Origin of the sequence: Thermus thalpophilus, assembly GCF_022760915.1 — a bacterium.
Classification (GTDB): Bacteria; Deinococcota; Deinococci; order Deinococcales; family Thermaceae; genus Thermus; species Thermus thalpophilus.
In genome coordinates this window covers 1-55314 of record NZ_JAKTNS010000014.1, presented here as the reverse complement: position 1 = coordinate 55314, position 55314 = coordinate 1, and the positions used below count along the sequence as shown (strand labels likewise).

The window sequence follows — 55314 nt, the reverse complement described above, 5'->3', positions numbered from 1 at the left end:
CGGGTGGGGGAGGTGAACGGGCTCGTGGTGGTGGAAGGCCCCGTGCCCACGGGCCGCCCCGTGCGCATCACCGCCCAGGCCGGACCCGGGCGGGAGGGGATCCTCTCCATAGACCGGGAAGTAGGGCTGGGGGGCCAAGTCTTCCACAAGGCGGTCCTCACCCTGGCCGGCTACCTGCGGGGCACCTACGCCCAGATCGGGGCCCTTTCCGCCACGGTGAGCCTGGTCTTTGAGCAAAGCTACGGGGGCATTGAGGGGGACTCCGCCGGGCTCGCCGAGCTTTTGGCGGTGCTCTCCGCCCTTTCGGGCCTTCCCCTAAGGCAGGACCTGGCGGTGACCGGGGCCATTGACCAGACGGGCCGGGTCTTGGCGGTGGGCCGGGTGGCGGAGAAGGTGGAGGGCTTCTTCCGCGTCTGCCAGGCCCTGGGGCTCACGGGCACCCAAGGGGTGGTCCTGCCCCGGGCCAACCTCCCCCACCTCACCCTGCGGGCGGAGGTGGTGGCGGCGGTGGAGAAGGGAGTGTTCCACCTCTACGCCGTGGAAGGGGTGGACGAGGCCCTGGAGCTCCTCTTCGGCCGCAAGGCCTACTGGGTGCACGAGAAGGTGCGGGAAACCCTGGCCCACTTCCAAAGCCTGGAAAACGGCGAGGAAAAGGGCTAGCGGCCGGGCTCCAGGAGGAGAAGCCTCCCCTCCCCGGCGAAGGTCATAGGGAGGTAGTCCCCCCTGGCCCAAAGGGGGAGGAGGTCGGCGTGGTGGGGGGAGAGGAAGTGGCCCGACTGGCCCATGGGGTGGACGAAGAGGGAGCGCTCGGGCTCGGCCAGGTCCACGATCTGGCGGTAGCTTGGGCCCTTGTCCATGGCCAGGGTCTTGGGGTCAAAGGGGCCCACGTTCACCGTGTACCGGTCCCCGCCAAAGGCCACCTCCCGGTCGGAAAAGCGCTTTAGGGGGGTGTGGGTGAGGACGGGGTGGCGGAAGGTGGCCCGGTGGACCGCGCCCCAGGTCCGGGCCCGAAGCCCTTCCTTGCGGTCCAGGGCCCTCTCCAGGGCCAAGGCGGCGTAGTCCAGGCAGGTTTCCCTGTACTCCGTTTCCGGCTGGTCGCAGTTCCTGTCCCCCTCCTTCATGGCCTTGAGCAGGTAGCGGGGCTCGTCCCAGTACTCCTCCCCCACCTCCCTGGCGGGAAGCCGGGTGAGCTCGGCATACCAGAGGGCGAAGACCAAGGCCTCCTCCGAGGAGGGGGCCATGGTGCCGTCCCAGGCGAGAAGCCGCTCCTGCCAGGCTTTGCTCCGCTCCGAAAGGGGGGTGAGGAGGGAGAGGACGGGGCGGAAGTCGCGGAAGAGGAGGCTCCTTTGGTCCTGCTGGATGGCCTTCATGTCCTCCAGGGTGAGCTTCTCCTTGGCCCGGAGGAGTTCCAGAATGCGCTCCGCCCGGTAGGGCTCGGCCCAGTCGTAGGTGAGGGCGTAGGGGAAGCCCGGCGGGGTCACCTTGTGGTTGGCGGTGACCAGGAGGCCCTCCTTGGGGTTTAGGACCTGGGGCCATTCCTCGGGCCTGCGGTAGCCCAACCAGTCCCAGTTCCCATTCCCCGGCACCGGGACCATGCCCGTGTGCCCTTCCTTGCGGATGGGGAACTTCCCGGGGGCGATGTAGCCGATGTTGCCCTCGGTATCAGCGTAGACGAAGTTTTGGCTGGGGGCGGAGTAGTGGATCAGGGCCTTTCTAAACGCTTCCCAGTTGGTAGCCCGGTTGATGCCCAGGTAGGCCATGAGGATGTGGTCCTCCGGGTCCAGGCTCACCCAGCGGAGGGCCATGGGGGTTTTGGGAGGGTCCTTTAGGGCGTCGGTGATCACGGGGCCATAGAGGGTTTCCCGCACCTTGAGCCGCTCCTCCTTGCCCCCCTTGACCCGGATCACCTCCTCCCGCACCCCATAGGGGACCACCCGGCCTTGGTACCGGTAGCCCCTGCCCCCCACCTCCTCCAGGAGGTAGAGGTCCTGCACGTCCGCCCCCACGTTGGTCACCCCCCAGGCGATGCGCTCGTTGCGGCCGATGACGATGCCGGGAACCCCGGGCAAGGAGGCGCCCACGGCCCGGTAGCCGGGGGCCTCGAGGGCCATGAGGAACCAAAGGGAAGGAACCTGGAGGCCCAGGTGGGGGTCGTCCGCCAGGAAGGGCTTTCCCGTGGCGGTGCGGCTTCCCGCCACCACCCAGTTGTTGCTGGCCTCGAGGAAGCGGGGCGGGGCCATCTGGAGGAGGGCGCTTGGCGCCTCCTCCCGCTTGAGGGATAGCCGCAGGTCCTCGGCGCTCAGGATGGTGGGGGCGTCCTCGGGGTAGGGGGGCATGAGTTCCAGAAGCCTTTCCGGGCTGACCCCCCGGGCCAGGAGGCGGTGGCGGAGGAGCTCCTCCTCCCAGTTGCCGGAAAGGTCAAAGCTCATCATCTTGGCCCAGACCAAGACGTCGGGCCCGGTCCAGGGCTCGGGGCGGAAGCCCAAGAGGGTAAACTCGGGGGGCAGGGGCCCCCCCAAGGCCAAGAAGGCGTTGACCCCGGCGGCGTAGGCGTCCACCGCCTCCTTCTCCTCGGGGTAAAGCCTTTCGTAAGCGCTTTGCGCCGCCCGGTAAAACCCCCAGGTGCGCAGGAAGCGGTCCTGGGCCAAGGTGGCCTCCCCCAGGACCTCGCTCAGGCGCCCCTGACCCACCCGCCTTTGGAACTCCATCTGCCAAAGCCTCTCCTGGGCGTGGACGAAGCCCTGGGCGAAGAGGAGGTCCTTGAGGCTTGCCGCCCTTATCCGCACCACCCCGTGCCGGTCCCGCGCCACCTCCACCGGGGCGGAAAGCCCCTTTAGGGCGAGGCGCCCTTCGGTCTTGGGCAAGGAGGCCCGCAGGTAAACCACCCCCCCGATTCCCCCAAAAAGCCCCAGGGCCAAGAGGCCCACCAGAAGCCAGGCCAAAACCCGCAGGAAGCGTTTCATACTTGGCGGCAAGCATACCACACTTCCCAAAACCCGCCCCAGGCGGGAGGATAGGGGCATGGAACTCGCCCGCATCCAGGAGGTCCTGCGGGAGGAAAGGCTAGACGGCTGGCTCCTTTACTCCTTCGGCCGGAGCAACCCGGTGGCCCTCGAGGTCCTGGGCCTTCACGCCCTCCCCCTCACCCGCCGCCTGGCCTACTTCCTCCCCCAAGAGGGGGAACCCACCCTCCTCTCTCACGCCATAGAGGAAAGCCTCTTCCCCACCCTGCCCGGCAGGCGGCGCACCTACCACACCTGGGAGAGCTTCCTGAAAGGCCTAGGGGAAATCCTGGAAGGGGCCCGGCGGGTGGCCCTGGAGTACGTGCCCGGGGGAGCCATCCCCTACCTCTCCCGGGTGGACGGGGGCACCCTGGACCTCCTAAGGGGCATGGGGCTGGAACTCGCCTCTTCCTGGCCCCTCCTCCTCCTCTTCCAGACCTGGGGGGAGGAGAAGCTCCAAAGCCACCGCCGGGCGGCCTTGGGGCTTGTGGCGGCCAAGGAGCTCGCCCTGGCCTTTCTGCGGGAACACCCCGGGGCCACGGAAAGGGCGGTGCAAGGGGTCCTCGCCCAGGCCCTGGAGGCCAGGGGCCTCACCTTTGACCATCCCCCCATGGTGGCCTTCGGGGAAAACGCCGCCAACCCCCACCACGCCCCCACGGAAAGGCCCATGCGGGAAGGGGACGTGGTCCTCTTGGACCTCTGGGCCAAGGAGCCCGGGGGGGTTTACGCCGACCTAACCTGGATGGCGGAGCGCCGGGCCCCGGAGGCGGCCCACCGGGCCTTCCAAAGCGTGGTGACGGCCCGGGACGCCGCCATCCGCTTCGTGGCGGAGGCCTACCGGGAGGGACGCCACCCCAGGGGCTATGAAGTGGACCGCATAGCCCGCCAGGTGCTGGTGGAGGCGGGCTACGGGGCCTACCTGCGCCACCGCACCGGGCACAACCTGGGGGAGGAGGTGCACGGCACCGGGCCCCACCTGGACGACCTGGAAACCCACGACTTCCGCCCCCTGGTGCCGGGGCTCGCCTTCACCGTGGAGCCCGGGGTCTACCTGGAGGCCTTCGGGGTGCGCACCGAGGTGGACGTCTACCTCCACCCCACGGGGCCCGAGGTGACCACCCCTTCGCAGGAGGCGCTTACCCCGCTTTAGGGGGGCATGGTATCTTGGGGGACGGCATGGACCGCCCCCTCCTGATCTTTTCTGGCCAGTCCAACCGCGCTTTGGCCCAGGCCATCGCCGAGGCCCTGGGCCTTCCCCTAGGCAAAAGCACCACCCTCCGCTTCGCCAACGACAACCTCTTCGTGCGTTACGAGGAAAGCCTCCGGGAAGGCGACGTCTTCATCGTCCAGTCCCTCACCCCGCCGGTGCAGGACCACCTGATGGAGCTCCTCATGATGATTGACGCCGCCAAGGGGGCGAGCGCCGCCCGGGTCACCGCCGTCATCCCCTACTTCTCCTACGCCCGGAGCGACAAGAAGGACGCCCCCCGCATCTCCATCGCCGCCCGACTCATCGCCGACCTCCTGCAGACGGCGGGGGCCGACCGGGTCCTCACCATGACCCTCCACTCCCCCCAGGTCCATGGCTTCTTCAAGGTACCCGTGGACCACCTCTCCGCCGAGCCCGTCATCGCCAACCACTTCGCCACCCGGGTGGACCTGGATAACGCCGTGGTGGTGGCCCCGGACGCCGGGGACATCAAGCGGGCGAGCTCCTTGGCCCGCAGGCTCGGCCTCCCCCTGGCCTTCATTGACAAGGAGCGGGTTTCCGACACGGAGGTGCGGGTCCGGATGCTGGTGGGGGAGGTGGAGGGCAAGACCGCCCTCATCGTGGACGACGAGATCTCCACGGCGGGAAGCCTGGTGGAGGCGGTGGAGGCCCTCCTCCAGGCGGGGGCCAAGGAGGTCTACGCCGCCGCCACCCACGGGGTCTACGTGGGCCCCGCCCTGGAGCGCATCGCCAAGAGCCCGGTGAAGGAGGTGGCGGCCACGGACACCTGTCCGCCCAAGGAGGGCCCCAAGCTCAAGACCCTCACCGTGGCCCCCCTCTTCGCCGAGGCCATCTGGCGCATCCACCGGGGCGAGTCCGTGTCTAGCCTCTTCACCTAGCCATGGCGCGGGAAGCAACCCTCACCTTGGCCGGGCTTCCCGTCCTGGCCCGCATCCCCGAGGCCCCCAAGGCCCTCCTCCTCGCCCTCCACGGCCTACAAGGCTCCAAGGAGCACATCCTCTCCCTCCTTCCCGGCTACGCCGAAAGGGGGGTTTTGCTCCTGGCCTTTGACGCCCCGAGGCACGGGGAAAGGGGAAGCCCTCCCTCGGCCAAAAGCCCCCGCTACGTGGAGGAGGTCTACCAAGTGGCCCTGGGCTTTGGGGAAGAGGCCCGGGCCGTGGCGGAGGCGGCCCAAGAACGCTTCCGCCTTCCCCTTTTCCTGGCGGGGGGGAGCCTGGGGGCCTTCGTGGTGCACCTCCTCCTTTCCGGGGGGTTCCGGGCCCAGGGGGCCTTGGCCTTCATCGGCTCGGGGTTTCCCATGAAGCTTCCCCAAGGGCAGACCCTGCAAGACCCCAGGGTCCAGGCCCTCTACGAGCGGCCCCCCGCCCTCCAGGGGGAAAACTACGGCGAGGTGCCCCTTTTGCACCTCCACGGCACCAAGGACCTCATCGTCCCCTTGGCCCGCATGGAGAAGACGGTGGAGGCGCTCAGGCCCCACTACGGGGAAGGCCGCCTGGCCCGGTTCGTGGAGGAGGGGGCGGGGCACGCCATCACCCCCCTCATGGCCCGGGTGGGCCTGGCCTTCCTGGAGGCTTGGCTGGAGGAACGTGCTTCTTAAAGGGCTAAAGGGGTACCGGGGCTATCCGGGCGGGTTCAAGGCCTACCGCCAGGCCTTCCCCACGGTGGAGCTTTCCTGGTGGCACCGGCTGGCGGACCCCAAGACGATTGGCCGCCTCCGGGCCCTGGCCCCAGAGGGCTTTCGCTTTAGCGTCTTTGGCCACAAGCACCTCACCTTCCGCCCCTCGGGGGAGGAGAGGCGGGTTTTGCGCCGCTTTCTGAGGCGCTTTCGCCTTTTTGGGGACAAACGGGGGGCGGTGCGGCTTTGGGTCCCCCAAGACCTCACGCCCGCGGCGCTGGGGGCGTGGCTGGACCTCCTGGAGGCGGTGGAGGGGGAACTTGGCCCCATGCCCATCGCCTTCCAGGCGGCAGAGCCCCTGCGCCCCCTTCTTCGGGAGAGGGGGCGGGTGGTGGTGAACGAGGCCGGCGGGCCCTTCCTCTACCTGGTGGACCCGGAAGGCCCCGTCCCCGAAGGGGAGGGCTACCTTTACCTTAGCCCTTCACAAGCGGGCCCTTCCGCCCTACACTCAAGGGCGGAGGTTGACCCGGATTGAAAACGGCCAGGCGCTTTTCCCCCAAAGAAGCCGAGGAGATCTACCTGGTGCCCTACTGGGGCGCGGGGTTCTTCCGCGTGGGCCGGGACGGGGAGCTGGAGGTGACCCCCTTGGGCCCCGAGGGCCCCGCCGCCTCGCTTTTGGAGATCGTGGAGGCGCTGAGGGACGAGGGGAGGCCCTTGCCCCTGGTGCTCCGCTTCCCCCAGATCCTCGAGGCCCGGGTCCGGGAGCTCAACGAGGCCTTCCGCCGGGCCATGGAGAAGTACGGCTACACCGGGGGCTACCGGGGGGTATACCCGGTGAAGGTGAACCAGCGCCGCCTGGTGCTGGAAACGGTGGCCAAGGCGGGGAGGCCCTACCACCACGGCCTCGAGGCGGGGAGCAAGGCGGAGCTCGCCCTCATCCTGGCGCAAAACCTCTCCCCGGAGGCCCTCATCACCACCAACGGCTTTAAGGACGACGACTTCATCCGCCTGGCCCTCATGGGGCGGAAGCTGGGGCGGAACGTGGTCATTACCCTGGAAAAGTTCGCCGAGCTTCCCCGGGTGGTGCGGCTTTCCCAGGAGCTTGGAGTCAAGCCCCAGATCGGCATCCGCTACAAGCTCAAGGCCAAGGGGGCGGGGCAGTGGGAGGCCTCGGGGGGGGAAAACGCCAAGTTCGGCCTCACCACCCCGGAGATCATCCGGGCGGTGGAGATCCTGAAGGAAGCGGGCCTCCTGGACGCCTTGGTCATGGTCCACGCCCACATCGGGAGCCAGGTGACGGATATCCGCCGCATCAAGATGGCGGTGCGGGAGGCGGCCCAGACCTACGTGCAGCTAAGGAAGCTCGGAGCCCCCCTCACCTACCTCAACCTGGGCGGGGGCCTGGCCGTGGACTACGACGGTTCCAAGACGAACTTCTACGCCTCCGCCAACTACACCCTCTACGAGTACGCCGAGGACCTGGTCTACGTGACCAAGGAGGTGGTGGAGGCGCACGGCGAGCCCCACCCCATCCTGGTCACCGAGTCGGGGAGGGCGGTCACCGCCTACCACCAGGTCCTGGTCCTGGAGGTCATTGACGTCATCACCCCCCCGGGGGAGAAGCAACCCGAACCCCCGCCGGAGGAGGCCCACCCCCTGGTGAAGGAGCTTTGGGAGAGCCTGCAAAACCTCAGCGCCAAGAACTTTCGCGAGGTCTACCACGACGCCTTCGCCGACAAGGAAACCCTGCAAACCCTCTACGATCTGGGCCTGGTGTCCTTGCGGGACCGGGCCTTGGCGGAGGAGATCTTCTACCACATCGCCAGGCGGGTGTACGGCATCGTGCGGGAGCTTCCCTACGCCCCCGATGAGTTTGAGGACCTGGAAAAGCTCCTCGCCGACAAGCTGGTGTGCAACTTCTCCATCTTCCAAAGCCTCCCCGACGCCTGGGCCATCCACCAACTCTTCCCCATCGTGCCCCTTTCCCGCCTCCACGAGCCCCCCACCCGCCAGGCCACCTTGGTGGACATCTCCTGCGACTCCGACGGCAAGATGGACCGCTTCATTGACCTGCACGACGTGCGCCAAAGCCTCCCCGTCCACCCCATCCGCCCCGGGGAGCCCTACTACCTGGGGGTCTTCCTGGTGGGGGCCTACCAGGACGTCCTGGGGAGCAACCACAACCTCTTCGGTCAGGTGGGGGAAGCCCACGTGGTGGTGGATGAGGAAGGCTTCGCCATTGAGCGCTTCGTCCCCGGGGAAACGGCGGAAAAGGTCATTGAGAAGATGGGCTTCACCGCCCGGGAGCTCTTCCAGGGGGTGGAGCGCCTGGTGCGGCAAAGCCGCCTCTCCCCGGCGGAGAAAGGGGCCTTCCTGGAGCGGTATATGCGGGAGCTCCAGGGGTACACCTACCTGGAAGACTGAAGGCGTTAAGGCCCCGTTAAGGGGGGTTCGGGCAGGATGGGGGCATGGGCCTGCCCGAAGGGCGGTACACTGAGATTAGCTTGCAGCCCACCCTGGAGCTTCTGGACCCCTTGAACCCCCTCCGCAGGCGGGTGGCCCTATGGCTACTGCCCCTGGGAGCGGCCCTCGCCTTTGTGGCGCTTTTCGCCTCCCAAAGGGTGGGGCTAGACCCCGTGGACCGGGTCTTCCTGCCCGTTTTGGTCCTGGGGTTCGCCCTCCTTAGCGCCGCCCTTTGGCTTTGGCCCCGCTTCGCTGCCTGGGTTCTGCCCGGCGCCCACGCCTTGGTGGCCGCTTACCTCCTCGCCACCTTGGCCTACCAGCTCCTCTTCCGGCCCAACCCCATGGGGCTTTCCCCCGCCGCCTTCTGGGTGCCCTTCGTGTACTTCAGCAGCTTCCTCTTTTTCCACACCCGGCAGGCGGTGCGCCTCGCCCTCCTCTACCTCCTCACCCTCTTCCTCCTCTCCCTCCTAGGGGCTTTCCGCGGCCACTACCAACCGGAACACGTGAACGCCTTGGCCCAGTTCTTCGGGGCCAACCTGGCCTACGTGGGCCTCCTCTACATGCTGGTGCGGATCAAGGAGGGGTACCTCGAGGCCCAACTGGACGCCTACACCGACTTCCTCACCGGCCTGCGCAACCGCCGCTACCTGGAGCTTATCCTGGAAAGGGAGCTCTTCCGGGTCCAGCGTTACGGCCGCCCCCTCGCCCTCATCGCCCTGGACCTGGACGGGTTCAAGGCGGTGAACGACACCTTTGGCCACGAGGTGGGGGACCGGGCGCTCAAGGCCCTAGCGGAGTGCTTGGAGCGCCACATCCGCCAAAGCGACCGGGCGGTGCGCTTAGGGGGCGAGGAGTTCGCCGTCGTCTTGCCGGAAACCGAGCTCCCCCAGGCCCTGGCCCTGGCGGAAAGGCTCCGCCAAAGCATAGCGGCCCTAAAGGCTCCCCCGGTGCCAAGCCTTTCCGCCAGCTTCGGGGTGGCCCAGGCCGCCCCCACGGACTCCCCCCTCTCCCTCCTCAAGCGAGCGGACGAGGCCCTGTACCGGGCCAAGCGCAAGGGTAAAAACCGGGTGGAGATCGGCTAGGCCCCCTAGGCCCTGGCCTAGGGGGCTAGGCAACCTTCCCTTAGAGGCCCGCTTCCCGGCGCAGGGCCTCCACCCGGTCCGTCTCCTCCCAGGGGAAGCCGGCGCGGCCGAAGTGGCCGTAGGCGCTGGTGGGGGTGTAGATGGGCCTAAGGAGGTCCAGCTCTTCAATGATGGCCAAGGGCCTCGGGTCAAAGACCTTCTTGGCGATTTCCGTGAGCTTCTCGTCGGGCAGGACCCCGGTGCCGAAGGTTTCCACCCGCAAGGATACGGGCCTGGCCTTGCCGATGGCGTAGGCGAGCTCCACCAAGGCCCTTCGGGCGAGCCCCGCCGCCACCAGGTTCTTGGCCATGTAGCGGGCGTAGTAGCTGGCGGAGCGGTCCACCTTGGTGGGGTCCTTGCCGCTGAAGGCCCCGCCCCCGTGGGGCACCGCCCCCCCGTAGGTGTCCACGATGATCTTGCGCCCGGTGAGGCCGGTGTCGGCGTGGGGGCCGCCCAGGATGAAGCGGCCCGAGGGGTTGATGAGGTACTCCGTCTCCCCCTCCTTCAGGTACTCCGGGGGAATGGCTTGGCGCACCACCTCGCGAATCAGGTCCTCCCGTAGCTGCTCCTGCTCCACCTCGGGGGAGTGCTGGGCGGAAACCACCACGGTCTTCACGTAAAGGGGCTTGTCCCCCTCGTAGACCACGGTGACCTGGGCCTTGCCGTCGGGGCGCAGGTAGGGGAGGAGCCCGGTCTTGCGCACCTCCGCCAGGCGCATGGTGAGGCGGTGGGCTAGGGTGATGGGTAGGGGCATGAGCTCGGGGGTTTCGTCGGTGGCGTAGCCGAACATGAGCCCCTGGTCCCCCGCCCCGGTGCGGTCCAAGGGGTCGGTGGACTTCAGCACCCGCCACTCGTAGGAGAGGTTAACCCCCCCAGCGATGTCCGGGGACTGCTCGTCAATGGCGGTGAGCACGGCGCAGGTGTCCGCGTCAAAGCCGTACTTGGCCCGGGTGTAGCCCACCTCGCGCACCGTCTTGCGCACCAGGTTGGGGATGTCCACGTAGCCTTCGGTGGTGATCTCCCCCGCCACGAAAACGAGCCCGGTGGTGACCAAGGTTTCCGCCGCTACCCGGGCCTTCTTGTCCTGGGCGATGAGGGCGTCCAGGATGGCGTCGGAAATCCGGTCCGCCAGCTTATCCGGGTGCCCTTCCGTGACCGACTCGGACGTGACCAGCCGCAACTTGCGCACCTCCTTCGTACCCGCCCCCTTCGGGGCAACCCTGATAGTATAGCACCCCCCCTCCCCCGTCCAGGTATGATGGCGGGCCGTGAAGGACCCCAAGGCCCCCATCGGTGTCTTTGACTCGGGGGTGGGCGGGCTCACGGTGCTCAAGGCGCTCCGGCAAGCCCTTCCCCGGGAAGACTTTTTGTATTTCGGCGACACCGCCCGCGTTCCCTACGGGGGCAAGCCCCTGGCCATGGTGCGCCGCTTCGCCTGGGAGATCGCGGGCTTCCTCCTGCGGCAAGGGGTGAAGGCCATCGTGGTGGCCTGCAACACGGCGAGCTCCGCCGCCCTTCCCGACCTGGCCGAGGACCTCTCCGTGCCCGTCTTCGGGGTGCTGGAACCGGCGGCGGAGGTGGCCCGGGGCTACCGCAAGGTGGGCCTCATCGGCACCCAGGCCACGGTGGAAAGCGGGGCCTACGGGCGGTACGTGCCCCTCTCTTGGGCCAAGGCCTGCCCCCTCTTCGTCCCCTTGGTGGAGGAGGGGCTATGGGACGACCCTGTGGCCTTCCTGGTGGCCCGGCACTACCTGGAGGAGGCCCCCAAGGACCTCGAGGCCCTCATCCTGGGCTGCACCCACTACCCCTTCCTCAAGGCCACCCTGGAAAGGGTCCTCCCCGGAGTGGCCCTCATTGACTCCGCCGAGGCCACGGCCAAGCGGGTGGCGGAGGCGTTAGCCCAAGCCGGGCTTTTGAACCCGGAAGGCCAAGGGAGGGTGCTCCACTACGTCACCGGGGACAAGGAAAGCTACAAGTCCCTGGCGGAGCGGCTTGGGGAAAGGGTGGAAACCCTCTACCGGGTAAGCCTGGAAGAGCTTTAGCATAAAGCATGCCCAAGAAGCCCCTTATAGACCAGCTCCACCACGAGGATGCCTGGCGGCTTTTCCGCATTCTGGCGGAGTTCGTGGAGGGCTTCGAGGCGCTTTCCGAGATTGAGGTGCCCTTGGTTTCCGTCTTCGGCTCCGCCCGCTTCGGCGAGGGCCACCCCGCCTACGCCCTGGGCTACCGCCTGGGCAAGTCCCTGGCCGAGGCGGGCTACGGGGTGGTCACGGGGGGCGGGCCCGGGGTAATGGAGGCGGTGAACCGGGGGGCTTACGAGGCGGGCGGGGTGAGCGTGGGGCTTAACATAGAGCTTCCCCACGAGCAAAAGCCTAACCCCTACCAGACCCACGCCCTTTCCTTGCGCTACTTCTTCGTGCGCAAGGTGCTTTTCGTGCGTTACGCCCATGCCTTCGTCTTCCTGCCCGGGGGGTTGGGCACCTTGGACGAGCTTTCCGAGGTCTTGGTCCTCATCCAGACGGAAAAGGTCCACCCCTTCCCCGTCTTCGCCCTGGACCGGGCCCACTGGCAGGGCCTTCTTTCCTGGATGGCCTTCTTGCAGGAGCAAGGGGCCATAGACCCCAAGGACTATCACCTCCTCACCCTCGTGGAAACCCCGGAAGAGGTGGTGGCCGCCCTAAAGGGAGTATCCTGAAAAGGATGCGCCTCGTCCTCGCCACGTCCAACCCCGGCAAGGTGCGGGAGCTTAAGGAGGGGCTCGCCCCTCTGGGCTGGACCCTCCTTTCCTTGGCCGACTTCCCCTTGCGCATGCCCAAGGAGGAGGGGGCCACCTTCCTGGACAACGCCCTCCTCAAGGCCGCCCACGTGGCCAAGGCCACGGGGCTTCCCGCCTTGGCGGACGATTCGGGCCTCGAGGTCTACGCCCTGGGAGGTGAACCGGGGGTCTACTCCGCCCGCTACGGGGGCAGGGAAACCGACCGGGAACGGAACGTCTACCTCCTGGAAAGGATGCGCCACCTGAAGGGGGAGGAGCGCAAGGCCCGCTTCGTGGCCGTCCTGGTCCTGGCCTACCCCGACGGGCACGCCGAGGCCTACGAGGGGAGCGTGGAGGGGTACATCCTGGAAGCCCCTAGGGGGGAAAAGGGCTTTGGCTACGACCCCCTCTTCTACGTCCCCGAGGCGGGGAAGACCTTCGCCGAGATGGACCTGGAGGAAAAGGCCCGCTACTCCCACCGGGGCAAGGCGCTTAAAGCCCTGCTGGAAGCGTACAAGGAGGGGCCACCCCCGCGGGAAGTTTCCAAATTGGAATGAATCTTCTTTCTCCCCACATCGCCCTCTACCGCCTCTTTGACCTGGCGGACGAGATAGACCTCTCCCGGCTCTCCACCCCCCGGCTCCGCCTCTCCCGGGCCCGGCTGGGGGCGGTGCGCTTCCAAAACCCCCCGGCGGAGGTGGAGCTGGGCGTGCGGAGCGTGGAGGGGCTTTCCGGCCTCCTCACGGCCCGGCTTTACGAGTTCGGGGTGGTTTCCCTTTCCTTCCGCATCCACCTGGGGGAGAGGGTGCCCTGGGAGGTCTTCTTGGAAAAGGGGCTCAAGATCCCCGAGCTCCCTTTCTGGGATGGGTTTTTCCTGGCGGAGCTCGCCGCCTTGGAGCCTTACCTTAAAGGGGCCCTTCTCCGCCCCGAGGAGAAGCGGCTTTCCGAGGAGTTCGCCGTCTACCACGCCCTGGGCCTCGAGGGGGCCAAGGCGCACGACCCTCCCGTGGACCTCACCCCCTTGTGGATGGGCACGGCGGAGGAGTTCGCCCCCGAGGTGCGGCGGGAGATGGAGCGCTACCGCTACAGCTACTCCACCGAGGACCTGGCCCTTCTGGGCTTTGACCGGGTGCTCATCCTGGACTCGGAGGGCATCTGGGACGTGGCGGACCTGGTGGAGTTCGTCCACGCCCAACTTTTGGAGCTTTCCTATTACGACCGCCTCCTCACGGAGGAGCTGGAGGCGGTGCCCGAGGTGCTCAAGGAGCGGGGGCTATGGGGCTACGGGAAGCTCCAGCGCCTTAGCCGGCGCCTCATGGCCCGCCATGCGGAGATCGCCCACGTGCGGGCCCGCATGGAAGGGGCCTTGCGCATCACCGAGGACCTCTTCTACGCCAAGATCTACCGCGCCGCCTTGGAGCTCTACGGGGCCCACGAGCTGGAAAGGAGCGTGGAGGAAAAGCTTAGGGTCCTCGAGGCCACCTACGAGATGGTGACGGAGGAGGTGGCCCACCTGCGCACCCAGGCGGTGGAGGTGGCCATCCTGGCCCTCATCGCCTTTGAGGTGTTCCGAGCCCTCCACTAGGGACTTGTGCCCCCCCAAGAAGGAATATACTTGGGGCGCAGGGCGTGGGCAAAACCTTTGGCGGAAACGCTACCACGCGCCCGGAGGTGGGATTATGAGGAAGCTTCTGGCGGTTTTGGCCCTTGGACTCTCCCTGGCCCTAGCCCAGGGGAAGATCACGGTCTGGACCCACTTCGGCGGCCCCGAGCTGGAGTGGCTCAAGGCCCAGGCGCGGGCTTTTGAAAAGACCTCCGGCACCAAGGTGGAGGTGGTGGAGGTGCCCTTTGGGGACATCAAGCAGAAGTTCATCCTGGGCGCCCCCCAAGGGCAGGCGGCGGACCTGGTGGTTTCCATCCCCCACGACTGGCTTGGGGAGATGTCCCAGGCGGGGGTGCTGGAGCCCATGGGCAAGTACGTGACGCAAAGCTACCTCTCTGACCTGCAACCCGTGGCGGTGGAGGCCTTCACCTTTGGGGGCAAGCTCATGGGCCTGCCGGCCTTCGCCGAGAGCGTGGCCCTCATCTACAACAAAAAGTACGTGAAGGAGCCCCCCAAGACCTGGGAAGAGTTCTTGAGCCTGGCGCAGAGGCTCACCACCGGCTCCACCTTCGGCTTCCTCTACAACATCGGCGACCCCTACTTCAACTTCGGCTTCTTCAAGGCCTTTGGAGCGGAAAACGTCTTCGGCAAGGACGCCAAGGGCAACCTGGACCCCAGCAAGCTCCTCATAGGCGGCGAGGTGGGGGAGAAGGCGCTCCAGTTCATCAAGGACCTGCGCTTCCGCTACAACCTGGTGCCCGAGGGGGTGGACTACGGCGTGGCGGATGGGGCCTTCAAGGACGGGGCCTTGGCCATGATCATCAACGGCCCCTGGGCCCTGGGGGACTACAAGAAGGCCAAGATTGACTTCGGCATCGCCCCCTTCCCCACCCCGCCCGGGGCCAAGAACCCCTGGGGGCCCTTCCTCGGGGTCCAGGGCGTGGTGGTGAACGCCTACTCCAAGAACAAGACCGCCGCGGTCAACTTCGCCAAGACCCTCATCACCGGCAAGAACCTGGTTTCCTTCAACCAGGCGGGGGGCCGCATCCCCGTGTCCAAGAGCGCCGCCAAGACCCTAGAGAAGGACCCAGTGGTGGCGGGCTTTTCCAAGGTCTTCGCCCTTGGCACCCCCATGCCCAACATCCCGGAAATGGGCAAGGTCTGGGGCCCCTGGGGGAACGCCATTAGCCTGGCCATCCAGCGGCCCGACTCCAACGTGAAGAAGATCGTGGAAGACATGGTGGCCGAGATCAAGAAGGCCATCGGCAAGTAAAGGCCCATGCCCGCCCCCCACGGGACCCTCCTCCCCCGTGGGGGGATTATGGTTAGACCATGAAGCACCCACCGGGTCTAAAAGGCTTCCTCCTGGCCCTCGCCCTCCTGCTGGGCCTCCTCCTCCTGGCCACGGGGGTTGGGGTCTTGGGATACTTCGCCCTCGAGGCCCACCTGGCCCCCCCGGGCTGGACCATCCTCGTCTTGGCCCTCCTCGTCCTCCTGCCGGGGGCGGTGGCCCTGGGGCGGCTTTTCCCCTGGCTTTCCGACTGGTACTACTTCCTGCCCGCCCTTTCCTTCCTCCTGGTCTTCACCCTCTACCCCATCGGCCTCACCGTCTACCTGGCCTTCACCGACTACTCGGGGCAGAAAAATGGCTTCCCCGACCGCTCCACGGAAACCCGGGTGCGGGAGCAAGTGGGCCCGAGGCTCGTCCTGGAAGCCCCCGTGACCGAGGCCCTCCGCTGCGACCCCTGCCGGGGCGAACCCGTGGAGGTCTACGCCGAAGGGCACCGGGCGCGGGCCCGCATCCTGGAGGCGGAAGGGACGGCCTTGGTCCTGGACCGCCCCCTTCCCTTCCGGGCGGAGTTCGTGGCCAAGGTGAACGCCTTCCGCTTCGTGGGCCTAAGGAACTTCACCTTTATCCTTTCCCAAGCAAGCCAAGCCCTCCTTCCCGTCTTCGTGTGGAACGTGATTTTCGCCGCCAGCACCGTGCTTTTGAACGCCTTCTTAGGCCTGGTCCTGGGCCTTATCCTGAACAACAAGGGCCTGAAGCTCCGCAACTTCTACCGCACGGTGCTCATCGTCTCTTGGGCCCTGCCCGGGGTCATCACGGTGCAGGTCTGGGTGGCCCTTTTGAACTACAACTTCGGGGCCGTCAACCGCCTCCTCGGGGTCTTGGGCGTCTACCCCATCCCCTGGCTCAACGACCCCGACTGGGCCAAGGTGGCCATCCTGCTCGTGAACCTTTGGCTCGGCTTCCCCTACATGATGACCGCCACCTTGGGCGCCCTTTCCACCATCCCCGACGAGCTCTATGAGGCGGCCAAGGTGGACGGCGCCACCCCCTGGCAGGCCCTTTGGGGCATCACCCTGCCCCTTTTGGAAAAGCCCATGGTGCCCATTTTGCTCTCCTCCTTCGCCTTCAACTTCAACAACTTCTACATCATCTACCTCCTCACCGGGGGCGGCCCGGCCCAGGAGGGAAGGCTGGCCACGGCCCAGGCCACGGACATCCTCATCTCCTGGGCCTACAAGACGGCTTTTAGCGCCGAGGGGCAGTCGGCTTACGGCCTGGGGGCGGCCATCAGCCTGATCATCTTCGCCATCACCGTGGCCATCAGCCTGGTGAACTTCCGCCTCACGGGGGCGCTGAGGGAGGTACGGTAGATGCGGCGGCTTCTTGGCTTCCTCCTCACCGGCTTGGCCCTTTACGGGGTCTACTGGTTTGCGGCCCACCGCCTCTTTGACGAGGGGTCTTACCGCAAGCAGGTGGCCTTCGGCAGCGTTTTCGTGCCCTACGGCTGGGCTTACGCCCTTTTGGGGCTTTTGGGTTTGGCGCTTCTCATCCTCCTTTATAGCCTCCTCCACACCGCCCTCACCAACCGCCTGACGGGGCGGAGGCGGAGCCCCTGGTCCCTTTTCCTCCAGGGAGTTACCCACCTCTTCCTCTGGGTCCTCATCCTCCTCGTCTACTACCCCGTGGTCCAGGTGGTGGCGGCGAGCTTTGACCCCACCAACAACCTCTTCAGCTTCCGCAGACCCGACACGGGCTTCCTCCTCCTGGACGCCAAGGTCATCCCCTACCTGCCCGAGCCCTCCTTGGAAAACTACGCCGCCTTGCTGCGGGGGGTGGTGCTTTACCCCTACCAGGTGGGGCTTCTCCTCCTGGCGGGGCTATCCCTTCTGGGGGTGGCCCTGATTGGCCTCCTCCGCCGCCTCCTTCCCCAGGAGGAGTGGATGGACCTCTGGCAAGGCCGCCTCCTGGCCGCCTTGACCCTTTTCGTCTTCCTCGTCGCCCTCTTCCTTTCCCCCAAGCAGTTCACGGGGCAGGGGACGGAGACCAAGTTCCTCCTTTGGGTGCGGAACACCTTCCTCATCTCCGGTCTCACGGGGCTTTTGGCGGTCCTGCTCACCGCCACCGCCGGCTACGCCTTCGCCCGCTTCCGCCACCTGCCGGGGCGCTACCCCTTGCTCCTCTTCTTCATCTTCGTGCAGATGTTCCCCGGGTTTTTGGCCCTGGTGGCCATCTACTACCTCCTTTCCCGGCTGGACCTCTTGAACACCTTCACCGGCCTGGTCTTGGCCTACTCGGGGGGCATCATCAGCTTCGGCACCTGGGTGTACAAAGGGTATTTGGAGAGCATCAGCCCAAGCCTCGAGGAGGCCGCCATGGTGGACGGGGCCACAAGGTGGCAGGTCTTCACGCGGATCCTCCTCCCCCTTTCCGCCCCCATGTTCGTCTTCATCTTCCTCCTCCAGTTCGTGGGCACCTACTCGGAGTTCGTCCTGGCCAACCTGGTGCTCACGGGGGTGGAGAGCTGGAACGTGGGCGTGGGGCTTAGGAGCTTCACCACGGGGCAGTTCCAGACCAAATGGGGCGTCTTCGCCGCGGCGAGCGTCCTGGGCTCCTTGCCCATCCTCTTCCTCTTCTACGGCTTCCAGCAGTACTTCGTTTCCGGCTACACGGCGGGGGCGGTGAAGGAATGAACCGCCACGACCTGGAACACGTCCACCCCCCCTTCCCGGACCTGGGGGAAGCGGTGACGCTTTTCCTGGAAACCCCGGCCAAGGAAGGGCTTCTCGTCTACGAGAAGGACGGGGAGCTCCACGAAAAGCCCCTGGTGCCCTGGGAAAGGGGCCTGAAAGCGGAGGTCTTCCTCCACACGAGCCCCTTTCGCTACGCCTTCCGCCTGCCCGAGGGGTACTGGGGAAGCCGTGGCTTAGAAAAAACCCTCCCCCGCTACGACCGCTTCTTCCACCTCCTGGCGGGCCCTAATCCCCCGGCCTGGGCTTTGGGGGCGGTCTTCTACCAGATCTTCCCCGACCGCTTCCGCCAAGGCCGCCCGGAGCTCGCCCCCAAGGATGGGGCCTGGCTTTACGGGGGTAAGCCCATCCGCCGAAAGGCCTGGCACGAGCCCCCCGGGGAAGACGGCGCCCGGGAGTTCTACGGGGGGGATCTATGGGGCGTCCTCGAGGCCCTCCCCTACCTCAAGGACCTGGGGGTGGAGGCCCTCTACCTCACCCCCATCTTCCAAAGCCCAAGCAGCCACCGCTACGACACGGAGGACTACCTCCGGGTGGACCCCCACCTGGGCGGGGAGGAGGCCTTGAGGGCCCTCTACCAAGCCCTGGAAGCCCGGGGCATGAAGCTCATCCTGGACGGGGTCTTCAACCACGTGGGGGCGACCCACCCCTGGTTCCAAAGGGCCCTAAAGGACCCCGAGGCCCCGGAGCGGGGCATGTTCACCTTCCGCCCCGACGGAAGCTACGCCAGCTTTTGGGGCGTGAAGCACATGCCCAAACTGGACTACGCCTCGCCCCTCACGCAGGAGCGCTTCGTCCATGGCCCCAAGGCCCCCATCCGCCACTGGATGCGCCTGGCCCACGGCTGGCGCCTGGACGTGGCCCACTCCATCGGGGAAGGGGGCACCAACCGCAAGAACGCCCGCTGGCTCCGGGCCTTGGCCCGGGCGGCCAAGGAGGAGCGGGAGGACGCCTTGGTCCTGGGGGAGCTTTCCTACGACACCACCCCCACCCTGCGGGCCCACACCCTGGATGGGGCCATGCACTACGCCGGCTTCGCCCACCCGTTGATGGCGTGGCTCTCGGGGCGGGACGTGCACGGGCGGGCGGTGGCCCTGGAGGCGAAGGAGGTCTGGCAAACCCTCCTGGACCACTACCAGGCCCTTCCCCTCCAGGTGCGCCACGCCATGTACACCTTCGTTTCCTCCCACGATATCCCCCGGGCCCTTTGGCGGCTAAAGGAGGACGTGGAGCGCTTTAAGTTGGCCTACACCCTCCTCTTCGCCTTCCCCGGAAGCCCCGCCATCTACTACGGGGACGAGGTGGGGCTTTCCCAGCCCAACCCCTACACCCTCTGGAAGGGGGACCCCTACTGCCGCGCCCCCTTCCCCTGGGACGAGGGGCGTTGGAACCGGGAAGTCCTCTCCTTCCTGAAGCGGCTCGTGGCCCTAAAGAAGCGCCATCCCGCCCTGCGCCGGGGCGGGCTTTTGCCCCTTAAGGCCCCCCCTGGGGTCCTGGCCTTTCGGCGGCGGTACGGGGGCCAGGAGGTCTGGGCCTACTTCGCCCCCGAGGGCGCCCGGCTTCGCCTTCCCCGGGGGGTGGACCTCCTGAGGGAAACCGAGGTGGAAGGGGAAGTGGAAGCCTCCCTCCTCCTCTTCCAACCCCTAGAATGAGGAGGTGGGGCGCAAGATGCCTGGACCCCGCAAAAGGCCTGGGAGGAAGCCCTTCTTCCTGGAGGCGTGGGGCCGCCTCTCCCCAAAGGAGCGGAGGCAACTCCTGGAAGGGCTTTTCCTCCTCCTTTCCCTCCTTCCCTTGGGCCGGCTTGGCCGGGTGGGGGCCTGGCTCAGGTTCATGGCGGGCCCCGGGGGGCAGGTGGCCTTGGGCCTTTTCCGCCTCCTTAAGCACTAGGCCTTTTCCGGGGTATACTTTTTCTTTGTGCGGGACGTCCTCGAGGTCCTGGAGTTCCCCAAGGTGCGGGCCCTTTTGGCGGAAAGGGCCAAGACCCCCTTGGGGAAGGAGCTCGCCTTGGCCCTCGCCCCCCTTGCCCGGGAGGAGGCGGAGCGGCGCCACCAGCTCACCCAGGAGGCGCAAAGCTACCCCTACGCCCTCCCGGAGGCGGGGGCGCTCCGGGATGCCTACCAGAAGGCCCTTTCCGGGGGCAAGCTTTCCGGCCCCGAGCTCCTCAAGGCTGCCCAGGCCCTGGAGGAGGCCATGGCCCTCAAGGCGGAGCTCCTTCCCCTCCAGAACGCTCTAAGCCAGGTGGCGGAGGCCATCGGGGACCATCACCCCTTCCTCGGCCGGGTGAAAAAGGCCCTGGACGAGGAAGGGGCGGTGAAGGACGAGGCAAGCCCCCGCCTCCTCCAGATCCGCCGGGAGCTTAAGCCCCTCCGCCAGGAGATCCTGGACCGCCTCCACGCCCTCATGGACCGCCACCGGGAGGCCTTCCAGGACCGCTTCGTCACCCTGCGCCGGGACCGCTACTGCGTGCCCGTGAAGGCGGGCTTCGCCCACAAGGTGCCCGGCATCCTCCTGGACGAGTCCGAGTCCGGGGCCACCCTCTTCGTGGAGCCCCTTTCCGTGGTGAAGCTGAACAACCGCCTCCAGGCCCTAAGGCTCCAGGAGGAAGAGGAGGTGAACCGCATCCTGCGGGAGCTTTCCGAGCGCCTGGCAGAGGACGAGGGGGTGCCGGAAACCCTAAAGGCCCTGGCCCTTTTGGACCTGGTCCAGGCCCAGGCCGCCTTGGCCCGGGACCTCGGCTTGGTCCGCCCCCGCTTCGGCGAGGGCTATGCGCTCAGGGAGGCCTTCCACCCCCTGATCCAGAATCCTGTAAGGAACTCCTTCGCCTTGGACGAGAAAACCCGCCTCATCCTCATCTCCGGGCCCAACATGGGGGGAAAGACCGCCCTGCTAAAGACCTTGGGCCTGGCGGTCCTCATGGCCCAGTCGGGGCTTTTTGTCGGGGCCAGGAAGGCCCTCCTCGCCTGGCCCGACCGGGTCTACGCCGACATTGGGGACGAGCAGTCCTTGCAGGAAAACCTCTCCACCTTCGCCGGGCACCTCCGAAGGCTCAAGGAGATGCTGGAGGAGGCCACGCCCCATAGCCTCGTCCTCATAGACGAGCTGGGAAGCGGCACCGATCCCGAGGAAGGGGCGGCGCTTTCCCAAGCCATCCTGGAAGCCCTTCTGGAAAGGGGGGTAAAGGGGATGGTCACCACCCACCTCTCCCCCCTCAAGGCCTTCGCCCAGGGGCGGGAGGGGATCCAGAACGCCTCCATGCGCTTTGACCTCGAGGCCCTCCGCCCCACCTACGAGCTCGTCCTGGGGGTGCCGGGGCGGAGCTACGCCCTGGCCATCGCCCGGAGGCTTTCCCTGCCCGAGGCGGTGCTGAAGCGGGCGGAAGTCCTTCTGCCGGAAGGGGGAAGGCTGGAAACCCTCTTAGAGCGCCTGGAGGCGGAAAGGCTTCGCCTGGAAGAGGAAAGGCGCCGCCTGGAAGGGGAGCTGGCCCGGGCCGAGGCCTTAAGGCAGGGGCTAGAGGAACGGGAAAGGCGCCACCAAGAGGAGCGGGAAGCCCGCCTAAAGGCCTTGGAAGAGGAGGTGCGGGAACGGCTTTTGGAGGTGGAGGCGGAGCTCAAGGCCATCCGGGAGAAGGCCAAGACCGAAAGCAAGCGGGATGCCCTCCGGGAGCTCATGGAGCTCAGGGCGCGCTACGCCAAGAAGACCCCCCCTCCCCCGCCCCCGCCCGGCCTCGCCCCCGGCAGCCCCGTGGAGGTGCCCGCCTTGGGCAAACGGGGCCGGGTGGTGGAGGTGCGGGGGGAGGAGGCCTTGGTCCAGGTGGGGCCCTTGAAGATGAGCCTCAAGGCCAAGGAGCTCAGGCCCCTACCCCAAGAGGAAGCGCCCAAGCCCCTCCTGGCCAAGCCGAGGCGGGAGGTGAAGGAGGTGGACCTAAGGGGCCTCACGGTGGAGGAAGCCCTTTTAGAGGTGGACCAAGCCCTGGAGGAAGCGCGGGCCTTAGGGCTCACCACCCTCCGCCTCCTCCACGGCAAGGGCACGGGGGCCCTGCGCCAGGCCATCCGCGAGGCCCTGAGGCGGGACAAGCGGGTGGAAAGCTTCGCCGACGCCCCGCCCCACGAAGGGGGGCACGGGGTAACGGTGGCCGTGCTACGAAGCGGTTAGGGGCCGGCCCTCCAAGGCCTCTATTTGCCGGCGCACCGCTTCGGGCAGGGGGGCGGGCTTGCCCCCCTCCAACCAGACCAACACCCCCATCCCCTGGGCGGCGGGCACGCCGTTAGCGGTAATAAGGTGCTCCATGCGCAGGCTGGAACGGCCCATCCCCACCGCCCGCACCCCCACCAGGACCTCGTCTTCCAGGAAGATGGGCTTCAGGTAGTCCACCTCCATGCGGGCCACCACGAAGTGCCCTTCTTCCAGCCAATCGGGGGAGATTTTTTGGAAATAGCGGATGCGGGCCAGCTCCATGTAGGAGAGGAAAACGGCGTTGTTCACATGGCCCAAGGGATCTAGATCGCGAAAGCGAACGTCCACCCGCACCACAACCGGGAAACCTTCCATGACCTCAGTCTATACCTCAAGCCACCCAAGGAACCCGTAGCCTCCCGGCGTGTACCTACACCAACCCCACCGCTCCAGGCCCCTACCGAAAACCCCGAGCTCTGACCCGCGGGTCAGGTATAGTGGGGGCATGACCGAGACCACCTGGGACCTAACGCCCCTTTTCCCCGACCTGGATAGCCCCGAGTTCCGGCGGGCCTGGGAAGGGGTAAGGGGGCGGATCGCCCACCTCAAGGGACTTTTGGAAAAAGAAGCCATCCTAGGCGAGGTCCTGGCCGCCCTGGACGCCCTTCAGGAGGAGGCCACCCCCCTTTGGGCCTACCTCTACGCCCGCTTCACCGCCAATACCCAGGACGAGGCCGCCTTGGCCAAGCTCTCCGAGCTGGAGGTGCTCTTCCTGGACTTCCAGCGGCTTAGGCCTAGGCTCGTCCGCTACCTGGCCTTGCAGGAGCCCGAGGAGGCGGGGCCCCACCGCATCTTGGTGGAGGAGGCCAAGGAGGAGGCCCTGCACCTGATGCCGGAGGGGGAGGAGGTCCTGGCCGCCGAGCTCAGCCTCTCGGGGCGGCAGGCCTGGGCCAAGCTCCACGAAAGCCTCACCAGCCAGATCACCGCGGTGGTGGACGGGGAGGCGCTTCCCATCACCAAGGTGCGCAACCTCTACTTCCACCCCGAGGAGGCGGTGCGCAAGAAAGCCTACGAGGCGGAGCTCAAGGCCTGGGAGGCCCACGAGGTGCCCCTGGCCTACGCCCTAAACGGGGTGAAGGGGGAGGCTAGCGCCCTCAACCGGCGCCGGGGGTACAGGGACGACCTCGAGCCCACCCTCCTCCGCAACCGCATCCGCCGCAAGACCCTGGCCGCCCTGCAGGAGGCGGTGCGGGAAAGCCTTCCCCTTTTCCGCCGCTACTACCTCCTCAAGGCCAAGGCCCTGGGCAAGGAGCGCCTGGACTGGTGGGACCTCTTTGCCCCCATCGGGGAGGGCAGGCGCTGGACCCTGGAGGAGGCCCGGCGCTTCATCCGGGAAAAGCTCGCCGCCTTCGCCCCAAGGGCCGCCCAGGTGGCGGAGGCCGCCTTCGCCGAGCGCTGGATGGACCTTCTCCCCCGCAAGGGGAAGGTGGGCGGGGCCTACTGCATGCCTAGAGGAGGCGGCAAAAGCCTGATCCTCGCCAACTACGAGGAGAGCTTTGAGTCGGTCTCCACCCTGGCCCACGAACTCGGCCACGCCTACCACAACTTCGCCCTGGCCCAGGCCCCCGCCAGTTTGCGGGAAGTGCCCATGACCCTGGCGGAAACCGCCAGCATCATGAACGAGACCCTGGTGGTGGAGGCGGCCCTAAAGGAGGCCTCCCCCGGGGAGGGCCTCCTCATCCTGGACGCCTACCTGCAGGGGGCGGCTCAGGTGGTGGTGGACATCCATAGCCGCTTCCTCTTTGAGTCCTGGGTCTTCCAAAGGCGCAAGGCGCGGGAGCTTTCCCCGAGGGAGTTCAAGGAGCTCATGCTAAGGGCCCAGGAGGAGGCCTATGGGGAGGCCCTCGCCACCCGCCACCCCTACATGTGGGCGGTGAAGGGGCACTACTACGGGGCGGACTTCTACAACTACCCCTACACCTTCGGCCTCCTCTTTGGGCTTGCCGTCTACCAGGAGGCCAAGGAGGACCCCGGCTTCGCCGGGCGCTACGAGGCCCTCCTCGCCGAGTCCGGCCGCTACCGGGCCAAGGAGCTCGCCCTCCGCTTCGGCTTTGACCTGGAAAGCGTGGACTTCTGGCGCCGGGGGATAAGGGTCCTCGAGGAGAAGGTGGCCCAGCTTGAGCGCATGATCTCCCCCTGACCGAGGGGGGCTAGGCTTTGGAGGATGCGGGTCCTCGTCCTCTGCACCCACAACTCCGCCCGGAGCCAGATGGCGGAGGCCTGGCTCAAGCACTTCGCCCGGGAGCTTGGGGCGGACCTCGAGGTCCACTCCGCCGGCACGGAAAAGACCTTCGTGAAGGAGGAGGCCAAGCGGGTCATGGCGGAGGTGGGGCTGGACCTCTCGGGCCACCATTCCAAGACCCTCTGGGAGGTGCCGGACCCTTGGAACTTCGGCCTGGTCCTCACCGTGTGCGACCAGGCCAAGGAGGCCTGCCCCGCCTACCCGGCGAGGACGGAGAAGCGCCACGTCTCCTTCCCCGACCCCACGGGGAAGCCCCTGGAGGCGTGGCGCCAGGTGCGGGACGCCCTGGGCCGGATGGCCCGCTTCCTGGTGGAAAGGCTCAAGGAAGGGGAGATCCCAAGCGACGAGGACCTGGCCCGGGCGGCGGGGCTTTAGGGCTTATCCCCCACGTGGATGGCCGCCACCCCGAAGGTGAGGAGCTCGTAGCGCACGGAAAACCCCGCCCGCTCCATGAGGGCCTTTAGGGCCTCTGGGGGCGGGAAGGCCTCCACGCTTTCCGGCAGGTAGCGGTAGGCGCCGAAGTTCCCCGAGATCACCCCCCCGAGGAGGGGGAGGACCCTTTGGAAGTAAACCCGGTAGACCAGGCCGAAGGCTCCCTTGGGGGGTGGGGGAAACTCCAGGAGGACGAGCCTGCCCCCGGGGGCCAAGACCCGGTGGATTTCGGCGAGGGCCTTCCCATGGTCGGCGAAGTTGCGGAAGCCGAAGGCGAGGGTCACGGCGTCAAAGGCCCCCTCGGGGAATGGGAGGGCCAGGGCGTCGGCCTCGAGGAACCGCACCGCGAGCCCCCTTGCCCGCGCCTTTTTTCGGGCGATCTCCAGCATGGGGGGGGCGAAATCCGCCCCCACCACCTCCGCCCCCGGGGCCTTGGCCTTTAGCAAAAGGGCCAGGTCCCCCGTCCCCGTGGCCAGGTCCAGGATGCGCCTTGGGCCCTTCTCCAAGGCCAGGGCCACCGCCCGCCTTCGCCAGCGCACGTCCGCCCCCAGGGAAAGGAGGCGGTTTAGGAGGTCGTAGCGGGGAGCGATCTCCGAGAACATCCGCCGCACCCGCTTGGCTTTTTCCTCGGGCAAGACCGCCACGAGGGGAGTCTAGCACCAACGGGGCGTTCCGCCCAGGCGGGTGGGGTACAATCGTGGGCGTGTTGACGGACCGGAAACGCCTCGGGGTCCTGGTCCTCCTCGGGGGAGGGCTCACCTTCCTCCTCTGGTACCTGGCCCCCTGGGCTGTACCCCACCGCCTCTTCGGCGGCGAAGGCGTCCTCCTGAACCCCTTCGGCCACCACCTGCCCCAAGGAAGCCTCCCGCAAGGCTACCGGGACGGCTGGCTCTACACCCTCTTCTACCTGGGCCTGGCCTGGCTCGGCCTGAGCCTTCTCCTTCCCTGGACCAAGGCCGGCCCCCGGGGGCTTTACCTGGCGGGGGCTTTGGGGCTTGGGCTTTTCCTCCTGGCCTACGCGCTTTTCCAAGGCAGCGTGGCCGAGGTGAACCGCTTGGCGGAAAGGCCCTTGCTCCGCCGCTACAGCCTGGGCTTAGGGAGCTACACCACCTTGGCCTATAGCCTTTACCTTCTCCTCCTCGCCCGCACCTTTTCCCCGGGGGGGCTCGCCTTTTTGGTGCGGCGGCGGGGCGTGGTGGTGCCCCTTTTCTCCTTGCTCCTCGCCTCCCTCCTGGGCGGGGTCATGGTGGCGGTGCTCAAGGAAAGCCCCGGGGAAGCGGCTTCTTGGCGGGAAGCCCTCATGCTCAAGCTGGACCTCATCACCTACACCTACCAGCTCCTCTACAGCCCCCTGGTGAACCCCTCGGGCTTTTTGCAAAGCCTCCTCCTAGCCACCCCCCTCATCTTCACCGGCCTCGCCGTGGCCTTGGGCTTTAGGGGCGGCCTTTTCAACATCGGCGCCCCGGGGCAGCTCATCCTGGGGGCCATCGCCGCCATGCTGGTGGGGGTGTACCTGCCGGGGCCCCGCTGGCTCGTCCTGTCCCTGGCCATCCTGGCCGCCGCGGTGGCCGGGGGGCTTTGGGGGGCGCTGGCGGGCTGGCTCAAGGCCCGCTTCGGCGCCCACGAGGTCATCAACACCATCATGTTCAACTACATCGCCGCAAGCTTCTTCCTCTTCCTCATCTCCGCCAACGAGTACAAGTTCTTCGGCCAAACCCTCCACCTTCCCTTCAAGTACCCAGGCTATGAAGCGCGGAGCTACGAGGTGCGCCCCGAGGCCCGCCTGCCCCACTGGACGGAGCTGGTGGCGCCGGGCGGGGAGCTTTCCTTCGCCTTGCCCTTGGCTCTCCTTCTTGGTCTTCTCGGCTACCTCCTGGTGCGGAAGGGCCTGGGGCACCGGGTGCTCGCCGCATTCCTCCTCGGGGTGGCGGGGTACATCCTCGGGGGGCTTCTCCCTGGGCCCCAGGTGGCCTTCGGCCCCGACCTCACCTCGGTGCGGCTCAACGGGGCCTTCCTCCTCGCCCTTTTGGCCCTCCTCTTCTTCCACTTCTACGTCTTCCGGACCGTGGGGGGGTATGAGCTTCGCGCCCTGGGCCTCGCCCCCAAGGCGGCGGAGTACGGGGGGGTGCTGGCGGGGAGGAAGGTGGTCCTCATCATGTTTTTGGCGGGGGCCTTGGCGGGGCTTGCCGCCACCCACTACGTGCTGGGCGGGGGGATTGACGAGTACCGCCTGAAGCAGTCCCTCCCCTACTCCGTGGGGTTTGACGGCATCGCCGTGGCCCTCATGGGCCAGAACACCCCCCTAGGGGTGGGGCTTGCCGCCTGGCTCTTCGGCATCCTCCTCACCGGGGGGCTACAGGTGAACCTGCAGCTTGGCATCAGCCGGGAGCTGGTCTCCGTCTTGCAGGCCCTCATCGTGCTCTTCATCGCCGCCGGGGGCTTTTTGCCCCGCTACTTCACCGATCCCTTGAGGGCGGCGGAGGTGGAGCTTAAGGAGGAGAAGGAGGTGCGGGCGTGAACCTGGACACCGCCTTCCTCACCGCTCTTTTCCTCTCCACCCTGCGCCAGACCACCCCCCTCCTCTTCACCGCCTTGGGGGGAATGTTTTCGGAAAGGAGTGGGGTGGTGAACATCGCCCTCGAGGGCGTCATCCTCTTCGGGGCCCTCACCGCGGCGGTGGTGGTGGAGCGCTTTGAGGCCGCCTTGGGCCCGGGGCCCCACCCCTGGCTCCCTTGGCTCGGGGTCTTGGCCGCCATGGCCGTGGGGGGCCTGGTGGCCTGGGTGCACGGGGTGGTTTCCATCCGCTACCGGGCGGACCAGATCATCAGCGGCACCGCCATCAACCTCCTGGCGGCGGGGGCTCCAAGCCTGGTCCTCACCTACTTCTACGGCAACGCCACCAGCTCCAAGGAGGTGGCGAACCGCCTCCCCCTCCTGGGCCCCGAGGGCTTCGCCCTCTCCCCCTTGGTCTACCTGGCCTTCCTCCTGGTGCCCTTGGCCTGGTGGGTTCTCTTCAAAACCCCCTTTGGCCTCCGCCTGCGGGCCGTGGGGGAGCACCCCGAGGCCGCGGACACCTTGGGGGTGAACGTGTACCGCCTGCGCTACGTGGGGGTGGTGCTTTCCGGGGTCTTGGCGGGGCTCGCCGGGGCCTACTTGGCCATCGGCTTCCTCAACCAGTTCGTGCGGGGGATGTCGGCGGGGATGGGCTTCATCGCCCTGGCGGCCATGATCTTCGGCAAGTGGCACCCCGTGGGCATCCTCTTCTCCACCCTGCTCTTCGGCTTCGCCTCCGCCTTGGCCATCCAGCTTCAGGGCACGGAGATCCTCCCCGCCGTCTTGGTGCAGGCGTTCCCCTACGTGGTCACGGTGCTGGTGCTGGCGGGCTTCATCGGGCGTAGCCGCCCCCCGGCGGCGGTGGGCAAGCCTTACGAGAAGTAGGGCGTTACCCACTTCTGAAGCCTTCCTAGGCGGTAGAAGAGAAAAAGGGCGCTCCCGTCCGGGAAGCGGAGCTCCACCCCCTTCCCCTTCAGGGCGAAGTCCGAAAGCCCCTCCGCCCCCTCCCCTTGGGCGAAGCGGGCGAAGCCGTCCGCCCGCAGGTAGAGGAAGCCCCTTTCCAGGAAGACCTGGGCCTCCGTGGCCTGGCGGTTTAGGGCCAGGCGGCGCACCCTCCGGGCGAAGGCCTGGGCCTGGGTCAAGGGGTAAAGACCTCCTCCCCCGCGCGGCCGTAAAGCCCCTTGCCGTAGTAGAGGAGGGCGAGGCCGGGCTTGGGCCGCTTCCTCTCGTCCAAGAGGCTTTCCTCCTCCCACACCGCCACCACCTTCCCCACGAAGAGGTCGTGGTCGCCGAAGGTGCGCACCTCCAAGAGTTCCAGCTCGTAGGCGGCGTAGGCCCCCTCCAGGATGGGCACCCCCGTGTGGCCCAGGAAGTGGGGCACCTCGCCCTTATCCACCTCCCGTCCGGACACGCTTCCGAGCCGCTGGATCAGGGCTGCCTGGGTGTAGGGGTGGAAGCTACAGGAAAAGCGCCCCGCTCGGAGGATGAGGCCGTGGGTGAAGCGCTTGGGGCTTAGGGAGACGCCAAAGAGGGGCGGGTCGGCGGAGAGGCCCATGTTCCAAACGGCGGGGCAGAAGTTCACCCTCTCCCCAAACCGCACCCCCACCACCGCGGGCACGCCGGGGTAGTAGTGGTAGAAGGCGGGGAGGGGACCTTGGGGCAGGTGGCTTTTCACGCCAGCTCCTCCTTGGAAACCTCCAGGCTCTTCCCCTCCTCCAGCAGGAGCTCCACCGTGCCCTTCAGGGGGTTCACCTTCTGCACCTTGCCGCAGACCCCCGCCTTGGTGCAGGCCCGGGCGTTCTTTTTGGGAAGCTCGGCCAGGAGCTCCTGGTACACGGGGTGCTCGTAGGCCAAGCAGCAGAGGAGCCGCCCGCAGGGCCCCGAGATCTTTTCCGGGTTAAGGGGAAGCTGCTGGTCCCGGGCGAGCTTGATGGAAACCTGGGCGAAGCCCTGTAGCCAGGTGGAGCAGCACGACTCCATGCCGCAAGCCCCCAAGGCGCCCAGGTACTGGGCCTCCTCCCGGGGGCCTTCCGCCACGAACTCCACCCGGGCGTCGTAGCGCCCGGCCAGTTCCCGGGTGAAGCGGCGGAGGTTCACCCGCTCCGCCGCGGCGTAGTGGACCAAAAGGTGGCGGCCGTCCAGGGTGAAGTCGCACCCTAAAACCTTGGCCGCCACGCCCTCCTCCCTAAGCCGCGCCCGCAGGTAAAAGGCGGCCTCCTCGGCCTTGGCCCGCAGGCGCGCCGCCTTGTCCAGGTCCTCCTTGGTGGCGAGGCGCACCACCTCGCCCTCCTCCCGGGCCTTCCGCGGGGGGGTACGCACCTTGCCCACCTCGAGGCCCCTATTGGTGCGCACCACCACGTAGGCCTCCAGGGGCGGGGGCTCCCCCCGGAAGGCGCAGTAGAGGAGAAGGGGGGTGCGGAAGCGGACGCCCACGGTCATGCTTCTAAGTCTAAGGCCAAGCGGGCCAGGACCAGCTCAGGGTTCACATACCCTTCCAGGGCCTCGCGGGCGGACTCCAGGGCCAAAAGGGCCCTGGGCCTTTCCCTCAGGAGGGCGTGGAGGGCGAAAAACCCCTCCTCCTCCGTCAAGAGCTCCCGCAAGCGGGCAAGCCGGGCCAAGGGCGGCGCCCGAAGGGCCTCGCGGGCCAGCTCCATCCGGGCCCGGTGGGCCTCCGGGTCGGCCAGGGCGCGGAAAAGCCGCCCCGGGGCCCCCGCGGCGTAGGCCAGGAGCTCGGGGTCTTGGGTGAGGGAAAGGAGCTTCTCCTCGGGCACGGGGCCGAAGGGGACCTCCAGGGCCCGGCTCGCCAGGGTGGGGAGGAGGGTGTCCCGGCTCGGGGCGATGAGGACGATGCGCCCGTAGGAGGGAGGCTCCTCCAAAAGCTTCAGGAGGGCGTTGGCCGCCGCCTCGGTGAGGAGGTGGGCGGCGTCCAGGATGGCCACCTTCACCCGCTCCCGGGGATGGGTGGCGAACCAGTCAAAAAGGGGCTCCACCTCCTCCAGCCGCACCTCCTTCTCCCCCCTTAGGCCCCGCTCCTTGGGCCCGACCTCCAGGAGGTCGGGGTGCTCCGCCAAGGGGGGCGGGGGGAAGCCCCGGTTGAGGCCCAGGGCGTACCAGCGGGCCACGGTGCGCCGCCCCACCCCCTCAGGCCCGGAAAAGAGCAGGGTGTGGGCGGCGAGGCGGGGCAAGAGGGCCAGCACCGCCTCGTGTCCGATTATTCCCCCAGGGTGAGGCGTGTGTAGAGCCATTCGGGAAACCCCTCCTCCCTAAGGCGCCGGGCCACCCGCTCCAGGGGGTAGGCCACCCGGAAGAACTCCACCCGGTCCCCCTCCCATAGGGCGAAGGCCGCCCCCGGCACCCGGTCGCGGGGCTGGCCCACGGAGCCGGGGTTGACCAGGGCCCGCACCGTGGGGGGAAGGAGGAGCTCCCCCCCTTGGGCGAAGCTCTGGTGGCGCACCCAGGGCCTGGGGCCCGTAAGCTCCAAAAAGGCCCCCGCCAGGTGGGTGTGGCCGTGGAAGGCGAGGCGGGCCTCGGTGCAGCGGAAGCCCTCCCGGGCAAGCTCCAGCTCGTCCAGGTACTCCAGGGGGTCGCAGGGGCTTCCGTGGACCAAAAGCGCCCCCTCCACCTCCCTCTGCCAGGGCCAGGAGGAGAGGAAGACGAGGTGGGCGGGGGAGAGGCGGGCCCGCTGCCAGGCCAGGATCTCCATCACCGCCCCCTCCAAGGGAAGGCGGTCCAGGGCCAGGAGCCAGGCGTCGTGGTTGCCCAAAACGCAAAGGGCCCCCGCCTCCTTAAGCCAGTCCAGCACCCGGTCCCCATCGGGATAGTAGCCCACCGCGTCCCCCAGGAAAAGGACCCGGTCAAAGGGGGGAGCCGCCTCCAGCACGGCTTCCAGGGCGGGCCAGTTCCCGTGGATGTCCGAGAGGACCAGGTAGCGCACGGGGCTTAGGATACCATGAGAACATGGCTTCCGCGCTCTTGGAACGGCTTTCCCTGGACCTCGAGGCCTTCTCGGAGAAGGTGCGGGCCGGCCTGGACGAGTTCGGCACCCTCTACGCCTACCTGGAAGGCGGCCGGGGCGGGGGCACCACCCTCCTCCACGCCCCTTACGAGGAGGCCCTTCCCGTGCTCTGGGCCCTGAACGGCCTCGCCTTCCGGGGCCGCATCCTTTTGGCCCTGGACCCCTCCCCCCTTTCCCCCACCCAGGAGGGCTTGCCCCTCACCGGGCCCACCCGCGCCCCCCTGGAGCACCTCCTCAAGCGCCTCGCCCCGGACCGCCTCCTTTTGCTCTTCCCCGGGGAGGGCCTGGGGCTGGCCTTCCCGGGGGGCAAGGAAACCGCCTCGGGCTGGAGGCCTTTGGGGGCGGAGGAGGCGCCCCTTGTCCTCCACGTGGAGGCCCCCACGGGCTTCACCTACCGGGAGGTGCGAAGCTACGAGCCCTGGGAAAGCCCCCCCTTGCCCCTGGACCTGCCCCAGGCCCCGGGCCCCTACTGGGGGGAGGTGGGCCGCAAGCAGGGGATTCCCACCTACGGGGTGGGCCTGGTAAACTTGAGGCCGAGCCTGGAGGCGCTTTTTCGCCTCTGGTAAGGGAGGGAAGTATGGTTTATATCGCCCTTTTCGCCCTGGGAGCCGCCTTGGTGACCCTGCTTTTCTACCTGATCCTAAACCCCCGGGTCCTCACCACGGAAGGGGAGACCTTTGACCTGCGCTTCATTTTCTTCATGCTCATCCTCATCGTCCTCTCCGCCGCCACCGTGGCCCTCATGCTCCTTCTGGGCCGGATGTACCATCTGGTCTAGCCGCCTGGACCACCGCCTCCGGGGACGCCTCGCCCCGGAGGTATTTTAGATCTTTTTCCAGATAGCTTTCCGTGGCCTCGAGGACCGGCAGGAACTCCAGGGGGAACTCCCGCTTTAAGTGGGCCACGCAGCGAAGAAGCCCCTCCACCAAAACCCGCTCCTGCTCCCGGCGCCGCTTGCCCCCTCGGAGGGCGCTATAGGCGAGGTGTTCCAGCCGCCGCACCACGCAGACTCGAGGCTCGCCCCCCACCCCCTGGCAGGGAAGCCCCTCCGCCCCCCCGCAGGCGGCGTAGGCTTCGCTGTAGCGGGGCGCAAGTTCCGGGTGCCCTAAAAGGGCTGGCCCCAAGGGCCCCGCGTGGACCGCGGCCAGCCGCAGGTAAAGGGCATGGCGGGCACGGCGGACCTCCACCTCCATGCCCTCAGGATAGGCCCCCCACCCTAGGACAAATGACCCCCTCCTTCCAGGCGAAAAGGGCTCCGCAAGCCCGCCAGGGCGATGGCCCGGGCCTCCTCCGGGGCGTAGGAAAGGGCCAAGACCCCCCGGTAGGCCCTTAGGGCCCGCTCCCGCTCCCCCGCCAGGTCCAATAATTGCCCAAAGCGGGCGAGGACGTAGCCGGGAAGGTAGCCGGGGTGCTGAAAGTCCGTGCGGAAAACCTCCTCCATGAGGCTTAGGGCCTGCCGCCACTCCCCCGCCGCCAGGTAGATCTGGGCCGCCAGGTAAAGGGCCTCGGGGCTTCCGATGGCGAAAAGCCCCTCCAGAAGCGCCCCCCAGTCGTCCTCCTCCTTAAGCTGCCAGGCCCGGTCCAAAAGGGCCCGCTCCCGCTCCTTCTCCGTGGGGGTGTGGGCCTGGGGCAGGGCGTGGGGGAAGGCCTCCGCCAAAAGGGCGTAGTCCAAAAGCTCCGCCACCACCGCCCCTTCCTTCCCCGCAAGGGCCGCCTTCACCCCTTCCATGCGCTGGCGGCGGAAGCCCGTGGCTGGGCCTTCCCCAAAGGCCTCGGCGAAGCCACGGTAGACCTCCCGCAAGCGGGAAAGAAAGGCCTCCGAGCCCAAAACCTCAGGGGAAAGGGGGGTCTTTAAGAGGTCCAGCAGGGCCTCGTCAAAGGCCCGCATCCGCTCCAGGTAAGGCGACCCCAAGGGGTGCTGGGCCAGGGCCTGGCGGAAAGCCTCCGCCTCTCCCTTGAGGTGGGCCTCGGCGTCCAGGGCCGCCACGGGGATGCCCCTCTCCTCCGCCCAGGGCAGGAGGTGGAAGAGAAGGGGGTCCTCCTCCCGCCAAGCGCCCTCTTGCAAGGCCGCTTCCGAGTGGGAGGCGAGGTAAATCGCCTTGGGGCGCGCCTCTTCCAGCATGGCCAAAACCGTGGCCGCGTTGTAGCGTGGGTGCAGGATGTGGAAGGGCCCAAGGGAAGGGAGAAGAAGCATCCTCCCCATCTTAGACCTGAGGGAGCGGAACTACCGCCTGGCGGTGGTGAACGGCTGGCTGGTGTGGCTCGGGGACACCTTTTTGAACGCCAACATCGTCCTCTCCGGCTTCGCCGCCAAGCTGGGGGCTCCGGGCGCCCTCATCGGCCTCCTCCCGGCCCTCCTCCAGGCGGGGGGCATGGTGCCCCAGGCCTTCTTGGCCCCCTATGTGGCCCGCTTTCCCCAAAAGATCGTCCTCTACCGCAAGGTGGCCGCCTTGAGGCTCCTTGGCGTGGTCCTCATGGCCCTTTCCGCCTTCCTCCTTGGGCCTTGGCCGGGCCTTCTCTTGGGGGGCTTTCTCCTGGGTCTCCTTTTGAACGCCCTCTTCACCGGGGTTTCCAGTTTGCCCTTCTGGGAGGTGGTGGCCAAGACCATTCCGCCGGAGCGCCGGGCCGCCCTCTTCTCCGCCCGCAACCTGGTGGGGGGGCTCTTGGCCTTCTCGGCGGGGTTTGGGGTGCGGGAGATCCTGGCTTTGCCCCTTCCCTTCCCCCTGCCCTACGCCCTTCTTTTTAGCCTGGGGGCCCTTTCCTTCGGCTTGGGCTGGCACCTTTTCGGCCGGGTGGAGGAGCCCGAAGAACCCCCCAGGACCGCCCGGCTGGACTTCCGGCGCCCCCTCCTCCACCCCGGCTTCCGCCGCTACCTTCGGGTGCGGGTGGTCCTGGGCCTCGCGGGGATGGCCGATCCCTTCTACGCCGTCTACGCCGTGCGGGCCTTGGGGCAGGGGGAGGAGCTTGGCCTTTACCTCTCCCTTTACGCCCTTTCCTTCACCCTTTCCAACCTCCTTTGGGCCCGGCTGGCGGAAAGGGGCTCCAAGGGGGTCCTGAGGGCCGGGGCGGCCTTGGGCTTCCTGGCGCCCCTTCTCGCCCTCTTCCTCGCCCCGGGCCTCTTTGGCCTGGTCTTCCTCCTGCAAGGGGCCTACCTGGCGGCCCTGGGCCTCGCCACCACCACCTACCTGCTGAACCTGGCCCCGCCCGAGGAGCGGAGCGCCTTCATCGGGCTCGGCAACACGGTGGCCGGGGTCTTCGCCTTCTCCACGGTGCTCGGGGGATGGGTGGCGGACCGGGCTGGCTTTCCCGCCCTCTTCCTCCTGGCGGCGGGCCTTTACGCCTCGGCCTTTCTCCTGGGGGAAAGGCTCCCCGAGGAGGGGTAGGCCGGGTATAGTGGGGTGCATGACGGTCTATTTGCCGGACGGGAAGGCCCTCGAGGTCCCGGAAGGGGCCACCGCCTATGACGTGGCCAAGGCCGTGGGCCCGGGCCTGGCCAAGGCGGCGGTGGGGGCCATCGTGGACGGGGAAGTCTACGACCTCTTCAAGCCCCTGCCCCCAGGGGCCAAGGTGCGCATCCTCACCGAGAAGGACCCCGAGTACCAGACCCTTTTCCGCCACACCCTGGCCCACGTCCTGGCCCAGGCAGTGAAGGAACACTTCCAGGAAAAGGGGTACAACCCAGAAAGCGTGCGGCTCGGGGTGGGCCCGGTGATTGAGAAGGGCTTTTACTACGATATAGACGCCCCCGAGCCCCTCTCGGACGAGGACCTGCCGGCCATAGAGGAAAGGATGCGGGCCATCCTGCAAAAGGACCTTCCCTTGCGCCGCTACGTCCTCTCCCGGGAGGAGGCCCTGGCCCGCTACCAGGGCAAGGACCCCTACAAGACCGAGCTCATCCAGGAAATCCCCGAGGGGGAGGAGATTAGCTTTTACCAGCAGGGGGATGACGCCTACGGCTTCACCGACCTCTGCCGCGGGCCCCACGTCCCCTCCACGGGCCGCATCCCTCCCCACTTCAAGCTCACCCACGTGGCCGGGGCCTACTGGCGGGGGGACGAGCGGCGCCCCATGCTGCAGCGGGTCTACGGGGTGGCCTTCCGCACCGCCGAGGAACTCAAGGAGTACCTCTGGCAACTGGAAGAGGCCAAAAAGCGGGACCACCGCCGGCTGGGGCGGGAGCTGGAGCTCTTCCTCATTGACCCCATGGTGGGCAAGGGCCTGGTGCTTTGGCTGCCCAAGGGGAACGTGATCCGGGAGGAACTCATGGCCTTCATGCGGGAGGAGCAGATCCGGCGGGGCTACCAGCTGGTCACCACCCCCCACATCGGCAGCCTGGAGCTTTACAAGACCTCGGGCCACTACCCCTACTACGCGGAAAGCCAGTTTCCCCCCATCAGCTTCAAGGAGCGGGGGGAGGAGGAGGAATACCTCCTCAAGCCCATGAACTGCCCCCACCACATCCGCATCTACGCCTACAAGAAGCGCTCCTACCGCGAGCTTCCCTTGAGGATCGCCGAGTTCGGCACCGTCTACCGCTACGAAAAAGCGGGGGAGCTTTTGGGCCTCACCCGGGTAAGGGGCTTCACCCAGGACGACGCCCACCTCTTCTGCACCCCCGAGCAGGTGAAGGCGGAGTTTTTGGGGGTCTTGGACCTGGTCTTAAAGGTCTTCGCCACCTTGGGGCTTAGGGACTACCGGGCCAGGATCGGGGTGCGGGAGCCGGGAAGCGAAAAGTACGTGGGGGACGAGGCCAAGTGGGCCTTGGCGGAAAGGCAGATTGAGGAGGCGGCCCAGGAAGCGGGCCTTAATTACACCGTGGAGCCGGGGGACGCCGCCTTCTACGGCCCCAAGCTGGACTTCGTGGTCAAGGACGCCTTGGGCCGGGAGTGGCAACTGGGCACCATCCAGGTGGACTACAACCTGCCCGAGCGCTTCGGCCTCGCCTACGTGGGGCCGGACGGGGAGGAGCACCGCCCCGTCATGATCCACCGCGCCCCCTTTGGCTCCTTGGAGCGCTTCATCGGCATCCTCATTGAGCACTTCGCCGGGGACTTCCCCTTGTGGCTTTCCCCGGTGCAGGCGGTGGTCATCCCGGTTTCGGAAAAACAGGAGGACTACGCCAAGGAGGTGGCCTTTAAGCTGAAGGAGGCGGGCCTCCGGGCCGAGGCCGACCTGAGGAGCGAGCGCATGCAGGCCAGGATCCGCGACGCCGAGGTGCAGAAGGTGCCCTACATCCTGGTGGTGGGGGATAAGGAGAAGGCGGAGGGAACGGTGAGCGTCAGGCGGCGCCACCGGGGGAACCTGGGAAGCGTGCCCCTGGCCACCTTCCTGGAAAAGACGCTTCTGGAATACCGGGAAAAGCGCTTGGAACCCTCCTTCTGATGCGGGCGCGCTCCACCATCTTCACCCTTTTTGTGGAGTATGTCTACCCGGAACGCCGGGCCCGGGTCAAGGACCTCATCGCCATGATGGAGGCCTTGGGCTTTTCCGAGGCGGCGGTGCGGGCCGCCCTTTCCCGGAGCGCCAGGCGGGGCTGGGTGCGGCCGGAGCGGGCGGGGCGCACGGCGTACTACGCCCTTTCCGAGCGGGTGTACTGGCAGGTGCGCCAGGTGCGCCGCCGCCTTTACGAGCCCAGGCCGCCGTGGGATGGGCGCTTCCTCCTGGTCTTGCCGGAGGGTCCAAAGGACCGGGGGGAAAGGGAGCGCTTCCGGCGGGAGATGGCCCTTTTGGGCTACGGGAGCCTGCAATCGGGGGTGTACTTGGGGGCGGGGGTGGACCTCGAGGCCACCCGGGAACTCCTGGCCTTCTACCAGCTTCCCGCCACCCTCTTCCAAGGGGAGCATCTGGGGCCCAAGGAGGAGATCCAACGCATCTTCCCCCTGGAGAGGGCCCAGGCCCACTACCAGGCCCTCTTCCCCCTGGAGGTCCCCGAGGGGCCGGAGGAGGCCTTCCATTCCCTCACCCGCCTGGTGCACGAGATGCGCAAGGTGCTCTTCCTGGACCCCCTCTTGCCCCCCGAGCTCCTTCCCAAGAGCTTCTTCGGGCCCCAGGCCCGCCATGAGTTCCTGGAGGCCCGCAAGGCCCTTTACGGGAAAGCCCTTCCTTTCCTTCAAGGCCTAGAACTTCCCCTCACCGCCCTCTCACCTCGAGGCGGGTAAGCTTGGGGGCATGAGGCGCTCTGTTGCTGCCCTCGCCCTTTTGGCCTGGGCCTCGGCCCAGGTGAGCATCCCTTTCTGGCACACCGCCGGCCCCCCGGGAAACCAGGTCCTGGAGGAGGCCATCCAAAGCTTCAACGCAAGCCAAAAAGCCTACCGCCTCGAGGCCCGCTATGTGGGGGACTACCGGGAAGCGGGGGTGAAGCTCCTCGCCGCCTTGCGCGCCGGAGGGGCCCCGGTCCTCTTCCACGGGGAACTTTCCTTTCTGCCTCGGCTCGCCCAAGAGGGGGTGGCCCTTCCCCTGGACGCTTACCTAAAGGACCTTCCCCGGGACCTTTACCCCGAGATGCTCCGGACAGGGCAGGTGAAGGGAAGAACCTTTGGGCTTCCCCTGGGGCTTTCCGTTCCCGCCCTCTACTACAACAAGGATGCCTTCCGCGCCCGGGGGCTAAAGCCCCCCAGGTCCTGGCCGGAGGTGGAGGAGGCCGCCGCCCGGCTCACGGGCCGCACCGCCAAGGGGATGGTGGTCTCCACGGACATCTGGAGCTTTAACGCCATCGTCATGAGCCTGGGGGGGAGCCTGGTCAAAAACGGGCTTCCCGCCTTCACCTCCAAGGAGGTGGTGGAGGCCTTGGAGATGCTTTACCGCATGGTGCAGAAGGGGCACGCCCAGGCCCGCAACCTGGCGGAGGCCCAGTTCGCCGTGGCCGACTTCCTGCGCACCAAGGCCTTCATGGGGCTTGGGCCCACCACCGCCTTGCCCGTGGTGGAGGCCCAGACCTCCCTCCCCTTCGCCGTGGGCCTAGCCCCCTTGCCCCGGCGGGAAGGGGGGGTGGTGCCCCTTTCCGGGGCGGCCCTGGTGGTCCTCAAAGGGGCAAGCGCCGAGCAGGTTCAGGGGGCGGTGGCCTTCTGGCTCCACTTCCTGGAGCCCAAGCGCCAGGCGGCGTGGGTGCGCACCACCTGGTACCTGCCCTTGCGCAAGGAAGCGGAAAGGGAACTCGCGGATTTCCTCAAGGACCCCGAGCGCCAGGCGGTCTTCGCCCAGGCGGAACTGGGGCGGCCTTGGAGCCAGGACCCCGAGCTCGTGGTCTGGTACGGCTACCTGGAAGAGGCCCTGGAGCGGAGCCTAAAGCAAGGGGTGAAGCCCCAGCTGGCCCTGGAGGAGGCTCAGCGGAAGGCCCTGGCGGTGGAAAAGCGGCCCTGACCCTGGCAGTGATAAAATCCCTCCCATGACAAAGCTCCTGCCTCTTCTCCTCCTCTTGGCCCCCGCTTTGGCCCAAGCGGAGGTTTCCTTCTGGCACTCCATGGACGGCCCCGCCGGCAGGCTCCTTGCCGCCTTGGCCCAGGAGTTCAATGCCCGCCAATCCCAGTACCGGGTAACCCCCCAGTACGCTGGGGACTACAAGGAGGCCGAAACCAAGCTGGTGGCCGCCCTGCGCACGGGGGGCCAGCCCGTCCTTTTTCAGGCGGAGATCTCCTTCTTCCCCCGTCTGGTGGGGGAAGGGCGGGCCCTGGCCCTGGACGGGTACCTGAACCTGGACCGGGCCTTCGTGGAAGACCTCTTTGAGCCCGCCTGGAACTACGGGGTCGTGGAAGGCAAGCGCTACGGCCTTCCCCTAAACACCTCCACCCCCGTCCTCTTCTACAACCTGGACGCCTTCCGGGCTAAAGGGCTCAAAGCCCCCCGGGACTGGAAAGAGTTTGAAGCGGCGGCCAAGGCCCTAACCTCCCGCCAGGCCAAGGGCTTCATCTTCGTCACCGACCCCCAGGCCTGGCTCTTTGAGGCCATGGTGACGAGCCGCGGTGGGAGCTTGGTCAAGGATGGGAAGCCCAACTTCCTCTCACCCGAGGCCCTGGATGCCCTGGAGATGCTTTGGCGCCTAAACCGGGCCGGGGCCCTCTCCGTACGCAGCATGGCCGAGGCCACCTTCGCCCAGCTGGACTTCGTGCGCACCAAGGGGATGATGGTCATGGCCTCCATCGCCAACTGGCCCGCGGCGGAGAACTTCTCCTTCGCCTTCACCCTAGGGGTGGCCCCCGTGCCCCGGGAACCCCAGGGCAAGGTGCCCATGGGCGGGGCCCAGCTGGTGGTCCTCAAGGGGGCTTCCGAGGCCCAGGTGCGGGGCGCTTTGGAGTTTTGGCGGTACCTGATGGAGCCCCAAAACGTGGCCCGTTGGGTGGAGGCCAGCTACTACGTCCCCGTGCGCAAGTCCGCCCTGCCCCTCCTCGAGGGCTTTTACCGGGAAAACCCCTTCCGCAAAGTGGCCTTTGAGCAGATCGCCCACGCGCAAGAAAGGCCTCGCTTGCCCCAGTTTTCCGCCTGGGCGAGCCTCTTGGCGGAGGCCTTGGAGAAGAGCCTAAAAGGTGGGGTGCCGCCGCAAAAGGCTTTGGAGGAAGCCCAGCGTAAGGCGGAGGCCATCCGATAAAATGGAACGGATGCGCCTAGGCTTTAGCCCCTTTAACGCCGAGATGGGCTACGAGGAGGCCTTCCGCCTGGCGGCGGAAGAGGGGTTGGACCTCGAGGTGGCCTACGACCTCCACGAGGTCCTCCCCCTCCCCGACCCCCGTAGCCTTAGGGCCACAGGGGAGGCCCTGGGGGTGGGCTTCACCCTCCACCTTCCCTTTGTGGAGATGAACCCGGCAAGCCTTATCCCAAACGTCCGAAAGCTCTCCGAGGAACGCCTCAAGCGGGCCCTGGAATTCGGCGAGGGCTTAGGGGCCAAGGTGGGGGTCCTTCACACCGGACAGGTGCCCGTGCGCCACCCCATGGCCCTGGACCTGGCCCGGGAGGCCCTGGAAAAAACCCTCACCGCCCTCCTTCCCCTCCCCTTCCCCGTGGCCCTGGAAAACCTAGCCCTCTCGGAAGAGGACCTCATACGGGGCCCCGAGGAGCTCAAGGCCCTTCTGGAACGCTTTCCCCAGTACGGCTTCTGCCTGGACGTGGGCCACGCCCTGGTGGAGCTCGGGCCCACGGGGCCTTTTCGCTACCTCGAGGCCTTAGGCGGAAGGCTTATCCACCTCCACCTCCACGACAACCACGGCCGCAAGGACGACCACCTGCCCGTGGGGGCGGGCGGCGTGCCGTGGGAAAGGCTCGCCCCTTCCCTAAGGGGCTTTACCGGCACCGCGGCCCTGGAGGTGGGTGGGGGGAAGACAGGCGTCCGCCAAAGCGCAAAGCGCCTTCGGGACCTCCTTTCCTAGGGCTCTACGGGACATCTGTCCTTGCCCCGGTACCCTTATAGTGGTGGGGTGGGGGTTTGCACCCCGCTTCACAAAAGGGAGGCAGAATGGTCGTAGACCGGATTGAGGTGTATCTAGACGGCGCCCAAGAGCCCCTGGCTGTCCTTAAGGAGCCCCCCTACCGGCTGGAGCTAGACACCCGCCAAATCCCCGATGGCGAGCACACCCTGCGCCTCGTCACCCACTTCCGGGGCGGAGGACAAGAGGTAAAGGAAATCCCCTTCACCGTGAACAACTACCCCGACGTCCTGCTCCTGGGCTTGGACGAAGGGGGCGAGGTGGCGGGCAAGGTGGAGCTCCGCCTGGCGGTGGGCGAACCTGAACTCCCCGTGGAACCCGTGCGCTTCAACCCCATCTGGTACGCCGTGGCCTCCGTGGTGGTCCTGGGGGGCATCTGGGCCTACTTCGCCCTCTCCCCGGCGGCGGAAAAGATCGTGGCCGAGGTGGCGCCCCCGGCCCAAGAGGCCCAGGCCCACGGGCAAGGGGCCGCCCCCGCGGCCAACGTGGACCAAACCCTCATGGAAAAGGGCAAGGCCATTTACGAGGCCCACTGCGCCGCCTGCCACCAGGCGAACGGCCAAGGCATGCCCCCCGCCTTCCCTGCCCTGGCGGGAAATCCCAACCTAAAGGACGTGCAGCTCATTCTTAACACGGTGAAAAACGGCCGGGGCGCCATGCCCGCCGTGGGGGCCAACTTCAGCGAGGAGGAGCTCAAGGCCGTGGCCACCTACATCCGCAACAGCTTCGGCAACAACTTCGGCCCGGTGGAGTAAGGGGGTAGCATGTACCGCAACGACCCCATCCTGCCCACCTTTGCCCTGATCCTGGCCGCGGGCCTCTTCTACGCGGCCTATCTGGACGGGCTCCACATCGCCCGCCTTCTTGGCCACACCCCGGCAGAGCTTTCCGTGGGGCAGATCGGCCTCATGGCCTTCGGGGCCGTTCTCCTCCTTTACGGGCTCATCGGCCTCGTTTCCTACTGGCTGGAAGGCGTGGAGCTCCGCCCCGGGCGCCACTTCCCCACCCCCTCCACCGCCCCCGTGGCCGCGGGCGTCATCCTGGTCCTCCTCCTTACCGCCCTTTCCGGCTTTTTCGTGCGGCTTCTCGTCTACGCCGCCCAGACCGGGCACAACCCCACCTGGCTCCAAGGCCTCATCTTCGGCAGCATCAGCCTGGTGGTGGCGGCCCTTTTCGGCATCTACAAGAAGTTCTTCGGCCGGGACGAGGTCATCACCGAGGAAGAGAAGAGCGAGTTTCCCTGGTGAGGTAAGGCATGGACGAACGCGAGATTCGTTTGCGCACATCCCGTAGGCGGCTTTTCCTCAAGACCGCCATCGGCACGGGCATCGGCCTCTCCCTGGTCTCCGCCTTTTACGTGGGGGCGAGCCTTCGGCCCAAGCAGGAGGTCACCCCGGAAAAGGAACCCCTGAAGCCCGGGGACATCTTGGTCTACGCCCAAGGCGGCGGGGAACCCAAGCCCATCCGCCCGGAAGAGCTGAAGCCCGGTGATCCCTTCCTCCTCGCCTACCCCATGGACCCCAAGACCAAGGTGGTGAAAAGCGGCGAGGCCAAGAACACCGTCTTGGTGGTGCGCTACGCTCCGAAGGAGCTTGCCCCGGAGGTGGCGCAGCACGGGGTGGAAGGCATTGTGGCCTACTCCGCGGTGTGCACCCACCTCGGGTGCATCATCAGCCAGTGGGCGGCGGACAAGAAGGCGGGCCTTTGCCCCTGCCACGGCGGGCTTTACGACTTCGCCCACGGGGCCAAGGTCATCGCCGGCCCCCCGCCCCGTCCCGTGCCCCAGCTTCCCCTCAAGGTGGAAAACGGGGTCTTGGTGGCGGCGGGGGAGTTTTTGGGCGAGGTGGGCGTGAAGGCCGAGGCGGGCTTCTGCCGCCACGTTTAGGAGGGAAGCATGTACAAGTGGCTGGATGAACGCCTAGACCTCACGGGGCTTTACCACAAGGTTTTGCGCAAGGCTTTCCCGGTGCACCACTCCTTCTTCCTGGGGGAGATCACCCTCTTCGCCTTCGTGGTCCTGGTGCTCACCGGGGTCTTCCTCACCCTGAACTTTGAACCCTCCATCCGCGAAGTGAAGCTACCCGACGGGCGCACGGTGCCCGCCGCCTACGCCAGCGTCCTTTACATTGACAGCCTCCCCTTCGGCGCCGTGATCCGCAGCCTTCACCACTGGTCAGCCCACGTGATGATCGCCGCCGCCTTCTTGCACATGCTCCGCATCCTCCTCACGGGGGCCTACAAGAAGCCCCGGGAGCTTAACTACCTAGTGGGGCTCGCCCTTTTGGGGCTTGCGGTGGTCACCGCCTTCACCGGCTACGCCCTTCCTTACGATAACTACGCCGTGACCGCCACCCGCATCGGCTACGGCATCGCCAACTCCATCCCCTGGATTGGGGGTGCCTTGGCCCAGGTCATGTTCGGCGGGGAGTTCCCGGGCTCCACCCACTCCATTCCTCGGCTCTTTAGCCTCCACGTCCTCTGGCTTCCCCTCCTCCTCATGGCCCTCATCGGGGGCCACCTCGCCATCATGGTCAAGCAAAAGCACACCCAGCCCCGCTACGCCGAGAAGGTGGCCCCGGGGAAGATCCTGGGCGTGCCCATGTACCCGCAGCAGATGGTCATGATGATTATCCTCTTTGCCCTTTACGTGGGCATCATGACCATCATCGCTGGCGCCTTCCTGGCCCATCCCATTGAGGCCTTCGGTCCCCCCACCCCCAACACGCCCGCGGTGAAGCCCGACTGGTACTTCCTCTGGATCTACGGCATCCTGCAGATCATCCCCTCCAGCTGGGAGTTCCACCTTTTTGGGGCCACCATCGGGCCCGAGTTCATCGGGGGAGCGGTGGTGCCGGGCCTTTTGGCCCTCATCGGCCTCCTCCTACCCTTCGTGGATACCCGCAAGGACAAGATGCGCTACCTGGAGCTTCCCTCGGAGCACCCGGTGCGCACCAGCGCGATCCTCTCCCTCTTGGTTTTCTTCCTCATGAGCACCTTGGCGGGCTACAAGATTGACTTCCAACAGCAAGGCTCCTTGCTGGGGAATAACGCCGTGCTTTGGACCCTTGTCCTTGGGGGCCCCTTGCTCACCTTCTTCCTTTCCTACACCCTGATGCGCATCTTCTACGGGAAGGCAAGGGAGGAGAAAGCCTTCTAAATCATAAGCCCCCCGCCTAGAGCGGGGGGCTTTCCAGGGCCCCTTAACCGGGGCCCTTGGTTATTTCTCCTCCTCCAGGCCCAGGCTCGCCAGGAGGTCCCCGTAGAGGTCGCCCAGCTTCACGCTGGTGCTGGCGGTGGGCACGGCGGAGGCGTCGTAAAGGTTGTACTCCGCCACCGCCCCGTACTCGTACTCCCTCCGCTCCTCCCGGCGGCCGCCAGAGGGCTTGCGCTTGCCCCGAGCCTCCTTGCCCTTGGCCCGGCGGGGGCGCTCCTCCTCCGCCTTGGGGGGCGGGGGAGGCAGAAGCCGCTTGCGGGAGAGGGAGATGCGCTGCTCCACGGGGTCAATGTTGAGGACCACCACCTCCATCTCGTCCCCCTTCTTAAAGAGGACGGCGGGGTTTTCCACCCGGGTGTGGTCCAGCTCGGAGATGTGGACCAGGCCCTCCATGCCGGGCTCCAGCTCCACGAAAACGCCGAAGTCCGTGACCCCCGTGACCTTGCCCTTCACCACGGTGCCCGGGGGGTACTTCTCCACCAGGAGCTGCCAGGGGTCGGGCTGGGTCTGCTTGAGGCCCAAGGAGAGGCGGCGTTCCTGCGGGTCCAGGCGGAGGACCACCGCCTCCACCTCCTCGCCCTCCTGCACCACCTCGGAGGGGTGCTTGGGCCGCTTGGTCCAGGAGAGCTCGGAGATGTGGATCAGGCCCTCGAGGCCCGGCTCCACCTCCACGAAGGCGCCAAAGGGGGTGAGCCCCACCACCTTGCCCCGCACCCGGGTGCCCACGGGGTACTTCTCCGCCACCGTGGTCCAGGGGTCAGGGATGAGGGCCTTGATGGAGAGGTTAACCCGCTCCTTGGCAGGGTCCACGGACACCACCTGGGCCCGCACCTTCTGCCCCTTGTGCAGGACCTCCCGGGGGTGGCCGAACCGGCCCCAGGTGATCTCCGAGCGGTGGACGAGGCCGTCCACAGGACCCAGGTTGACGAAGGCCCCGAAGTCGGTGACCTCCACCACGGTGCCCTCCACCACCTGGCCGGGCTCGAGGCTCTGGAAGAAGGCCTCCTTGGCCTTCTTCTGCTCCTCCTCCAGCACCGCCCGACGGGAAAGGAGAACCCGCCCCTTCTTGCGGTTGAGCTCAATGATTTTGGCCAGGATCTGCTGGCCCACGTAGGCGTCCAGGTTGGGGATGCGCCTGAGGTCCAGCTGCGAGGCGGGGATAAAGGCCTGGACGCCGTCCAGCTCGGCGACCACGCCCCCCTTGACCTTCTCCTTGACCGTGACGGTCACCGGCTCGCCCTTCTCGTAAAGCTCCTGGATGCGGTCCCAGTGCTCCCGGGCCTCCACCTTCCTGCGGGAAAGGAGGATCTGGCCCGTTTCTGGATCCACCTTGAGCACCTGCACCCGCACCAGGTCTCCCGGCTTGAGGAGGTTCTTAAGCTCCTCTTCCGAGAGGGGCTTTTCCGTGAGCTGGTTGAAGGGGATGATGCCTTCCGTCTTAGCGCCGATATCCACCGCCACGCCTTCGGAACCCACCAAGACCACTTTGCCCGTCAAGATCTGACCGGGGCGCACACGCTTCTCCAAGCGGGCCTCGGTCTCCTGCAGGGCCTCTTCCATGCTGAAGGTCTTTTCTGGGGTCTGGGTCGCCTTTTCTTCCATGCCGCCTCTATCCTCCTTACGCGCCTTCCCAAGGAAGGCGGGCGCCTTTGGCGCTCGCCCACACGAAAAGAGGGGGGAGAACCCTCACTCCCCGCTTCCGTGTGAACCGGCCCCGAAGGGCATACCCTTCCTTTATACCACGCCCCCACCCCCTTGCCAAGGGGCCTTGGTAGGCTAAGGACATGCGCGGGCTTTTGGTGAGGCTACTCCTCAACACCCTGGCCCTTTGGCTCGTGACCCTCCTTTACCCGGGGGTCCGGTTTGACCCGGGGGCGGGGCTTTTGGACTACCTGGTGGCGGGGGCCATCTGGGGGTTGGCCAACGCTCTTCTAAGGCCCATTCTTCTCTTCCTCACCCTGCCTTTGAACCTCCTCACCTTGGGGCTTTTCACCCTAGTGGTGAACGGGGCGGTGCTCTACTTGGTGGCGGAGGTCACGGCGCTTTCCGTGCAGGGCTTCGGCGGGGCCTTGGTGGGAGCTTTGATCCTCTCCTTGGTAAGCCTCCTCCTCAACTGGCTCTTCCGGGACTAGCGGTTTTCCGTCACGTAGCGGGATAGCTCCCCGATGAGCACCTCCTGCTCGCTGATGATGGCTTTGACCACGTCCCCGATGGACACCACCCCCACCACCTTGCCCGCTTCCACCACGGGCAGGTGGCGCACCCGGCGCTCGGTCATGAGGCGCATGGCCTGGGACAAGTCCGCCTCAGGGGGGATGGTGATGGGGTCTTGGGTCATCACCTCCCCCACCCGGGTGTCCTTGGAGAAGCGGCCCAGAAGGACCAGCTTGCGGGCATAGTCCCGCTCGGAGAAGATGCCCAAAAGCCGCTCGCCTTCCATGACCAAAAGGGCCCCGATGTCGTGCTCAGCGAGTTTCCGCAAAGCCTCCAGCACCGTGGCCTCGGGGTGGATGGCGTAGACCTGGCTCCCCTTGTGGAGCAACACCTGGCGTACCGTCATGACCCCCCCTTTCCCTTTAGGGGTTCATTATACCAAGGGGGCCTAAACCTTATCGCACGGTGAGGACGGGGCCCACGGCGTGGCGCACCACGTACTCCGCCGTGCTCCCCAAAACAAGGCGCCGCACCGGGGCCCCGAGGGCCAGAAGGTCCTCCGGGCCCTGGAGGGCGAGGAGGTGCTCCGCCGGGTCGCCGGAGAAGGCCAAGGCCTCCGCGGGAAGGCCCTGGTCCTTGAGGTAAGCCTCGGCCTCGAGGGCCCAGGCCGAGGCCTGCACCGGGTCGTCGTGCACGCTCACCACCCGCACCGCTAGCCCCAAGGGCTTGGCCAAGGCCGCCAGGGTGTGGAGAGCGCGCACGGCGCTTTCCGAGGCGTTGTAGCCCAAAAGGGCCCCCGTGAGCTCCACGTATTCCACGGGAGCCACCAAGACCGGGGTGGGGGAAGCCCTCAGCACCCGGTCCACGGTGCTCCCTAGGCCGGCGAAGCTTCCCCCGTGGGCCTCCCCGCTCCGCCCCAAGACCAGGAGATCCGCGGTTCGGGCGTGGCGCAGGATCACCTCGTGGGGAAGCCCGGTTTCCATCAGGGTTTCCACGGGGATCCCCGCCTCCTTGGCGCTTTTCGCCAGGCGCGAGAGAAGGGCTTCCCCTTTGGCGGTGAGGGCCTTTTCCAGCTCCTCCCGGTAAGCGGGAACCGGGATGGTCAGGGCGCCGAAGTCCAAAAGCTCCGGCACCCGCACCAGCCGCACGTCCCGCACGAAGAGGATCAGGAGCTTGGCGCCAAGCTTGTAGGATAGCCACTCCGCCAGCACCTCCGCCCCCCGGGCCTGGGGGGAACCATCCGTGGCCAAGAGGATTCTCATAAAGCCATCTTACGCTTCCTGAGTCCTCACCCCCCGCACCCTCCGGGCGAGCTCCCAAGCGGGCAGGAGCAAAGCCCCCAAGGCCAAAAGAACCGGCATCACCCCCAGGCGCTCAATCAGGTGGCCGATGGGGGCGTAAAAAAGCCCGGCGAAGCCCCAGGTGAAGCCCATGAGGAGGCCGGAAACCGTGGCGGTCTGGGTGGGCTCCAGCTCCTGGGCCAGGGCCACCGCCACGGGGATGCCGGCGTTCATCAAGGCCCCCGTGACGGCCAGAAGGAGGAGGTAGAGGGGGTTTTCCGGGGGCAAGAGAAGCAGAGCCAGGTAAAGGGGAAGGCCGAAGCTCAAGGTGCCCACCAGCACCCTTTTGCGCCCGAAGCGGTCGGATAGGGTGCCGCCCAGGAAGGCCCCTAAGGTGGCGGAAAGACTATACGCGGAAAGGCTGAAGGCGGTGTAGGCGTCGGAAAGCCCCCGGGTGGCGTACCAGTAGGGCAAGGTGGTGGAAAAACTCATGAAGACCAGGCTCCGCAAGGTGGCCATGCCCCAAAGCCGGGCCACGTCCCCCCGGAAGACCCGGAGGAAGTCCTTAAGCCCGGCGGGCTTCCCCCGCCCCTTGACCGGGGGCAGGCGGAGGAGGAAAAGGGCCGGGATAAGGGCCAAAGGGGTGAGGAGGATGAGCCCTTTGAGCCCCAAGGCACCCACGGCGAAGAGGGCCACCATGGGCCCCAGGGAAAGCCCCAGGTAGCCGGCGGAGCCGAAAAAGGATAGCCAAAACCCCCGCCTTTGGGCCGGGGCGAACTCCCCCACCAGGCTGGCCCCCGAGGCGTGGAAGAGGGCCGAGCCGAGCCCCGCCACGCCCAGAACCAAGAGCAAAACCTCAAACCTAGGCCAAAGCCCTAAGGAGCCCATTCCCAAGGCCACCAGCACCGGGCCCAAGGCGGCGAGGAGCCTCCGGTCCACCCGGTCGGCCACCAGGCCGGCGAAGGGCTGGAGGAGGCTTCCCGTGAGGGAGTAAGCGGAAACCAAAAGCCCCGCGGTGCCCAGGCCCACCCCGAAGTGGGCCATGAGCTTGGGCAAGAGGGGGGTGAGGAAGTTGGAGAAGAGGTCGTTCACCGTGTGAAGCCAGGCAAGGAGGAGGGGCAACACCCCTCCATCCTAAACCGGTTTCTCACGGGGAGTGTGCTAAAATCCCTTCGTGCTACGGGCTTTCCGGGGTCTAAAAAGAAAAATGGCGCGCCCGAGAGGACTCGAACCTCTGACCTTCGGCTCCGGAGGCCGACGCTCTATCCAGCTGAGCTACGGGCGCACTCAGCGGGAGCTATCCTAGCACGCACAGGAGGAGGCGGTCAAGTGTTTGGCATCAACAGACGGATCATCACCATCCTCTTCGGTTTACTGGCCTTGGCCTTCGCCGTGGGGGCCATCCTCCTCTTCACCCCAAAGGCGGGGCAGCAGGCGCGGGGCAAACCTGTGCTCTGGGTGAACGGGAAGGCGGTCTACGAGCTGGACCTCCTTAGGCTCCAGGGGAACGACCCCCTCTACGCCGCTAACCCCCAAGGGCTCTTGAAGACCCTGGTGGACACCCACTTCCTGGAGCAGGTAATCCTCACCGAGGCCCTGAAGCAGGATGCTGCCCGCGTCCGGGTGGGGAGCGCCGAGGTGCGCAAGGAGGTGGACCGGATCCGGGAGCAGTACGGCCTGAAGGATAAGAAGGCCTACGAGCAGTTCCTGAACCAGATCGGCTTCACGGACGCGGAGCTCAGGGGAGAGATCAAGACGCAACTCCAGATCCAAAAGCGCCTGGAGCAGATCCGGTCCAGCGCCAAGCCCACCCCAGAAGAGGTACGTTTCTACTTTGAGGTCCACCAGGAAAACTACAAGGGCGAGCCCCGGGTGAGGGCGCGGCAGATCGTTTTGGACGACAAGAAGCTGGCGGAGGAGGTGGCCGCCAAGGCCAAGTCCGGGGAGGACTTCGCCGCCTTGGCCAAGCAGTACTCCAAGGTGGGGGCGGAGCAGGGGGGCGCCTTGGGGGCAGGCCCCGGGGAAAGCGAGCCCAAGCCCGTGACCAAGGTGGTCTTCCCCGAGAAGGTGGCCGAGGCGGTCTTCGCCCTCAAGGGCCCGGGTCTGGTGGGGCCCATGGAAGCCGGGGGGCGCTACTACCTGGTGAAGGTGGAGGAATACCTCCCCGCCAAGGCCCCGAGCTTTGAAGAGGTCAAGGACCAGGTGGAGAAGGACGCGGCGCAGGCCAAGGGGAACGGGGCCCTCGAGGCCTACCTGGAAGAACTCCGCAAGAAAGCCCAGGTGCGCTTCGCCGAGGACAGCCCCTACACCTACAAAAACCCCGCGGTGGCCACGGTGAACGGGAAGGAGATCCTCCTTTCCCAGGTGCTCCAGCCCGTCTTCTCCAACCAGCAGACGGCGGCCCTCCTTCAGCAGGGCCTGGGGGAGCTGGCGGTGCAGTTCTTCCTGCCCCAGACCCTGGAAAGCCTCATTGACCGGGAGCTCCTGGTGGAGGAGGCCAAGAAGAGCGGCAAGCCCTTCATCGGCAGTAAGGACGAAATCGCCCAGGCCTACGTGCTTTACGCCACCCGGGACGTGACCGCCACCGAGGAAGAGGCCCGCCGCTACTACGCGGAAAACCCCGCTCTCTTCACCGTTCCCGCCAGCGCCGAGGTGGTGGGGGTGGTCTTCAAGAACGAGGCCAAGGCCAAGGCCTTCCGCGAGGCCGCCCTGAAGGGTGGGGACCTGCAGGCCCTGGCCAAGGCCCAAGAGGGAACGGTGACGGAGTACGGCACCGTGAACCCCAACCAGCTCCCCGCCGTCTTGGACCGCCTGGTCTTCAAGGTGAAGGAAACCTTTCCCAAGGGGCCCTTGGGCGAGGTGAGCGAGGTGGTGAAGCTGGAGGACGGCACCTTTGCCGTGCTCCTCATCAAGAACCGCCAGGCAGAGGTCCTGAAGCCCTACGCCCAGGTGGCGGAGGAGGCCTTAGGGGGCGTCATTGCCAAGAAGCGGCAGGCCAAGGCCCAGGCCCTGATCCAAGACCTCAGGAAGAAGGCCAAGATAGAAAATCGCCTGAGCCGGGTGCTGGCCGAACTCACCCCCAAGACGGAGGAAAAGCCCAAAGAGGCTCCGAAAGAAACCCCCGCCAAGCCCTAAACCCCATGAGTGGTCTGGGGGAGGCCCAAGGGGCCTCCCCCTTCCTCGTAAGATGGGGCCATGGACCTCCCAAAACTCCTCACCCTGTATTACGAGGAAACCCCCGATCCCCAAGACCCCCTGAAGCGGGTGGCCTTCGGCACCAGCGGCCACCGGGGAAGCAGCCTAAAGGGCACCTTCACCGAGGCCCACGTCCTCGCCATCGCCCAGGCCATCGCCGACCTTAGGGCCTCCTTTGGGGCCACGGGGCCCCTCTTCCTGGCCAAGGACACCCATGCCCTCTCCACCCCCGCCTGGGCCACGGCCCTGGAGGTCTTCGCCGCCAACGGGGTGGAGGTGCTTGTTGAGGTGGAGGAGGGGTATACCCCCACGCCCCTCGTTTCCCTAGCTATCCTGGAGCACAACGCCCGCCACGAGGCCAAGGCGGACGGGGTCCTCCTCACCCCAAGCCACAACCCCCCCGAGGACGGGGGCTTCAAGTACAACCCCCCCACGGGCGGCCCCGCCGACGCCCGCATCACCCAGGCCATTGAGGCCCGGGCCAACGCCCTTTTGGCGGAGGGGCTTAAAGGGGTGAAGCGGATCCCCCTCAAGGCGGCCAAGGAAAGGGCCAAGCCCTTTGACTTCGCCGGGCTTTACGTGGAGCGGGTGAAGGAGGCGGTGGACCTCGAGGCCATCCGGGCAAGCGGCTTAAGGATGGGGGTGGACCCCTTGGGAGGGGCGAGCCTACGGGTGTGGGAGCGCCTGGCGGAGGCCTACGGCCTCAACCTGGAGGTGGTGAACCCCACCCTAGACCCCACCTTCCGCTTCATGCCCCAGGACCACGACGGCAAGATCCGCATGGACTGCTCCAGCCCCCACGCCATGGCGGGGCTCTTGGCGCTTAAGGACCGGTTTGACCTGGCCATCGGCAACGACCCCGACGCCGACCGCCATGGCATCGTCACGCCCCGGGGCCTCATGAACCCCAACCACTACCTGGCGGCGGCGGTCCACCACCTCTTCACCACCCGCGCCTGGCCCGGGGCCAAGGTGGGCAAGACCGCCGTGACCAGCGCCCTTTTGGACCGGGTGGCCCAAGCCCTGGGCCGGGAGGTCTACGAAACCCCCGTGGGCTTCAAGCACTTCGTGGAGGGGCTTTTGGCGGGCTGGCTCGGCTTCGGCGGGGAGGAAAGCGCAGGGGCGAGCTTCCTACGCTTTGACGGGAGGCCCTTCACCACCGATAAGGACGGGATCCTCCTGGGGCTTCTCGCCGCCGAGCTACAGGCCAAGCGGGGCGAGGCCCCCGACCTCGTCTACGAGACCCTCGCTCGTTCCTTGGGCCGCCCCTTCTACGCCCGCAAGGACATTCCCATGAGCCCGGAGGCCAAGGCCCGGCTAGCCCGGCTATCCCCGGAAGCTCTTGGGGAAAGGACCCTGGCGGGGGAGCCCATCCTCGAGGTCCTCACCCGCGCCAAAGGCAACGGCGAGCCCCTGGGGGGCCTCAAGGTGGTGACCCAAAGCGCCTGGTTCGCCGTGCGGCCAAGCGGCACCGAGGACGTGGCCAAGGTCTACGCGGAAAGCTTCAAGGATGAGGCCCACCTGGAGGAGGTCCTCCGCTCGGCCCTCGCCCTTTTGGAGCGGGCCCTGGCCTCCTAGCCCTTCACCGCCCCCGCGGTGAGGCCCGCCACGATGCGCCCCTGGAAGATGAGGACCAGAACCACCAAGGGGACCGTGACCACCACGCTGGCCGCCATGATGGAGCCCCAGGGGATCTCAAAGGGGGTGGCCCCGCCGAAGCTGGCGATGGCGGGGGGAACGGTCTTCACTGCGTCCCCCACGGTGAAGGTGAGGGCGAAGAGGTACTCGTTCCAGGCGGCGATGAAGGCCAAAAGCCCCGTGGTCACCAGCCCAGGCCCGGTGAGGGGGAGCATCACCTTCAGGAGGGTCTGCAAGGGGGTGGCCCCGTCCACGTAGGCCGCCTCCTCCAGCTCCCGGGGAAGCCCCCGGAAGTAGCCCACCAGCACCCAGACCGTGAAGGGCAGGGTGAAGAGGAGGTAGGTGAGGATGAGGCCCAGGTGGGTGTTGAAAAGCCCCGTCTGCCTCAGGAGCATGAAAAGCCCCCCCAGCACGGAGATCTGGGGAAACATGGTCATGGCCAAGACCAAGTACAAGACGGCGTTCTTGGGGGGGAAGGGAAGCCGGCCCAGGGCGTAGGCGGCCAGAACCCCCAGGACCAAGGAGAGCAGGGTGGCACCCCCGGCCACGATGAGGGAGTTCAGCAGGTTGCGGCCGAAGTTGGCCTGAAGGAAGACGTTCTTGGAGTGATCCAAGGTGAAGGGAATGGGCAAAAAGCTGGGGTCGGGGGAAAAGAGGGCATCCGAGGGTTTAAAGCTAGAGATCACCGCCCAGTAGAAGGGAAAGACGCTATACACCACCACGAAGACCACCAGGAGGTAGAAAAGCCCCCGGTTGGCCGCGCGCCAAAAGGCCTTCACTTGAGGGCCTCCTTTCCGATGGTGCGCATGTAGAGGATCACGAAGACGAAGATGAGGGCCAAAATGGCCACGCTGATGGCCGAGCCGTAGCCTAGGTCCTGGAAGTCAATGAGGGTCTGGCGGTTGTAGATGGCCAGGGAGCGGGTGGCGGGGTTGGCCCCGCTCATGACGAAGATCACGTCAAAGACCCGAAGCGCATCCAGGGTGCGGAAGATGAGGGCCACCACCAGGGCGGGGGTGAGGAGGGGCAGGGTGATGGTCCAAAACTGCTGCCAGCGGGTGGCCCCGTCTATGCTGGCCGCCTCGTAGAGCTCCTCGGGGATGAGCTGGAGGCCCGCCAGGAGGAGGAGGGCCATGAAGGGGGTGGTCTTCCACACGTCCACGGCGATGATGGAGGGGAGGATGAGCTCGGGGCGGGCCAAGAAGGCCACCTTCTGCGACAGGAGGCCAAGCTTGACCCCGATCACGTTGATGACCCCGTACACGTCGTGGAGCATCCACTGCCACATCTTGGCGGAAACCACCGTGGGGATGGCCCAGGGGATGAGGATGGCGGTGCGCACCAGGCCCCGGCCCCGGAAGTTGGAGTGGATGACGAGGGCGATGGCCAGGCCCAAGAGGGTTTCCAGGCCCACGGAGATCACGGTGAACTTCAGGGTGTTCCAAAGGGACTGGCGGAAATCGGGGTCCTGGAGGAGGAATCGGTAGTTTTCCAGGCCCACGAACACGGGGGGCTCCACGAAGGCGATGTCGGCCTTGAAGAAGGACCAGTAAAAGACCTGGGCCAAGGGGTAGCCCGCCACCAGGACCACCACCAACAAGGTGGGAAGGACCAGGAGCCAGGCCAGGCGGACCTGCCTTTGGGTGAGCATGGCTTTAGGGTAAACCCGGGGGGCTCACCGCCCCCCGGGAAAGGGGTTTTTTACCGCAGGATGCGGCGCAGGCGGGCCTCGAGGTCCCGCACCGCCACCTCGCCCGTCTTCCGCCCGGTGAGGGCGCTATGCACCTCGGTCCAGATGGCCTCGGAAACCTGGTTGTACTTGGCTCCGGCCACATCGGAGGGGCGGGAGACGGCGTTTTGGAAGACGGGAAGGAGGCTACGGAACCAGGGGTTTTTGGCCAAAACGTCCCGGTCGGTGTAGAGGGCGGGCCGGGTGGGAAGCCGGGAAAGGCGCACGGCGTTGTCCTTCTGCACCTCGTAGGAGGCCAGGTACTTGACCAAGTCCGCCGCCTCCTTGGGGTAGCGGCTGTAGGCGGAGACCATAAGCTGCCAGCCCCCCAAGGTGGCGGCGTTGGGGGCATCGGCGGCGCCTTTAGGCAGCACGGTCACGGCGAACTTGCCCCGAATGGGGCTCCCCTCCGCCTGGCCCAGGGCGTAGGCGTAGGGCCAGTTGCGCATGAAGAGGGCGTTGCCCTGCTGCCAAACGTTCCTGGCCTCCTCCTCGGCGTAGGAGGTGACCCCCTGAGGGGCGATGGTGCCCACGTAGCGCCGGACGGTGTTCAAGGCCAAGGCGGCCCGGCCGTTGTTCACGCTGATGGTGCCGTCTGGCTCTACGATGCGCCCACCTTTATGGGAGTAAATCCACTCCAGGGCGTCGCAGGTGAGGCCCTCGTAGGGCTTGCCCTGGAAGACGAAGCCAAAGAAGTCCCGGTTGCCCGCCCGCCGCTCGCCCTCCATGACCTTCTGGGCCATCTGCTCCAGCTCGGCCCAGGTGCGGGGCGGGTTCTGGAAGCCATACTTCTGCAAGAGGTCGGTGCGGTAGTAAAGGATGCCGGCGTCGGTGAAGAAGGGGATGGAGGTGAGCTTGCCGCGGATGGTGTTGTTCTGGACGATGCGGGGGAAGAACTCCTTGAGCTCGGCCTCGCTGAAGTACCCCTTCAGGTCCAGGGCGTGGGGGGCCACGATGCCCGGCCAGATGACGTCAATCATGTAGACGTCCACGTCGGGGCTTTTGGCCGCCCAGTACTGCTGGTAAAGGGCCAGGCGGTCGTTGGTGTCCGCGGGGGAGTCAATGTACTCCACCCGAGTGCCCGTCTTCTTCCCCCAGGCCTCCACCATCTCCTTCATCCAGCGGCCGCCCTCCCCCACGGCGGTGGAGTCGCCCGCCACCCGGATAACGGGCCCCGCCTGGGCCCGCACCACCGCCGGGCCCAGCACCAGGCTCGCCGCTAGGCCCACCCCTGCCTTCTTAAGAAACTCCCTGCGCCTCATACGAAACCTCCTATGGAAGCTTTTCCAGGGGGGATTTTACCCCCCACCCCCTGCCCCTGTCAACCAGCTGTGGGCTTGCCTAGTAAATTGCCTTGTACCCCGGAGGGGGCGGGAGAAGGGAGAGAA

Annotated in this window: 54 protein-coding genes and 1 tRNA gene (1 of these 55 only partly in view); 36 read left to right on the top strand and 19 right to left on the bottom strand. The window is 67.0% G+C overall.

Annotated elements, in window-relative coordinates:
• A protein-coding gene (locus tag L0D17_RS06750; protein ID WP_243094537.1) for an AAA family ATPase crosses the window boundary here: on the top strand, positions 1–660 show its 3' end. It extends 1431 nt beyond the left edge of the window; the window shows 660 of its 2091 coding nt (coding positions 1432–2091); its start codon lies off the left edge, out of view; the stop codon is at positions 658–660.
• Here L0D17_RS06750 and L0D17_RS06745 read toward each other — a convergent pair.
• Complete coding sequence (locus L0D17_RS06745; protein ID WP_243094536.1) at positions 657–2963, bottom strand: penicillin acylase family protein; 2307 nt, start codon at positions 2961–2963, stop codon at positions 657–659. The genes L0D17_RS06750 and L0D17_RS06745 overlap by 4 nt on opposite strands.
• 58 nt (positions 2964–3021) lie before the next feature.
• Here L0D17_RS06745 and L0D17_RS06740 point away from each other — a divergent pair, with 58 nt between their 5' ends.
• From L0D17_RS06740 to L0D17_RS06715, 6 genes are read left to right on the top strand one after another with little or no spacing between them, the layout of a single operon-like run.
• On the top strand, positions 3022–4152 hold the full coding sequence (locus L0D17_RS06740) for a M24 family metallopeptidase (protein WP_243094535.1): 1131 nt from the start codon (positions 3022–3024) through the stop codon (positions 4150–4152).
• 26 nt (positions 4153–4178) lie between these two features.
• Positions 4179–5111, top strand: a complete 933-nt coding sequence (locus L0D17_RS06735) for a ribose-phosphate diphosphokinase (RefSeq protein WP_243094534.1) — start codon at positions 4179–4181, stop codon at positions 5109–5111.
• A 2-nt stretch (positions 5112–5113) separates the two neighbouring features.
• The gene (locus L0D17_RS06730; RefSeq protein WP_243094533.1) at positions 5114–5830 is read left to right on the top strand and encodes an alpha/beta hydrolase; all 717 of its coding nucleotides are present in this window, start codon (positions 5114–5116) and stop codon (positions 5828–5830) included.
• Positions 5820–6383: a DUF72 domain-containing protein gene (locus L0D17_RS06725; RefSeq protein ID WP_243094532.1), complete on the top strand. Its 564-nt coding sequence runs from the start codon at positions 5820–5822 to the stop codon at positions 6381–6383. The genes L0D17_RS06730 and L0D17_RS06725 overlap by 11 nt, the downstream gene beginning before the upstream one ends.
• Entirely contained in the window at positions 6380–8272 is a 1893-nt protein-coding gene (gene speA / locus L0D17_RS06720) for a biosynthetic arginine decarboxylase (RefSeq protein WP_243094531.1), read from the top strand. The genes L0D17_RS06725 and speA overlap by 4 nt, the downstream gene beginning before the upstream one ends.
• Positions 8273–8316: 44 nt before the next feature.
• Positions 8317–9393, top strand: a complete 1077-nt coding sequence (locus L0D17_RS06715; protein ID WP_243094530.1) for a GGDEF domain-containing protein — start codon at positions 8317–8319, stop codon at positions 9391–9393.
• 40 nt (positions 9394–9433) lie between these two features.
• Here L0D17_RS06715 and metK read toward each other — a convergent pair whose 3' ends face one another.
• A complete protein-coding gene (gene metK / locus L0D17_RS06710) occupies positions 9434–10612 on the bottom strand; it encodes a methionine adenosyltransferase (protein ID WP_039460292.1) in 1179 nt (392 codons plus the stop codon).
• Positions 10613–10700: 88 nt separating this feature from the next.
• Here metK and murI point away from each other — a divergent pair, with 88 nt between their 5' ends.
• The 10 genes from murI (at position 10701) to L0D17_RS06660 (ending at position 21980) form a co-directional block, all read left to right on the top strand.
• Positions 10701–11474, top strand: coding sequence for a glutamate racemase (gene murI / locus L0D17_RS06705; RefSeq protein WP_243094529.1), 774 nt, complete (start codon positions 10701–10703; stop codon positions 11472–11474).
• 8 nt (positions 11475–11482) lie between these two features.
• The gene (locus L0D17_RS06700; RefSeq protein ID WP_243094528.1) at positions 11483–12127 is read left to right on the top strand and encodes an LOG family protein; all 645 of its coding nucleotides are present in this window, start codon (positions 11483–11485) and stop codon (positions 12125–12127) included.
• Between the two features lie 5 nt (positions 12128–12132).
• Complete coding sequence (locus L0D17_RS06695; protein ID WP_243094527.1) at positions 12133–12744, top strand: XTP/dITP diphosphatase; 612 nt, start codon at positions 12133–12135, stop codon at positions 12742–12744.
• Complete coding sequence (locus L0D17_RS06690; RefSeq protein ID WP_243094526.1) at positions 12741–13772, top strand: hypothetical protein; 1032 nt, start codon at positions 12741–12743, stop codon at positions 13770–13772. The genes L0D17_RS06695 and L0D17_RS06690 overlap by 4 nt, the downstream gene beginning before the upstream one ends.
• Positions 13773–13866: 94 nt before the next feature.
• The gene (locus L0D17_RS06685; protein WP_243094525.1) at positions 13867–15063 is read left to right on the top strand and encodes a sugar ABC transporter substrate-binding protein; all 1197 of its coding nucleotides are present in this window, start codon (positions 13867–13869) and stop codon (positions 15061–15063) included.
• A gap of 59 nt (positions 15064–15122) precedes the next feature.
• Positions 15123–16451 carry an ABC transporter permease subunit gene (locus tag L0D17_RS06680; protein WP_039460256.1) on the top strand — a complete coding sequence of 443 codons (1329 nt, stop codon included), beginning with the start codon at positions 15123–15125 and terminating at the stop codon, positions 16449–16451.
• Positions 16452–17771 (top strand): sugar ABC transporter permease, encoded by a 1320-nt coding sequence (locus tag L0D17_RS06675; protein ID WP_243094524.1) that lies wholly within the window; start codon positions 16452–16454, stop codon positions 17769–17771.
• Complete coding sequence (locus L0D17_RS06670; protein WP_243094523.1) at positions 17768–19480, top strand: glycoside hydrolase family 13 protein; 1713 nt, start codon at positions 17768–17770, stop codon at positions 19478–19480. Before L0D17_RS06675 ends, L0D17_RS06670 begins: the two co-directional genes overlap by 4 nt.
• Before the next feature lie 4 nt (positions 19481–19484).
• Positions 19485–19715, top strand: a complete 231-nt coding sequence (locus L0D17_RS06665) for a hypothetical protein (RefSeq protein ID WP_243094522.1) — start codon at positions 19485–19487, stop codon at positions 19713–19715.
• A 27-nt stretch (positions 19716–19742) separates the two neighbouring features.
• Positions 19743–21980, top strand: a complete 2238-nt coding sequence (locus L0D17_RS06660; RefSeq protein ID WP_243094521.1) for an endonuclease MutS2 — start codon at positions 19743–19745, stop codon at positions 21978–21980.
• Here the strand turns inward: L0D17_RS06660 and L0D17_RS06655 are convergent.
• Positions 21966–22376, bottom strand: a complete 411-nt coding sequence (locus tag L0D17_RS06655; protein ID WP_243094520.1) for an acyl-CoA thioesterase — start codon at positions 22374–22376, stop codon at positions 21966–21968. The genes L0D17_RS06660 and L0D17_RS06655 overlap by 15 nt on opposite strands.
• Positions 22377–22506: 130 nt before the next feature.
• Here L0D17_RS06655 and L0D17_RS06650 point away from each other — a divergent pair, with 130 nt between their 5' ends.
• Together L0D17_RS06650 and L0D17_RS06645 are read left to right on the top strand one after the other, a co-directional pair.
• On the top strand, positions 22507–24201 hold the full coding sequence (locus L0D17_RS06650) for a M3 family oligoendopeptidase (protein WP_243094519.1): 1695 nt from the start codon (positions 22507–22509) through the stop codon (positions 24199–24201).
• A gap of 24 nt (positions 24202–24225) precedes the next feature.
• Positions 24226–24678 carry an arsenate reductase ArsC gene (locus L0D17_RS06645; protein WP_243094518.1) on the top strand — a complete coding sequence of 151 codons (453 nt, stop codon included), beginning with the start codon at positions 24226–24228 and terminating at the stop codon, positions 24676–24678.
• Here L0D17_RS06645 and ubiE read toward each other — a convergent pair.
• Positions 24675–25379 carry a bifunctional demethylmenaquinone methyltransferase/2-methoxy-6-polyprenyl-1,4-benzoquinol methylase UbiE gene (ubiE, locus tag L0D17_RS06640; protein WP_341474679.1) on the bottom strand — a complete coding sequence of 235 codons (705 nt, stop codon included), beginning with the start codon at positions 25377–25379 and terminating at the stop codon, positions 24675–24677. The genes L0D17_RS06645 and ubiE overlap by 4 nt on opposite strands.
• Before the next feature lie 59 nt (positions 25380–25438).
• Between ubiE and L0D17_RS06635 the strand changes: the two genes are divergently transcribed.
• Both L0D17_RS06635 and L0D17_RS06630 read left to right on the top strand, forming a co-directional pair.
• Complete coding sequence (locus L0D17_RS06635; protein ID WP_243094517.1) at positions 25439–27253, top strand: ABC transporter permease; 1815 nt, start codon at positions 25439–25441, stop codon at positions 27251–27253.
• Positions 27250–28173 carry an ABC transporter permease gene (locus tag L0D17_RS06630; protein ID WP_243094516.1) on the top strand — a complete coding sequence of 308 codons (924 nt, stop codon included), beginning with the start codon at positions 27250–27252 and terminating at the stop codon, positions 28171–28173. Before L0D17_RS06635 ends, L0D17_RS06630 begins: the two co-directional genes overlap by 4 nt.
• On the opposite strand, the gene L0D17_RS06625 is transcribed toward L0D17_RS06630, so the two are convergent.
• Genes L0D17_RS06625 through L0D17_RS06605 form a run of 5 tightly spaced genes read right to left on the bottom strand, consistent with a single transcriptional unit; the run spans position 28161 to position 31222 of the window.
• A complete protein-coding gene (locus L0D17_RS06625) occupies positions 28161–28430 on the bottom strand; it encodes a hypothetical protein (RefSeq protein WP_243094515.1) in 270 nt (89 codons plus the stop codon). The genes L0D17_RS06630 and L0D17_RS06625 overlap by 13 nt on opposite strands.
• On the bottom strand, positions 28427–28963 hold the full coding sequence (locus tag L0D17_RS06620) for a flavin reductase family protein (RefSeq protein WP_039460241.1): 537 nt from the start codon (positions 28961–28963) through the stop codon (positions 28427–28429). The genes L0D17_RS06625 and L0D17_RS06620 overlap by 4 nt, the downstream gene beginning before the upstream one ends.
• Positions 28960–29727, bottom strand: coding sequence for a PSP1 domain-containing protein (locus L0D17_RS06615; RefSeq protein ID WP_243094514.1), 768 nt, complete (start codon positions 29725–29727; stop codon positions 28960–28962). Before L0D17_RS06615 ends, L0D17_RS06620 begins: the two co-directional genes overlap by 4 nt.
• Complete coding sequence (locus tag L0D17_RS06610) at positions 29724–30533, bottom strand: DNA polymerase III subunit delta' (protein ID WP_243094513.1); 810 nt, start codon at positions 30531–30533, stop codon at positions 29724–29726. The genes L0D17_RS06615 and L0D17_RS06610 overlap by 4 nt, the downstream gene beginning before the upstream one ends.
• Positions 30500–31222: a metallophosphoesterase family protein gene (locus L0D17_RS06605; RefSeq protein ID WP_243094512.1), complete on the bottom strand. Its 723-nt coding sequence runs from the start codon at positions 31220–31222 to the stop codon at positions 30500–30502. The genes L0D17_RS06610 and L0D17_RS06605 overlap by 34 nt, the downstream gene beginning before the upstream one ends.
• A gap of 23 nt (positions 31223–31245) precedes the next feature.
• Between L0D17_RS06605 and L0D17_RS06600 the strand changes: the two genes are divergently transcribed.
• Both L0D17_RS06600 and L0D17_RS06595 read left to right on the top strand, forming a co-directional pair.
• Positions 31246–31869 carry a hypothetical protein gene (locus L0D17_RS06600; RefSeq protein ID WP_243094511.1) on the top strand — a complete coding sequence of 208 codons (624 nt, stop codon included), beginning with the start codon at positions 31246–31248 and terminating at the stop codon, positions 31867–31869.
• Positions 31870–31880: 11 nt separating this feature from the next.
• Positions 31881–32081, top strand: coding sequence for a hypothetical protein (locus L0D17_RS06595; protein ID WP_039460233.1), 201 nt, complete (start codon positions 31881–31883; stop codon positions 32079–32081).
• On the opposite strand, the gene L0D17_RS06590 is transcribed toward L0D17_RS06595, so the two are convergent.
• The gene (locus L0D17_RS06590) at positions 32044–32496 is read right to left on the bottom strand and encodes a hypothetical protein (RefSeq protein WP_052155211.1); all 453 of its coding nucleotides are present in this window, start codon (positions 32494–32496) and stop codon (positions 32044–32046) included. The two genes, L0D17_RS06595 and L0D17_RS06590, sit on opposite strands and share 38 nt — an antisense overlap.
• A gap of 23 nt (positions 32497–32519) precedes the next feature.
• On the bottom strand, positions 32520–33506 hold the full coding sequence (locus L0D17_RS06585; protein ID WP_200883404.1) for a helix-turn-helix transcriptional regulator: 987 nt from the start codon (positions 33504–33506) through the stop codon (positions 32520–32522).
• Between L0D17_RS06585 and L0D17_RS06580 the strand changes: the two genes are divergently transcribed.
• The 10 genes from L0D17_RS06580 (at position 33463) to L0D17_RS06535 (ending at position 43873) form a co-directional block, all read left to right on the top strand.
• Positions 33463–34686, top strand: coding sequence for an MFS transporter (locus L0D17_RS06580; protein WP_243094510.1), 1224 nt, complete (start codon positions 33463–33465; stop codon positions 34684–34686). The genes L0D17_RS06585 and L0D17_RS06580 overlap by 44 nt on opposite strands.
• A gap of 19 nt (positions 34687–34705) precedes the next feature.
• On the top strand, positions 34706–36685 hold the full coding sequence (gene thrS, locus L0D17_RS06575; RefSeq protein WP_243094509.1) for a threonine--tRNA ligase: 1980 nt from the start codon (positions 34706–34708) through the stop codon (positions 36683–36685).
• A complete protein-coding gene (locus L0D17_RS06570) occupies positions 36685–37461 on the top strand; it encodes a PaaX family transcriptional regulator C-terminal domain-containing protein (protein ID WP_243094508.1) in 777 nt (258 codons plus the stop codon). Before thrS ends, L0D17_RS06570 begins: the two co-directional genes overlap by 1 nt.
• A 10-nt stretch (positions 37462–37471) precedes the next feature.
• Complete coding sequence (locus L0D17_RS06565; protein WP_243094507.1) at positions 37472–38662, top strand: ABC transporter substrate-binding protein; 1191 nt, start codon at positions 37472–37474, stop codon at positions 38660–38662.
• 25 nt (positions 38663–38687) lie between these two features.
• Complete coding sequence (locus L0D17_RS06560) at positions 38688–39884, top strand: ABC transporter substrate-binding protein (RefSeq protein WP_243094506.1); 1197 nt, start codon at positions 38688–38690, stop codon at positions 39882–39884.
• Positions 39885–39894: 10 nt separating this feature from the next.
• Positions 39895–40659: a sugar phosphate isomerase/epimerase family protein gene (locus tag L0D17_RS06555; RefSeq protein ID WP_243094505.1), complete on the top strand. Its 765-nt coding sequence runs from the start codon at positions 39895–39897 to the stop codon at positions 40657–40659.
• A gap of 86 nt (positions 40660–40745) precedes the next feature.
• Positions 40746–41471 (top strand): c-type cytochrome, encoded by a 726-nt coding sequence (locus L0D17_RS06550; protein WP_243094504.1) that lies wholly within the window; start codon positions 40746–40748, stop codon positions 41469–41471.
• 9 nt (positions 41472–41480) lie between these two features.
• Positions 41481–41963, top strand: coding sequence for a cytochrome C (locus L0D17_RS06545; protein ID WP_243094503.1), 483 nt, complete (start codon positions 41481–41483; stop codon positions 41961–41963).
• Between the two features lie 8 nt (positions 41964–41971).
• The gene (locus L0D17_RS06540; protein WP_243094502.1) at positions 41972–42601 is read left to right on the top strand and encodes a QcrA and Rieske domain-containing protein; all 630 of its coding nucleotides are present in this window, start codon (positions 41972–41974) and stop codon (positions 42599–42601) included.
• A gap of 9 nt (positions 42602–42610) precedes the next feature.
• On the top strand, positions 42611–43873 hold the full coding sequence (locus L0D17_RS06535) for a cytochrome b (RefSeq protein WP_039460214.1): 1263 nt from the start codon (positions 42611–42613) through the stop codon (positions 43871–43873).
• Positions 43874–43933: 60 nt separating this feature from the next.
• Here L0D17_RS06535 and L0D17_RS06530 read toward each other — a convergent pair whose 3' ends face one another.
• Positions 43934–45532: a 30S ribosomal protein S1 gene (locus L0D17_RS06530; RefSeq protein WP_039460212.1), complete on the bottom strand. Its 1599-nt coding sequence runs from the start codon at positions 45530–45532 to the stop codon at positions 43934–43936.
• A 182-nt stretch (positions 45533–45714) separates the two neighbouring features.
• Here L0D17_RS06530 and L0D17_RS06525 point away from each other — a divergent pair, with 182 nt between their 5' ends.
• The gene (locus L0D17_RS06525; RefSeq protein WP_039454881.1) at positions 45715–46062 is read left to right on the top strand and encodes a phage holin family protein; all 348 of its coding nucleotides are present in this window, start codon (positions 45715–45717) and stop codon (positions 46060–46062) included.
• On the opposite strand, the gene L0D17_RS06520 is transcribed toward L0D17_RS06525, so the two are convergent.
• The 4 genes from L0D17_RS06520 to L0D17_RS06505 all read right to left on the bottom strand — a co-directional run bounded on the left by L0D17_RS06520 (position 46059) and on the right by L0D17_RS06505 (position 48649).
• Positions 46059–46490, bottom strand: coding sequence for a CBS domain-containing protein (locus tag L0D17_RS06520; RefSeq protein ID WP_243094501.1), 432 nt, complete (start codon positions 46488–46490; stop codon positions 46059–46061). The two genes, L0D17_RS06525 and L0D17_RS06520, sit on opposite strands and share 4 nt — an antisense overlap.
• Positions 46491–46539: 49 nt before the next feature.
• Positions 46540–47346: a universal stress protein gene (locus tag L0D17_RS06515; protein WP_243094500.1), complete on the bottom strand. Its 807-nt coding sequence runs from the start codon at positions 47344–47346 to the stop codon at positions 46540–46542.
• A gap of 9 nt (positions 47347–47355) precedes the next feature.
• Positions 47356–48489, bottom strand: a complete 1134-nt coding sequence (locus tag L0D17_RS06510; protein ID WP_039454889.1) for an MFS transporter — start codon at positions 48487–48489, stop codon at positions 47356–47358.
• A gap of 83 nt (positions 48490–48572) precedes the next feature.
• Positions 48573–48649: transfer RNA gene (locus L0D17_RS06505), tRNA-Arg, on the bottom strand.
• Between the two features lie 44 nt (positions 48650–48693).
• Here L0D17_RS06505 and L0D17_RS06500 point away from each other — a divergent pair.
• Positions 48694–50499, top strand: coding sequence for a peptidylprolyl isomerase (locus L0D17_RS06500; protein WP_243094499.1), 1806 nt, complete (start codon positions 48694–48696; stop codon positions 50497–50499).
• Positions 50500–50559: 60 nt separating this feature from the next.
• Entirely contained in the window at positions 50560–52137 is a 1578-nt protein-coding gene (locus L0D17_RS06495; protein ID WP_243094498.1) for a phosphohexomutase domain-containing protein, read from the top strand.
• Here L0D17_RS06495 and L0D17_RS06490 read toward each other — a convergent pair.
• From L0D17_RS06490 to L0D17_RS06480, 3 genes are read right to left on the bottom strand one after another with little or no spacing between them, the layout of a single operon-like run.
• Positions 52134–52976, bottom strand: coding sequence for a carbohydrate ABC transporter permease (locus L0D17_RS06490; RefSeq protein ID WP_243094497.1), 843 nt, complete (start codon positions 52974–52976; stop codon positions 52134–52136). The genes L0D17_RS06495 and L0D17_RS06490 overlap by 4 nt on opposite strands.
• On the bottom strand, positions 52973–53848 hold the full coding sequence (locus L0D17_RS06485) for a carbohydrate ABC transporter permease (protein ID WP_039454895.1): 876 nt from the start codon (positions 53846–53848) through the stop codon (positions 52973–52975). Before L0D17_RS06485 ends, L0D17_RS06490 begins: the two co-directional genes overlap by 4 nt.
• Positions 53849–53898: 50 nt before the next feature.
• Positions 53899–55188 carry an ABC transporter substrate-binding protein gene (locus tag L0D17_RS06480; RefSeq protein WP_243094496.1) on the bottom strand — a complete coding sequence of 430 codons (1290 nt, stop codon included), beginning with the start codon at positions 55186–55188 and terminating at the stop codon, positions 53899–53901.
• Positions 55189–55314: the final 126 nt, after the last annotated feature.

What these genes read in the sequence shown, in the direction of transcription:
- L0D17_RS06745 (WP_243094536.1), bottom strand. Translation starts at nt 2,963, where the DNA reads ATGAAACGCTTCCTGCGGGTTTTGGCCTGGCTTCTGGTGGGCCTCTTG.
- L0D17_RS06740 (WP_243094535.1), top strand. Translation starts at nt 3,022, where the DNA reads ATGGAACTCGCCCGCATCCAGGAGGTCCTGCGGGAGGAAAGGCTAGAC.
- L0D17_RS06735 (WP_243094534.1), top strand. Translation starts at nt 4,179, where the DNA reads ATGGACCGCCCCCTCCTGATCTTTTCTGGCCAGTCCAACCGCGCTTTG.
- L0D17_RS06730 (WP_243094533.1), top strand. Translation starts at nt 5,114, where the DNA reads ATGGCGCGGGAAGCAACCCTCACCTTGGCCGGGCTTCCCGTCCTGGCC.
- L0D17_RS06715 (WP_243094530.1), top strand. Translation starts at nt 8,317, where the DNA reads ATGGGCCTGCCCGAAGGGCGGTACACTGAGATTAGCTTGCAGCCCACC.
- L0D17_RS06700 (WP_243094528.1), top strand. Translation starts at nt 11,483, where the DNA reads ATGCCCAAGAAGCCCCTTATAGACCAGCTCCACCACGAGGATGCCTGG.
- L0D17_RS06695 (WP_243094527.1), top strand. Translation starts at nt 12,133, where the DNA reads ATGCGCCTCGTCCTCGCCACGTCCAACCCCGGCAAGGTGCGGGAGCTT.
- L0D17_RS06690 (WP_243094526.1), top strand. Translation starts at nt 12,741, where the DNA reads ATGAATCTTCTTTCTCCCCACATCGCCCTCTACCGCCTCTTTGACCTG.
- L0D17_RS06685 (WP_243094525.1), top strand. Translation starts at nt 13,867, where the DNA reads ATGAGGAAGCTTCTGGCGGTTTTGGCCCTTGGACTCTCCCTGGCCCTA.
- L0D17_RS06680 (WP_039460256.1), top strand. Translation starts at nt 15,123, where the DNA reads ATGAAGCACCCACCGGGTCTAAAAGGCTTCCTCCTGGCCCTCGCCCTC.
- L0D17_RS06675 (WP_243094524.1), top strand. Translation starts at nt 16,452, where the DNA reads ATGCGGCGGCTTCTTGGCTTCCTCCTCACCGGCTTGGCCCTTTACGGG.
- L0D17_RS06670 (WP_243094523.1), top strand. Translation starts at nt 17,768, where the DNA reads ATGAACCGCCACGACCTGGAACACGTCCACCCCCCCTTCCCGGACCTG.
- L0D17_RS06655 (WP_243094520.1), bottom strand. Translation starts at nt 22,376, where the DNA reads ATGGAAGGTTTCCCGGTTGTGGTGCGGGTGGACGTTCGCTTTCGCGAT.
- L0D17_RS06650 (WP_243094519.1), top strand. Translation starts at nt 22,507, where the DNA reads ATGACCGAGACCACCTGGGACCTAACGCCCCTTTTCCCCGACCTGGAT.
- L0D17_RS06645 (WP_243094518.1), top strand. Translation starts at nt 24,226, where the DNA reads ATGCGGGTCCTCGTCCTCTGCACCCACAACTCCGCCCGGAGCCAGATG.
- L0D17_RS06615 (WP_243094514.1), bottom strand. Translation starts at nt 29,727, where the DNA reads ATGACCGTGGGCGTCCGCTTCCGCACCCCCCTTCTCCTCTACTGCGCC.
- L0D17_RS06610 (WP_243094513.1), bottom strand. Translation starts at nt 30,533, where the DNA reads ATGGCTCTACACACGCCTCACCCTGGGGGAATAATCGGACACGAGGCG.
- L0D17_RS06600 (WP_243094511.1), top strand. Translation starts at nt 31,246, where the DNA reads ATGGCTTCCGCGCTCTTGGAACGGCTTTCCCTGGACCTCGAGGCCTTC.
- L0D17_RS06595 (WP_039460233.1), top strand. Translation starts at nt 31,881, where the DNA reads ATGGTTTATATCGCCCTTTTCGCCCTGGGAGCCGCCTTGGTGACCCTG.
- L0D17_RS06590 (WP_052155211.1), bottom strand. Translation starts at nt 32,496, where the DNA reads ATGGAGGTGGAGGTCCGCCGTGCCCGCCATGCCCTTTACCTGCGGCTG.
- L0D17_RS06580 (WP_243094510.1), top strand. Translation starts at nt 33,463, where the DNA reads ATGTGGAAGGGCCCAAGGGAAGGGAGAAGAAGCATCCTCCCCATCTTA.
- L0D17_RS06585 (WP_200883404.1), bottom strand. Translation starts at nt 33,506, where the DNA reads ATGGGGAGGATGCTTCTTCTCCCTTCCCTTGGGCCCTTCCACATCCTG.
- thrS (WP_243094509.1), top strand. Translation starts at nt 34,706, where the DNA reads ATGACGGTCTATTTGCCGGACGGGAAGGCCCTCGAGGTCCCGGAAGGG.
- L0D17_RS06570 (WP_243094508.1), top strand. Translation starts at nt 36,685, where the DNA reads ATGCGGGCGCGCTCCACCATCTTCACCCTTTTTGTGGAGTATGTCTAC.
- L0D17_RS06565 (WP_243094507.1), top strand. Translation starts at nt 37,472, where the DNA reads ATGAGGCGCTCTGTTGCTGCCCTCGCCCTTTTGGCCTGGGCCTCGGCC.
- L0D17_RS06560 (WP_243094506.1), top strand. Translation starts at nt 38,688, where the DNA reads ATGACAAAGCTCCTGCCTCTTCTCCTCCTCTTGGCCCCCGCTTTGGCC.
- L0D17_RS06555 (WP_243094505.1), top strand. Translation starts at nt 39,895, where the DNA reads ATGCGCCTAGGCTTTAGCCCCTTTAACGCCGAGATGGGCTACGAGGAG.
- L0D17_RS06550 (WP_243094504.1), top strand. Translation starts at nt 40,746, where the DNA reads ATGGTCGTAGACCGGATTGAGGTGTATCTAGACGGCGCCCAAGAGCCC.
- L0D17_RS06545 (WP_243094503.1), top strand. Translation starts at nt 41,481, where the DNA reads ATGTACCGCAACGACCCCATCCTGCCCACCTTTGCCCTGATCCTGGCC.
- L0D17_RS06540 (WP_243094502.1), top strand. Translation starts at nt 41,972, where the DNA reads ATGGACGAACGCGAGATTCGTTTGCGCACATCCCGTAGGCGGCTTTTC.
- L0D17_RS06535 (WP_039460214.1), top strand. Translation starts at nt 42,611, where the DNA reads ATGTACAAGTGGCTGGATGAACGCCTAGACCTCACGGGGCTTTACCAC.
- L0D17_RS06530 (WP_039460212.1), bottom strand. Translation starts at nt 45,532, where the DNA reads ATGGAAGAAAAGGCGACCCAGACCCCAGAAAAGACCTTCAGCATGGAA.
- L0D17_RS06525 (WP_039454881.1), top strand. Translation starts at nt 45,715, where the DNA reads ATGCGCGGGCTTTTGGTGAGGCTACTCCTCAACACCCTGGCCCTTTGG.
- L0D17_RS06520 (WP_243094501.1), bottom strand. Translation starts at nt 46,490, where the DNA reads ATGACGGTACGCCAGGTGTTGCTCCACAAGGGGAGCCAGGTCTACGCC.
- L0D17_RS06515 (WP_243094500.1), bottom strand. Translation starts at nt 47,346, where the DNA reads ATGAGAATCCTCTTGGCCACGGATGGTTCCCCCCAGGCCCGGGGGGCG.
- L0D17_RS06495 (WP_243094498.1), top strand. Translation starts at nt 50,560, where the DNA reads ATGGACCTCCCAAAACTCCTCACCCTGTATTACGAGGAAACCCCCGAT.
- L0D17_RS06485 (WP_039454895.1), bottom strand. Translation starts at nt 53,848, where the DNA reads ATGCTCACCCAAAGGCAGGTCCGCCTGGCCTGGCTCCTGGTCCTTCCC.
- L0D17_RS06480 (WP_243094496.1), bottom strand. Translation starts at nt 55,188, where the DNA reads ATGAGGCGCAGGGAGTTTCTTAAGAAGGCAGGGGTGGGCCTAGCGGCG.